Source organism: Flavobacterium sp. W21_SRS_FM3 (assembly GCF_052113625.1).
Taxonomy (GTDB): Bacteria; Bacteroidota; Bacteroidia; order Flavobacteriales; family Flavobacteriaceae; genus Flavobacterium.
In genome coordinates this window covers 1-51,353 of sequence record NZ_JBGQOD010000013.1, presented here as the reverse complement: position 1 = coordinate 51,353, position 51,353 = coordinate 1, and the positions used below count along the sequence as shown (strand labels likewise).

Genomic DNA, 51,353 nt, shown 5'->3' with positions numbered 1-51,353 from the left:
GTTTTCTATAAATGATTGCCCTCCAAAACCTGGGTTTACACTCATGATACAAACCAAATCGATATCATTAATAACATCTTCTAGCAAGTCAGTATTGGTATGAGGATTAATTGCTACACCAGCTTTCATCCCTTCCGCTTTTATTGCTTGTAAGGTGCGATGCAAGTGCGTACAAGCCTCATAATGCACGCTAAGTACATTAGCTCCTAATTGAGCAAAAGTCTTGATATAACGATCAGGATCTACAATCATCAAATGCACATCGATAGTTTTCTTAGCATGTTTGTTAATTGCCTCTAATACTGGCATTCCATATGAAATATTAGGAACAAAAACACCATCCATGATATCAATATGAAACCAGTCGGCTTCACTTGCATTAATCATTTCGATATCTCTTTGTAAGTTCCCAAAATCAGCCGCAAGGACTGAAGGTGCAATAAGTGTATTTTTCATTGTGTAGTTGTTTAATCTGAAGTTCTTTCAGATTCTTGAGTTGTTGTTTGTGCAAAATTAGTTTATTTAAAACAAACTGGAAAGATTTTTTATAGAAGGTACAACTCGGGAGTTATCCGTGTTTTGCGTAAGGGATTGAAGTGGAAATCCTTTTTATTTTTTATTAATAAAAAGATTGAAACATAAAGCCCGACCCGAAGTTTTTACGAAGGGTTACGCCAGAAAAGAGAAAGATAAAAGAAAATAGAGGAAAAGAGAATCTGAAATGAATTCAGATTAAAAAAATAAAACTCCGGTAATCAGCCGGAGTTTCAATCATCAATCAAAAAACGAACAGTCAATCAAACTGTTGTTCACTGTGAATTAAAATAGTTAAAAGTTTAAAGATTTTAATTGGGGAATATTATTATTAACCTAGGTAGGTTTTAAGTATTTTACTTCTTGAAGTGTGTTTCAATCTTCGGATAGCTTTTTCCTTGATTTGTCTTACACGCTCACGAGTTAGGTCGAAAGTTTCACCAATTTCTTCCAAAGTCATTGGATGTTGATCACCAAGACCAAAGTACAAACGAACTACATCAGCCTCACGAGGAGTCAATGTTTCTAGTGAACGTTCAATTTCAGTACGCAATGATTCATGGATTAATTCTCTATCAGGATTTGGAGATTCACCAGAACGTAAAACGTCATAAAGGTTAGAATCTTCTCCTTCAACAAGAGGTGCATCCATTGAAAGGTGACGACCAGAGTTTTTCATAGACTCTTTTACGTCATTCACTGTCATGTCAAGTTCTTTAGCAATTTCCTCAGCAGATGGCGGACGCTCGTTAGATTGCTCTAATAAAGCGTACATTTTGTTGATTTTATTGATAGAACCAATTTTATTTAATGGTAAACGAACGATACGAGATTGTTCAGCCAATGCTTGCAGTATCGATTGACGAATCCACCATACAGCATACGAAATGAATTTGAAACCACGTGTTTCATCAAAACGTTGTGCTGCTTTTATAAGTCCAAGGTTACCTTCATTAATTAAATCAGGAAGTGTTAACCCTTGGTTTTGATATTGTTTTGCTACCGAAACTACGAAACGTAAGTTGGCTTTTGTTAATTTCTCTAGGGCTCTTTGATCCCCGGCTTTAATTTTTTGAGCTAATTCTACTTCTTCGTCAGCGGTGATAAGATCAACTTTTCCAATTTCTTGTAAATATTTGTCTAATGATGCAGTTTCACGATTCGTTACCTGCTTGGTAATTTTTAGTTGTCTCATGTTTTTGTCTCCTCAATTTTAAAGTGTACAAATGGTTATACGTACGAAGTACAGATAAAGTTACAAAAGAGAGAAAAAAAATATTTATTTTTATTTTTTATTGGAATTGTGGGAGTTTTTCATTTGGATGGAATATTGGGAATCAAACTAATAACTCATTCTAATACATACTAATGCAGTCCTTTATTTAAAAAAATCCCTTTATTAAGTAGTATAAAGCAAAAACCCCAATTCAAAAGAATTGGGGTTTTTTATAAATAAACCTTTAGTAAACTAAGATCTGATTACTCTTTTTTCTCCTCACGTGGAGGTCTTGGTAAAAGTGCTTTTCTTGACACTTTTTCTTTTCTTGTTTTTGGATCCATACCTAGGTACTTCACTTCAAAAACATCACCCATATTAACTACATCAGAAACATTTTCTGTGCGTTCCCATGCTAATTCAGATACGTGTAATAAAACTTCGTTTCCTGGAGCTGCTGTATATTCTACAACTGCACCAAAATCTAGCATTTTGATTACTTTTACTTCATAAGACTCATTCATTTGAGGCTTGAAAGTGATTGATTTAATTTTAGCCAATACTGCTTCAATTCCAGCAGGGTCTGTACCTAAAATTTCAATAACTCCTTCTTCAGTAGTTGGATCTTCATTGATAACAATTGTTGTTCCAGTAGCTTTTTGTAATTCTTGAATTACTTTTCCACCAGGTCCAATTAATGCTCCAATGAAAGCATTAGGGATTCTTCTTGTAATAATTTTTGGAGCGTATGCTTTAACATCTGCTTTTGGCTCAGCTAAAGTTTCGATTAATTTTCCAAGAATATGTAAACGACCATCACGAGCTTGAGCTAGTGCCGCTTCCATAATTTCGTATTTCAATCCGTCAATTTTGATGTCCATTTGACAAGCAGTAATACCTACAGAAGTTCCTGTAACTTTAAAGTCCATATCTCCTAAATGATCTTCATCACCAAGGATATCAGACAATACAGCATAACGGTCTCCATCTGTAATTAATCCCATTGCAATTCCAGAAACGGGACGAATCATTTGGATACCTGCATCCATTAATGATAAAGTTCCAGCACAAACTGTTGCCATTGAAGAAGAACCATTCGATTCTAATACTTCAGACACTACACGAATTGTATAAGGACAATCAGCAGGAATCATGTTTTTCAAAGCTCTTTGAGCCAAGTTTCCGTGACCTACTTCTCTTCTTGAAGTTCCTCTCAAAGGACGTGCTTCACCAGTTGAGAATGGAGGGAAGTTATAGTGTAAGTAGAACTTCTCTTCACCTTGTTCTGATGGAGAATCGATTTGGTTAGCTTCTCTAGATGTACCTAAAGTTGCTGTAGCCAAAGCTTGAGTCTCTCCACGTGTAAATAATGCAGATCCGTGTACTGATGGTAAGTAATCTACTTCGCACCAGATAGGTCTGATTTCTGTAGTTTTTCTTCCGTCAAGACGCGTTCCTAAATCTAGAGTTACGTTACGTACTGCTTCTTTATTGGTTTTTTTGAAGTATTTAGAAACTAAATCTCCGTTTTCTGCCAATTCTTCTTCAGTAAATAATGCTTTTACTTCTTCTTTAACTTCGTCAAATGCAGCTGTACGTTCTTGTTTAGAAGAACCTTTGCTAGCAATAGCGTAAATTTTATCGTAAGACGCTTCTTTTACTTTAGCGCAAATAGCTTCGTCTTCTCTTTCTCCCTCGTACGTTCTAGTCTCTTTTTTACCAAAAGCAGCTTGTAAACGTAATTGAGCAGAAATTTGATTTTTGATATGTTCGTGAGCAAATTTAATTGCTTCAAGCATTTCTGCTTCTGAAATTTCTTTCATTTCACCTTCTACCATTGCGATAGAATCCATTGAAGCTCCAATCATCATATCAATATCTGATAATTCTAATTGTGCACGGCTTGGATTGATGATGAATTTTCCGTCGATACGACCAACTCTTGCTTCAGAGATTAATGTTTCAAAAGGAATGTCAGACAAAGCTAAAGCTGCTGATGCTGCTAAACCTGCAAGTGCATCTGGCATTACATCTTCGTCATAAGACATTAATTGAATCATTACCTGAACTTCAGCATGGTAATCATCTGGGAAAAGTGGACGTAAAACACGGTCTACTAAACGCATTGTTAATACTTCACTATCACTTGGTCTTGCTTCTCTTTTAAAGAATCCACCAGGAAAACGTCCTGCTGCAGCAAATTTCTCACGGTAATCTACCGTAAGTGGTAAAAAGTCGATACCAGGACTTGCTTTTCGTGAAGATACTACTGTTCCTAGAATCACAGTTTTTCCTATTCTTACTACTACAGATCCATCAGCTTGTTTGGCTAAACGACCTGTCTCGATTGTGATGTTTCTGCCATCACCTAAATCGATACTTTCTACAAATAATTGTGGAATCATAAATTTACTTTATTAGTTAAACATGGGTTCTAGTTGTGTTGTAGTTGTTGTTTGCGTAGTTAATGCCTAAAACCCAATGAAAAACCAAACTTTTTTTATTATTCTGTAAAAAACAAAAAGAGGCACTCTCGCGCCTCTTTATATATTGATTATTTTCTGATATTCAATACTTTGATAATCTCACGATATCTGTTAATTTCTTTCTTTTTCAAGTAGTCTAACAAAGATCTTCTTTTACCTACTAGTAATACTAATGAACGCTCAGTGTTATAATCATGACGATTTTTTTTCAAGTGCTCAGTTAAGTGGCTAATTCTGAAAGTAAATAAAGCGATTTGCGCTTCAGCTTTTCCAGTGTTTGTTTTCTCTCCGTGTTGTGCGAAGATTTCTTCTTTAATCTCTTTAGTTAAATACATTCCAATATTTGTTTAATGATTTTTATGTATGTCCCACATCTATTGTAAGACGGGTGCAAAAGTAATTAATAATTATCAAATATGAATTATGAATTGTAAATTATTTTCAATCTTAATACAACTTCGCAACTTCTTCATTTACAAACTCTAAAAAGCGTTCGTCTTCTTCTGTAAACGGATCAATCACATGACTATCAATATCTATTTGACCTATATTTTGCCCATTTACAAATAAAGGCACAACAATTTCTGACTTCACGGTAAAACTACAAGCGATATAATTATCTTGAGCAGCCACATCGGGTACCACAAAATTATCATTAGAAACCGCTACTTGTCCACATATCCCTTTCCCAAAAGGTATTACAGTATGATCTGTTTCAGCACCTACATACGGCCCTAAATGTAAGGTTTGTGTGTCATGATTGGCAAAATAAAAACCAACCCAATTATAATACTCTATATTCTCATTAAGCAACCGACAAATTGCTTGAAGCTTTTCATCTCTTGATAGCGAAACAGCTGTAGTGATTGTCGTTACTTGAGGTTGTAAATCCTGAAATGTCATGTTTTAAAATTTTTATACAAAAGTATTTAAAGTCCCTATTATAAATTACATAAATTTGTTAAAAATTATATTTTGAGAGAATATCTTTTTCTATACAAGCCTTTTTTATTATTTCTGTCAAAGTTTTTTTTGACGTATATTGTGCTAACCTTATTTTACCAACTTTACTTGGATGGATTTTCAGAGAACGCGGTAGATGGTATTACCCAAGCAGTATCAAAAAACACAGCGCTTTTATTGAACACCATTAGTAACGGTGCTAATATTGAGAAAAAGGAATTAGAACCCTATATTATACTAATATATAAACAAAGATATATTGCCCGAGTCATAGAAGGCTGCAATGCCATAAGTGTCATTATTTTATTTATCGCTTTTATCGTTGCCTTTTCAGGAAAATTAAAAACTACACTCCTATTTATTTTTGGCGGAAGCCTAGTTATATATATACTGAATGTTTTTAGGATTGCTTTATTAGTAATCTTACTGTATAAGTACCCGAATCAAAGTCATATTCTACATGACGCCTTGTTTCCTCTATTTATCTATGGAGTTGTCTTTTTATTATGGATTATATGGATTAATAAATTCTCATCTTATGCTAAAAAAGCTGTTCAAACATAGAATTAAAATTGCTTTTGTATTCTTATTTGCTGTATTATTTGCGTTAGTTCGTTTTTATGAAAGCAGTTTGTTTTACGATCCCTTTCTCAATTATTTTAAAAGCGATTTTAAAGACTTACCACTCCCCACTTACAATCCTTTTAAGCTATTTCTAGGATTACTTTTTAGGTATTCATTAAATATGGTGTTGTCTTTAGGTTTAATTTACATTTTATTTAAGGATAAAGCAATGATAAAATTTGCATCTGTACTGTACTTGTTTTTATTTTTAATCTTAATTTTCTACTTCTACACTATTATCCATTTTTATGGTGATACTAATAAATTAGTTCTTTTTTACGTAAGGCGTTTCCTTATTCAACCCCTATTTGCATTGTTATTTATACCGGCTTTTTACTACCAAAAATTAAATAAGTAAGTTTTTTTACCTATCTTTAAATTGATTATCAAAACACTGCAAATCAATTAATTATACGTAATGAAAATAGTTAAACATTCTGGAGATATCGTTGATTTTGAACCTGAAAAACTCAAGAAGTCATTATTAAAATCAGGCGCCAGCTTAGCGATCGTTGAGGATATATTACACAAGATTAGCAAGGAAATTTATGAAGGCATATCTACAAAACAGATTTATAAGAAAGCTTTTAGTTTACTAAAAAAAGAAGCTAATTCACATGCCGCTCGATACAATCTAAGATCAGCGTTACAGCTACTTGGACCTGCTGGTTTTTTTTTCGAAAAGTACATAGCCCGCCTATTTGCAGAAGAAGGACATCAAACCGTAACAAACCTTACCCTACAAGGTAAATGCGTGTCACATGAGATTGATGTTTTAGTTCAAAAAGACGACATTATCTCTATGATCGAATGCAAATTTCATGCGGGAAGAGAAGCCGCATCAGATGTAAAGGTTCCTTTATATATTTATTCTAGATATAATGATATTCAAGGCCGTCATCATAAAATTTTCTCTAAAAAAGATCTCGTGACTCAGTGTTGGATTGCTACTAACAATCGCTTTACCAGTGATGCTATCGACTTTGCACAGTGCACAGGAATGAAATTATTAAGCTGGGATTATCCAGAAAATGACAGCTTAAAAATTAAGAATGATGTAGATTGTTTGTACCCTGTAACGTGTTTAACAACACTTTCTCTTGCCGAAAAAGACAAGTTACTATTCTCAGATGTAATCTTAGCAAAAGAATTAGCAAACTATTCCGAGCCTTTAGAACGAATCGGGCTTAGCGCTAATCGAATTAAAAAAGTCATGAAAGAAGTTGTTGAACTGTGCAAATGTTATTAAAGCAGTTCCTTTTAAATTTTGAACTCTAAAAAAAGGTATTATGAAAATTAAATTTATTGGCGGAGCAGGCACAGTCACAGGTTCTAAAACTTTAATAGAGAGTAAAGGAATTCGAATACTAATCGATTGTGGTTTATTTCAAGGCATAAAACCCTTAAGAGAACTCAACTGGCAACCCCTACCCATTCTTCCTTCAACAATTGATTTTGTATTATTAACGCACGGTCATTTAGATCATTGCGGCTGGCTCCCTAGATTAGTAAATCAAGGTTTTAAAGGTAAAATATACTGCACCAGTCCCACAGCTGCTATAACGAAATTAATATTACTCGATAGTGCCAAAATCCAAGAGGAAGATGCAAAAAAAGCCAACGAAGGCAAATATTCTAAACATACTATTGCCGAACCACTATATACAGTTGAACAAGCTGAGAAAGTTTTTTCCCATTTTAGGATTATCAAAACCTACGAATCTATAGCACTGGATGCCGAAATTTCAGCATCTTTTACAACCGCAGGACATATCATAGGTGCTTGTAGCATCGAAGTAAATGCTGAGGGAAAAACATTAATTTTTTCTGGTGATATTGGTCGAGATAATGATGTATTGATGTTTCCCCCCACAAAACCTAAAAAAGCAGATTATGTGTTTTTAGAAAGCACCTATGGCAATCGCTTGCATCCAGATGCAGATGCTAAACTTGAATTAGAAATGTATATCAACAACACGTTTCACAAAGGCGGCACTACCATAATTCCAAGCTTTGCAGTAGAAAGAGCACAGAGTATCATGTACTTATTATGGCAACTAAAGACCGAAAAAAAGATTCCAGATATTCCTTATATAATTGATTCTCCAATGGGAATAAATGCTTTTGAAATTTTTATCAATAATCAAAAATGGCATAAATTATCGTTAGATGACTGTATAAAAATGAGCAAAATGTTTACTATGATTACAGATTATCAGGATACAATCGATGCTATATACGATAAAAAACCAAAAGTTGTAATTGCTGCTAGCGGAATGATTACAGGTGGTAGAGTACTGAGTTATCTAGAGCATTTTATTACACTTCCAGAAACAACGGTCATTATTGTGGGCTACCAAGCAGAAGGTACCCGCGGTCGAAAAATACTAGAAGGCGCCAAAGAGATCAAAATTCATGGAAAGTATTATCCTGTGAAAGCTACCATTTTAGAGATCCAAGGTTTATCTGCGCATGGAGACCAAAAAGACTTATTAAACTGGCTTTCAGAATTAGAGAATAAACCTCAAAAAGTATTTCTAGTGCATGGCGAAAATCAGCCCGCGGACGAACTTCGAATTAAAATTAATGAGCATTATGGATTTGACTGTACCATCCCTTTAATGGGTCAGGAATTTGAAATTTGATTTTTAGAACCGTATTTGACTCATAAATTATAATAATTGTTTAATTTTGCACAATGAAGTCTAAAAAGCACATTAGTTTATTTTTGTCATTTTTCCTGTTGGTTTCCAACTTAGGACTGGCATTTAATGTACATTATTGTGGTGACCAGATTTCCTCTGTAACTGTTGAAACGATCAAAACAGTTCAGCAAGTTGAGAAAAGTTGTTGCGGAATTGTAATTGAGAAAAAAGATAGCTGTTGTAAAAACAAAATTGTTTTAACACAGAAGAAAGTTGATCTTTCTATCATCAAAACATTTTCATTAGAAACCAATTCTGCCTTTATACTTCCTCAGCACAATTTAATAATTCCTTCAAAAAAATTAGTCTTTAAAAAAGAAAGCAGCGCAACTTACTTTTGTGACGCTAATGCCCCACCTTTTTTCAAGCTATACAAACAATACATTTTTTACGCCTAATTACTTTGTTTTTTTTTTACAAGAGCAGATTGTCTTTTGATAATCCTAATCACTATTTAAAACATTATAATTACTCGATGAAAAAACAAATTACAATTCTTTTATTGTTGTCATTTTGTTCTTTTAACACCTATTCGCAAGATACTTTACAGGAAATAAAAGTCAAAACAGCTCGTAAAAGCATCAAAAAATCATACACTTTAACTTCTAACACTACCACGTTAACCAGTAAAGAGCTTCTCAAAGCAGCTTGCTGTAACTTGGCAGAAAGCTTCGAAACAAATCCTTCTATTGATGTTAGTTTTTCAGATGCATTAACCGGAACTAAACAAATCAAAATGCTAGGACTAACCAGTCCTTATTTAATGATTACAGAAGAAAACATCCCGTCAGTTCGTGGTGCTTCACAGGCTTACGGCTTATCCTTCACACCGGGAACATGGGTAGAGAGTATTCAAATCACTAAAGGAGCTGGTTCTGTGGTAAATGGCTACGAAAGCATTTCAGGCCAAATAAATACCGAATTAATTAAACCTATAAGTGATATTCCGTTTTTCTTGAATGTATACGGCTCAACAGATTCTCGATTTGAGGTAAACACGCACTTTAACAAGAAAATTTCAGAAAAATGGGCAAGCAGTTTGTTTGTCCACGGGAACAGCCGCATTGCTAAAAACGATATGAACGATGATGGTTTCTTAGACAATCCACTAGCTAAACAAATCAACATTCTTAATCGCTGGCAGTATACCGATGCGCAAAAAGGTTGGGTAAGTTTTGTGAATTTGCGCTATATGAATGATAAAAAACAAGCTGGAGAAGTAGACTTTGACCCAGAAAGAGATCGAGGAACGACCAACTTATGGGGATCTGAAATAAACACGGAACGCATTGATGTTTCTACAAAGTTGGGATATGTTTTTCCTGAAATGCCCTACCAAAGCATCGGTTTTCAAAATGCTTTTAACAGTCATAAACAAGATTCTTACTTTGGTTTAAAACAATATGATATTAACCAAAAAAGTTATTATTCTAATTTGATCTTTAATTCTATAATTAGTAATACTAGAAACAAATTTGCCACCGGACTTAACTTCGCCTATGACAACTACTCAGAATTCGTCAACACTACTGATTATAGCAGAATTGATAATTCTGTAGGAGCATTCTTTGAGTACACCTATGACAACACTAACAATTTTAGTCTTGTATTAGGAGGCCGCATAGATAATCATAATCGCTTGGGTACTTTTATTACTCCAAGATTACACGCAAGATACAATCCCTGGGCTAAGGGTGTTTTTCGATTCTCAGCAGGTAGAGGGAAACGAAGCGCCAATATTTTTGCCGAAAACCAACAGCTTTTCGCAAGTAATAGAAGTTTTTCGATTTTAGATACTGATGGAAAAACTTATGGCTTAAGACCTGAGATCGCTTGGAATTACGGCATGAGTTTCATGCAAGGTTTTTACTTATTTAATAGAAGCGGAGACATTGGTTTTGATTTTTACCGAACCGATTTTAAGAATCAAGCAGTTGTTGATTTATTTACTGGCCCTCAAGAAGTAGCCTTCTATAATTTAAACGGAAAATCGATTGCCAATAGTTTACAAATCGAATTTAACTACGAGCTAGCAACTAATTTGAATCTGCGGACTGCTTACAAATACTACGATGTCAAAACTGATTATCAAAGCGGTACCTATCAAATTCCATTACAAGCTAAGCACCGTTTCTTTGGAAATTTAGGTTACGAGACAACTGCAACAGCAAAAAACAAACAGTGGAAATTAGATTACACCTTGAATGTGTTAGGAAAGCAACAGTTACCCAATACAGCATCAAATCCAGAAGCCGATCGTATGCCTGAATTCTCTCCTTCTTTTGCAGTTATGAACACACAAATAACACGTGTTTTTTCTTCTACATTTGAAATCTACATTGGTGGAGAAAACATTGGAAACTACAAACAAGAAAAAGCAATTCTAGGAGCTGATAATCCTTTTGGCTCTAATTTTGATGCTTCTATAGTTTATGCTCCTATTTTTGGGCAAATGTATTACGCGGGACTACGATTTAAAATTAAATAATCTATTAAAAATTAACAATATGAAAAATTCAATAGTATTAATTCTCCTAGTATTTCTAGGTTGGAACACACAAGCACAGGAAAAGAAAAACAAGAATGCTCGTTATACCGTAGCAGTAAACGGCAATTGTGAACAATGTAAAAAAAGAATAGAAAAGGCAGCTTTCAACGTCTCAGGAGTAAAATCAGCGATATGGGATGTAGACAGTCACGAACTACAACTGATAGTAAACGAAGAAAAAACAACACTATTAAATGTTGAAAAAGCAGTTGCCAAAGTGGGACATGATACAAAAACAGTGAAAGCTACAGATAAAGACTACGCGGGTCTACACAGTTGTTGCTTGTATGAAAGAGAATAAATTAAGTAGCCCTAAAGTTCAACTTTAGGGTTTCTTTTTTCACACTTCTGCTATTGAAATTAAGAAACCCATTTTTATTTGGTTACAACTAAATAGTCGCAATAGTTAATTAAAATTTAAAAGGAATCAATAAATTGTTCTTGATATAAATAATACTTACTTTCACGCACAAAATATTTTAGCATAAAACCACCTTAGAATGAACAGTTTTGATTGGAAAAATTTAATTGACCCACTTTTTTATATTCACTTTGATGTGAATGGTATTAAACTAGGGATATATATCGTATTATTCATTGTATTTGCTGAGACTGGGCTATTCGCAGGTTTTTTTCTACCTGGTGACAGTCTGCTTTTCCTTGCAGGAATTTACAACCGTGAGTTGATTGAAAACGTATTATTTATTGAAAGTGATTTTATTAACGTAGTGTTACTATCAACGATGGTCGCGCTGTCTGGAATCTTAGGTAATATTGTAGGATATTGGTTCGGATCTAAAAGCGGATATTATTTATACAATAAAAAAGACACCTTTTGGTTTAAGAAAAAATACTTGGTTCAATCAAAAGATTTCTTCGAAAGACACGGCGGGAGAGCAATTATTTTTGCTAGATTCCTACCAATATTTAGAACTTTTGCCCCGATAGTTGCAGGTATTGTTACCATGGATAAAAAGAAATTCATGTTTTTTAATGTGGTGAGTTCTTTCCTATGGTCGTTTACTTTAATTTTTGCTGGGCACTATTTATATGGTTTTTTACTTGAAAAGTATAACATAAACCTGAAAGAACATATTGAGTTAATTGTTATTGCCTTAGTGGTAATCACTTTACTACCTGTACTTCTTAAATTTGCCAAGAAAACAACTTTGACTGAAGAATAATTATTCAAAATAAAATCAATTCTTAAAATCCTGACTAATAAATTTAGTTGGGATTTTTTTTGCTCGATTCAAACCGTCAGCTATTTTGTTACACCTTGACAGCCGCTTAAGAGTTCATTCCCATTTAAAACTGATCAATCAAATATTTAATCAAATCTGTGGTGGTAACAATCCCTATCAACACCTTGTCTTTACAGACAGGCAAAGCATGGAATTCATTTTTAGACAGTATTTCAGCCGCTTCTTTAATAGTAGTTTCTGGATTGATGACAACCACTTCCTTCACCATGACTTGCGCTAGACTAAACATGTTAAAAACTACAGATTCTACATTTTCCTCATCGCTGTCTGCCGCATCTGCATAAGACACCCTCAACAAATCAGTGTAGCTTAGCAAGCCCACAATCTCCTCTTTATTAATTACTGGGATGTGTCTAATCTTGTGCTCTTTAAACAATTTCTCAGCTTTAGTCAAATCATCTGAAAGGTTTAATTTAATTATATTCTTTGACATTATCGTAGATACAGGCACATTTTGTTTCATAATCACTTTCTTTTTAATTTACCTTCAATTTACAATTAAATATCCAAAAATATAACCAAACAATACCTAATCAATATTTTAAAACCGAACTTTCGTTAGAATGCAAGAATACACTTAAATACATTTACGTATGCATATCTGATTCATTGAAATTAATCATGCTTTTTACAATATTGTACAGCTCTGGAAATTCCTGTTTAAAAGTGGAACTTGTCTCAAAAAAGTGTTCTAAAACAACTGCTACAAACTCAATCTGGTTTGTGAAAGCATAGATTCTAAAATACGAAGATGCAATTAGTTGTTTCACAATTTCAGGACGTTTAAGATATTCCCTTAATTTATCATAAGCATCAGCAAAAACAATACTACTTTGATCTCTACTTTTCAGTCCATGAAAGTGCAAAGCATGTGAAAACTCATGCAGACCGAGGTTCAGGTTATCCCTAGAACTAGAGTAACCTTCCTGAAAATCTTGCCATGAAAAAACTAAGGTTTTTAGTCGAGGATTGAACTCCCCCTTATGATATTCTTGATTTACAGTCGAAAAATAAGATTGAGGATAAACAATAATCTTATTAAATACGTCTATTAAATAGTAGCGCATGCCAAATGTTAGCATTACAAAAGTAGCCGCAATAAGTACCTTGCTTTGATCAGTAACAACATAGCCATCTTTACCATAAAAAGGATATTTTACAATAAATGTAGCTACTCTATGCTCAAAATACTGCTTCCTACTAGCATTTAGCTTACGGTAGAAAACAAACTCATCATGAAGTATCTTCTGTTGAATTGTAGTTAGTTTTCTCGAATAAGGATACCAATGTACATATAAAGGTTTATTGAAAACCAGCACATAAAAAGGTTCTACAACTACTTTCAAAGCCAGAACTAGTAAAAAAATAGCCAAACCGGAAATTATAAATAATTGAAGTATATTCATATTAGATGTTCTGAAATTCTTACTTAAAAAGCTCTTTATAAAAAAAGCGACAAACTTGCTAAAGTGATTTTAACAAATTTATCGCGATTATAATTTTAATGTGGCCGCGACAGGGTTCGAACCTGCAACCCTCAGAGTCGAAATCTGATATTCTATCCAGTTGAACTACGCAGCCATTATAAGGTAAATGGCTCCAAAAAAAGACTATTACCTTATGAGTATCTTATTAAACTAAAAGCTTTTTTACAATTGAAGAAATTGTTTTTCCTTCAGCAGTTCCTCCTAGTTGAGCAGAAGCTAAGCCCATAACTTTACCCATTGATGCAATACCAGAAGCACCTGTCTCAGCAATTATTTTTGCAATTACAGCCTCTATCTCAGCTTCGCTCAATTGAGCAGGTAAAAACTTCTCTATAACAGCAACCTGAGCTAATTCTGGCTCTACTAAATCCATACGATTTTGTTCTGTAAAAATTCTAGCGCTTTCTTTACGAGTTTTCACTAGTCTTTGAAGTAATTTAACCTCGTCTTCTTCTGAAATTTCTTCTTTAGAACCGGAAGCTGTTTGCGCTAACAAAATCTCCGATTTAATAGCTCTTAAAGCTTCTAGTGCAACAGTATCTTTAGCTCTCATAGCGATTTTCATTTCGTCCATGATTTTTGTTGATAAGCTCATATGTTTTTTTGTTTATGTATTTGTATTCTTTTAATAATAGTCGGTGTCTTGTACAACGCTGTTGTCTTGCCCCAGATGGGAATGTAAAGCCTTTTTTATTTTAAAAACACTTTTTTTCTTGTTCTTAAAAAGCGACCGCAGGAAGCTCTTTTAAGAATTTAGAAAAATTGTTTTTTATAAAAAAGCTTGAAAGGACAGCTGGACTAAGGCTCAAATAAGCAATACTGACTATTGTGCGAAGTTAAAATAAAAAACCCGAAAATTAAATTTAATTTTCGGGCTAATTTATTTATTTGATTTCAAATAAACTAATCTACATTGTCATGTAAATAAGAATTGTTTGAACGCAATTGTAAATCGTTATTACTGTCAGTCCCTACAGAGATTCTAGAGTTTGTATTGTTAGGTTGGTTATTTGAAATATCTATACCTAATCTTTTATAAGCTGGCTCTTTCTCGTATTCATCAATTTTAGAAACATTGTTATGAAACTTGTAATTGAATTCTTTTAATTTCTTACGTCTTTCATCCGCTCTTAAACGTAACGTTTCTTCGATAGTCATTTCCATAGGCGAAATTTCCTCAAATTTTGAGTCCGCTTCTGTTGATTTTTCTACTTGCTTCATAGTAATATTTAGCTCAGCAGGTACTACTTCTTCTACCACTTTTGCAGTTGGTTTAGAAGAAATAAAATCATTTTCAGCCTCCATATACTCTTCAAGAGAATATTTGATAATACCTTTATCAGTCAACTCTGTTACTGGAACAAATTGTACTGGTTGGTTTACTTTAATCTCGCGCGTTTCATTTGTTAATTCAAATAAAACTTCATTTTCTTCCACTTTAGCAACGGGTTCAGGCTTCGATAATGGTAAATCAAACGAGAACGTAGTTTGCTCTTGTTTTTCGGCAACCTTTGGTTGTTCCACTTGTTTAGCTACCGTTTCATTAGAATTATAAATTGTGAAATCACTCTCTTTCATAGGAGAAACAATTTCAAAAGTTACATCTAGGTTTTTAATAAACTCAGACATAGCCATCAAATCCTCATTTCCCGCAACTGGAACAGTAGGAACTACTGGTTCTGGAGTAGCAACAGCTTGGGGCGTTACTTCTTCATCCTCTAATAAATCAAAAACAACTCTATCATCAGTACTTGGCTTTGACGCTTCAATATTTGGTTCGAAAGCCGGTACTTCATTTTTACTTAAATTGTAAACACTTCTTTGTTCATCCTCTAAAGTATGAATTATTTTTTGTGGTTCTGTATTAACAATTCCGTTTTGTTGTTCAATATCAAAACCAGTAGCGATAATAGTTACTGCAATTGCGTCACCTAAAGTTTCGTCTTCACCAACCCCCATAATAATGTTGGCATTGTGACCTGCTTCATTTTGGATGTGATCATTGATCTCTCCAATTTCATCTAAGGTAATTTCATTTGAGCCAGAAACGATGAGCAACAATACGTTTTTAGCACCAGTAATTTTATTATCGTTCAATAATGGAGAGTCTAAAGCAGAAACAATTGCTTCTTTCGCTCTATTTTCACCTTCAGCATTTGCTGATCCCATGATCGCAGTTCCACTGTTAGACAATACAGTCTTAGCATCACGTAAATCGATATTTTGAGTATAGTGATGTGTAATTACCTCTGCAATTCCTCTAGAGGCTGTTGCCAATACTTCATCAGCTTTAGAAAACCCAGCTTTAAAACCTAAATTTCCGTATACTTCTCTTAATTTATTGTTGTTGATTACAATAAGTGAATCAACTTGTTTGCGTAATTTTTCAATTCCAATTTTAGCTTGTTCTTGACGCACTTTACCTTCAAATAAGAAAGGAAGTGTCACGATACCTACAGTAAGAATTTCTCTTTCTTTAGCTAATTGTGCAATTACCGGCGCAGCACCAGTTCCAGTACCTCCACCCATTCCTGCAGTGATGAATACCATTTTAGTATTTCGATCTAACATTTTTTCAATGTCAGAAATGCTTTCAATAGCTGATTGCTGACCTACATCAGGATTTGCTCCTGCTCCAAGTCCTTCAGTCAAGTTTACACCTAATTGAATTTTATTAGGAACCGCACTGCTTTGTAATGCCTGAGAATCAGTATTACATACAATGAAGTCTACCCCTTTAATTCCTTGCTTAAACATGTGGTTTATCGCGTTGCTTCCGCCTCCACCTACACCAATTACTTTGATTACATTTGATTGGTTTTTTGGTAAATCAAATGAAATACTTCCAAATTCTGAGTTGCTCATCTTTTATTTGGTTTTTGATATTAATTATTAATTGTTGTTTTATTTGTTTGGGTTTCCCCTATTCTGCGTTGTCTAAAAAATCTTTAATCTTATCTACATAACGATCAAAAAATGATCTTTTAATTTTATCTCCTGTAGATTCTTCTTTCTTCGCATTCGTATGTATTTCTTCGTCTTCTATGTCCTCTTGAACAGGAATTTCTCTCTCAATAACTGGGCTTCTATAAACCGGTTTTGGAGGAGCGACTTCATCCATTCGTACAGCGCTTTGTGTTTTATTTTCAATGCTATTCATTACTAATCCAACAGCTGTGGCATATAATGGGCTTGAAAACTCTTCGTCAGAATCTCCTGCTAAATGCTCATTTGGATATCCAATTCTAGTATCCATTCCCGTAATGTATTCTACCAGTTGTTTGATATGCTTCAATTGCGCACCACCACCTGTTAATACAATTCCCGCGATCAGCTTTTTGCGTGGATCTTCATGACCATATGCTTTAATCTCAGTAAAAACTTGTTCCACTATTTCTACCACGCGAGCATGAATAATTTTTGACAAGTTTTTAAGCGAGATTTCTTTTGGCTCTCTACCTCTTAACCCTGGAATAGAAACTATTTCATTGTCTTTATTTTCACCTGGCCAAGCAGAACCAAATTTCACTTTTAGTAACTCAGCTTGCTTTTCAATTATAGAACAGCCTTCCTTGATATCATCTGAGATTACATTTCCTCCAAAAGGAATCACTGCCGTATGACGAATAATTCCATCTTTAAAAATGGCTAAATCTGTTGTTCCACCACCAATATCGATAAGCGCTACTCCAGCTTCTTTTTCTTCTTGACTCAAAACTGCATCCGAAGATGCTAAAGGCTCTAAGGTCAATCCAGACAATTCGATACCTGAACTTTGAATACAACGACCTACATTGCGTATAGAAGATGCTTGTCCTACGACAACATGAAAACTAGATTCTAGTCTCCCTCCATACATTCCTATAGGCTCCTTAATTTCAGACTGCCCATCAATTTTGAATTCTTGTGGTAACACATGAATTATTTCTTCCCCTGGCAACATGGCCAGTTTGTTTACCTGATCTATTAGCAATTGTATATCAGCACCACCTATAACTTCTTCGGGATTATTTCTACTGATATAATCTGTGTGCTGTATACTGCGAATATGTTGTCCAGCAATACCAACAACAACATCTTTAATTTTATAACCTGAATTATTTTCAGCTTCATGTATTGCTTGTTGAATAGACTGTATAGTTTGAGTGATGTTGTTAACAACACCTCTAGCTACACCTAAACTTTTAGATTTTCCAACCCCTAAAATTTCAAGTTTACCATACTCATTCTTTTTACCTATCATGGCAACAATTTTGGTTGTCCCAATATCTAGACCCACTGCAATGTTCTCTTTTTCCATTATCTATTATTTAGTGCAAACTACTTGTTTTGTAAATCTGAGATCTATTTTCTTATATTTATATAACGAACTATCTAAAACTGCCTTCTGAAAAAAGGCTTTGTAATCTTGAAATTTTCGTTCAACATTTACCATTCTACCAAAATCAATTTGATAATCAAAATTTCTATTGAACATTTTTAAGCTACCATTAGGCATAATTTGTATTGCAATGATGTTTTTTTTCAAAAAATCATCGTCATAAATCACACGAAATAATGTGGCTAATTCTTCGTTATTTTTTTTATTTATCACCCCAGAAACAAGTGGAACTCTTGCTGTAAAATTATCTGATAACGGCATAGTACCCCCTTCATAATCAACATAAAAAGAGCGTTCCCCATCAAAAACCCTAGCAATTGGAGTCTTTTGTTTTACTACTGCTTTTAGGACACCATCAATACTTACAAACACATCTGATTGTTCAATCATAGCGTTTGAATCTAAGGTTTCTTCCAGCTTATTCAAATCTAAATTAAGTTTTTGAATCCCTGAAGCATTCTCATTTTTTTCTATTAACAATTTATTAACCGTTTCGCGCTTTAAAAAAAGAGCGTTATCTCCTACAAAAACAACCTTCGTTTTTGATAATTTTCTGTTTTGATTTCGCTTTGAAGTGAAGGAAAACAAGAAAATAACCAAAACGACCATCAGAAATAATCGAATATTTGACCAATTAAATAGTTTCATATAATGCTTCTTTAATTGTTGATACCATTTCTCCAATATCTCCCGCTCCAATTGTGACGATAACATCAGCATCACTTGCTAAAATAGCCTGAACTACATGATCTTTTGACAGTAACTTTTTATTTTCATTAATCATTTTACCCAACAACCAATCAGAAGTTACTCCTTCCATTGGAAGCTCTCGAGCTGGATAAATATCCATTAAAATAACTTCGTCAAAATTAGAAAGACTTCTGGCAAAATCATCAGCAAAATCCTTAGTTCTACTAAATAAATGCGGTTGAAAAACAGCCAGAACTTTTTTATTAGGATACAGTTCTCTAACTGCCTGATGAACAGCATCGATTTCTGTGGGATGATGCGCGTAATCATCAATATAAACTAATTTCTCAGTTCGTATTTGATATGAAAATCGCCTTTTTATTCCTTTAAATGAAGCTAAGGCTTTTGCAATGGCATCGGTTGGGGTGCCGAAAATATTTGCCATTGCAATAGCCATTAAAGCGTTCATTAAATTGTGTCTTCCTGGCAAAGCAAACTGAAAATCGGGAAGAATTCCATTTGGGGTTTGCACATCGAAAGTATAACTACCGTTTTCTATTCGTACATTAAAAGCCTTATAAACAGCTTTTTCATCGATAGCCACAGTAACACCTTCTATATCTAAATCAGTAGTTATAAACAACTTTGATTTGTCTTTAATTTTATTAGCAAACTCAACAAAAGAAGCTTCTATTGCATCACTAGTACCATAGATATCTAAATGATCCGCATCCATAGAGGTAATGCAGGCTACGTCTGGATAAAGATGCAAGAAGGAACGATCAAATTCATCTGCTTCAACAACAGTAACTGATTTGCCGCTTCCTATTAAATTCGAATTATAATTTTCTACTATTCCGCCAATAAAAGCGGTAACATCAGCACCACTTTCAAATAGTATATGACCTAAAATACTTGAGGTTGTTGTTTTACCATGTGTTCCTGCAACAGCAAAACAAAAAGTATCCTTAGTAATCAAACCTAAAACTTCCGCTCTTTTTTTGACATGATAATTTCCTTCTAGGAAAAATTTCCACTCTGCATGCATTTTAGGAACTGCAGGAGTGATGATGACCAATGTGTTTTCTACTGAAAAGCTTTTCGGAATCAAATCAACATTATCTTCAAAATGAATCGAGATACCATTTGCTTCCAGTTCTTTGGTCAAGGCAGTTTGAGTTTTATCATAACCAGCAACTTGCTTACCCATATTGTTAAAATAGCGCGCAAGATTACTCATTCCGATTCCTCCAATCCCAATGAAATAGACGTTATGTATTTGATTTAAATTCATATATTTTTATATTGATGGTATTAGAACAAGACATTGATAGCACCAAACACCCTGCCAACCCACCTACTTATTTTCTTATTAATTTCACAATTTCATTAACTATTTCCTTAGTTGCTTCAGGCTTAGCCAATTGTTTGATGGTAGCACCCAATTCCTTTTGTTTGTTTTCATCCAAAAGCAGTTCTTTAAAAACCAACCCAAATAATTTATCAAGTTCAGACTCCTTTATCATTATTGCACCGCCTTTATCAACAATTGCTTTAGCGTTTTTTGTTTGGTGATCTTCAGCAACGTTTGGAGACGGAATAAACAGTACGGGTTTACCAATCATACATAATTCTGAAACTGATGAAGCGCCTGCACGAGAAATGATGATATCTGCCACAGCATATACATAGTTCATTTTTTCAATAAAGGCCACAACCTTCACCTGATCACTATTGTATTTTTTATAGTCGTCGAAATACAACTTTCCGCACTGCCAGATAATTTGAACATTTTGCTCTAAAATAGTATCAAGCTCCTTCGCTATTAGCTGATTAATTCTTCTAGCTCCCAAGCTACCTCCTAGAATTAAAAGTGTTTTTTTAGTTGGATTTAAATTGTAATAAGCCATTGCCTCCGACTTTTTATCTTCAACATCTAATAAATCTTGACGAACAGGATTACCGGTTACATGTAATTTTTCTTTAGAAAAAAAACGCTCTAGATTTTCATAAGCCACACAAATGGAGCGCGCCTTTTTACCTAACAATTTATTGGTGATTCCTGGATATGAGTTTTGCTCTTGAATCAATGTGGGAATCCCCATCATATTAGCCATGTGCAATAATGGTCCACTCGCAAAACCTCCTGTTCCAATCACCACATCTGGTTTAAAAACCTTTAAAATACTACGAGATTTTAATAAACTATCCATTAATTTAAATGGAAACATTGCATTTTTAATATTAACTTGACGTTGCAATCCCGCAATCCACAATCCTTTGATTGCATAACCTTCCTGCGGTACCTTTTGCATTTCCATTTTATCCTTGGCACCCACAAAAAGAAATTCGGCATCTGGAAAGCGCAACTTTAACTCATTAGCAATAGCAATAGCAGGGTAAATATGCCCTCCAGTTCCACCACCGCTTAATATGAATTTATACTGTCTCATTAATTTATTTAAATTTTACTCTTTTTTAACTTCACTATCTATTCAAAACTGCATCCATAGGGTTGCTCGCTTTGTCTTGTATCGAATAATTTTCTTCCTTTTCAATTTCTGAAGCTAATTCAGCATCAATTAATTTTTGAAGTGCTTCTTCTCTTTTAGCTGCAACCTTTTGTTCTTCTACAATTTCTTCTTCTTTCTTAGTCACACTAATAATTATTCCTAGAGCAAAACAGGTCATCCAAATAGAACTTCCTCCACTACTAATCAATGGTAATGTTTGCCCGGTAACTGGTAATAATTCTACAGCAACCGCCATATTAATCATTGCTTGAAATATCATAGGAAAACCAAGGCCAATGACGACTAATTTTCCAAATAAACTATTTGCTTTATGAGAAGCGATTACAAACCGAAACAATAGTAAAAGATACAATCCTAATACCCCTAAACCACCTACTAATCCATATTCCTCAACAATGATAGCATAAATAAAATCGGAGGAAGATTGAGGCAAAAAGTTTTTCTGTACACTTTTACCTGGTCCTAGTCCGTATATCTTACCCGATGCTATTGCAATTTTTGCTTTTTCAATTTGGTAATCATCTTCATCTGGTTTGTCTGTAGTAAAGTTTTCAATACGACTACTCCAAGTACTTACCCTACTAAAGAATCGAGAATCTGGAAATGCTTTACCAATAAGTACAAAAAAGGTTAACGCTACAATTCCCGAACCAACAATAAACCCAATATACTTGATAGGATATTTACCTATAAAAACTAACATAATAACCATTGAAAATATCAATGCTGTAGTTGAAAAATTGGCTGGCAATATGAAACCCAACGTAACAAATACAGGCAACCATAATTCTTTCAAAGATTCTTTAAAGTCAATTTCTTGTTCTCTAGTTTTTGATAAATACCTTGCCACATATATAAATAAAACTAATGACGCAAGTGTAGAAGTTTGGAATGTAATTCCTACGAAAGGTATCTGAATCCACCTACTTGCATTTGCACCTGCAATTACAGTTCCTTTAATTAAGGTGTATGCCAACAATATCCATACAACCGGCAATCCTATTTTAGAGATCGCTCTAAAATAATGATAAGGCACTTTATGAACCCAATAAATAATTAAAAACCCAATACATATATGAGCCAAATGCTTTACTAAATACCCTAAGGTATTTCCTGTTCCATGACCCAAATAAGCTAAATTACTACTAGCACTAAAAACAGGCATAAACGAAAACAAGGCCAATAAGGCCACAAATGACCAAATTCCTTTATCTCCTTTTAAACTATTTATTAGTTGTTTCATATTTGCTTATTTTTTATGCTTTTTTTACTTCTAAGAAGCTTATAAATTGTGTACCGACTGCTTGAATTGCGTTCCTCTATCTTCGTAATTTTCGAATAAATCAAAACTGGCACAAGCTGGTGATAATAAAACTGTGTCTCCTTTTTCAGTTAATCTTTGTGCCATTTTTACAGCATCACTCATCGTGGTAACTTCCACCATGATGTCAACTACGTTACCAAAAGCATCAATGATTTTTTTATTATCTATTCCAAGACATACAATAGCTTTAACTTTTTCTCTAACCAAGGACATCAATTCGTTATAATCATTTCCTTTATCAACACCACCTACAATCCATACTGTTGGTGCATTCATACTATCTAATGCAAAGAAAGTTGCATTAACATTAGTTGCTTTAGAATCGTTGATATATTGAACATTCTGAATTTTCAATACATTTTCAAGACGGTGTTCTACACCTTGGAAATTAGATAAACTCTCACGTATTGTTGCTTTTCTAATTTGCATTAATTTTGCCACAGAGGTTGCCGCCATTGCATTTTTCATATTATGTTTACCTTCTAAAGCAATAGTTTCTGTTTCCATTTTAAATTCTTCTTGATTGATTGATACTTCCATTATGTTATTTTTTATAAATGCACCTTCATCAAAAGTTTTCGTCAGTGAAAAAGGTATTAATTTTGCTCTTGTTTTGTTGTTCTTTAACCATGTTGCAATGGCTTCATCATCTGCGTCGTAAATGAGGTAATCTTCCTCTGTTTGATTCATCGTTATTCTAAACTTAGAATCAATATAGTTCTCATATTTGTAATCGTATCGATCTAGATGATCTGGGCTTATATTGGTAATTATGGCTATATGTGGCTTGTAATTCACAATCCCATCCAATTGAAAGCTACTCAGCTCTAAAACATAGGAATCATAAGCATCATCAACTACTTGCCAAGCAAAGCTTTTCCCAATATTACCACCAAGTCCTACATTTAATCCCGCTGACTTTAATAAGTGATAGGTTAACATTGTTGTGGTTGTCTTACCATTGCTTCCTGTGATCCCTATGGTAACTGCTGTTGTAAAAGGTGCTGCGAACTCAATTTCGGAGATTACAGGAATTCCCTTCTCTAGCAATTTTTTTACAATTGGCGCTTTTTCTGGAATTCCAGGGCTTTTCATTACTACGGTTGCATTTAAAACTTTACTTTCCGTATGCTGCTCCTCTTCCCACGCTATGCCATTATCATTAAGAACTTGCTTGTAATTTTCTTTTATTTTTCCAAAATCAGATACAAAAACATCGTATCCTTTTTCTTTTCCTAGAATGGCTGTCCCCACTCCGCTTTCTCCTCCACCTAGTACAACTAATCTCATGCTATCTTAATTTTAAAGTAACAATTGACAATATGGCTAACAATATGGCTACAATCCAAAATCGCGTGACGATCTTACTCTCATGGTAGCCTTTCTTTTGATAATGATGGTGCAAAGGCGACATTAAAAATATTCTTCGGCCTTCGCCAAAGCGCTTTTTGGTGTATTTAAAATAACTTACTTGCAATACTACAGATAGGTTTTCGACTAAAAACACCCCACATAATAAGGGTATCAACATCTCTTTTCGAACAGCAATTGCTAGTACCGCAATGATTCCTCCGATAGTTAAACTTCCAGTATCTCCCATAAATACAGAGGCAGGATAAGAATTGTACCATAAGAAACCAATTAAGGATCCTACAAATGCCGCAATGAAGACGGTCATTTCCCCAGAATTAGGGATGTACATAATATTTAAATAGTTGGAGAAAATAATATTACCAGATACGAAGGTAAAAATCGCGAGCGCAAGCACAGAAATAGCGGAAGTTCCTGCTGCTAAACCATCAATTCCATCCGTCAAATTAGCCCCATTTGACACCGCGGTAATAATAAAAATGACTACAGGAATAAAAACCAACCAAGCCCATTTTTCATATCCTTCACCTGTCCAAGCTAATAATTCAGCATAATCAAATTCGTTATTTTTAAAAAACGGAATGGTCGTAGCCGTCGACTTCTCCTCTACTGGAGCTTGACTCACTACATAACCAGAAGTAACTTTAAAAACATCACTTTTACCAGTATCTGTTCTTACGGTTACACCTTGATGAAAGTACAATACTATTCCAACGATTAGACCTAAACCTACTTGTCCAACAACTTTAAAAATCCCCTTAAGTCCTTGTTTGTCCTTCTTGAATATTTTGATATAATCATCTACAAACCCTATAGTTCCCATCCATAATGTTGTCACAATAAGCAACACTATATAAATGTTATGCAATTTGGCAAACAATAAAACAGGTAGCAAAGTGGCAAATATGATGATGAGCCCTCCCATTGTAGGTGTACCCGCTTTTTCATTTTGTCCTGCTAAACCAAGCTCTCTAACTGTTTCTCCAACTTGCTGGTTTTGTAAAAACTGAATAATTCTTTTACCATAAATTGTAGACAACAACAAAGACAAAATAAAAGCCATTGCAGATCGAAAAGTGATGTATTGAAAAACTCCAGTTCCAGAAACATTCAATGTTTTGTCTAAATATTCAAATAAATAATACAGCATATATCTCTATTTATGGAGTTGTTCTAAAATTTCTTTTACAATTTGCATGTCATCAAAATCTTGACGAACACCTTTAATTTCTTGATAGGTTTCATGACCTTTTCCAGCAATTAGTATAATATCATTTGGCTGAGCCAATTGACAAGCCGTTTTAATAGCTTGCTTTCTGTCTGTTATTGCTAACACCTTTTTATAATTTTGAGCTGCAACTCCTACTTCCATTTCACTTATTATGACATCAGGATCTTCATTTCGTGGATTATCAGATGTTAACACCGCTTTATCACTCAGTTCTGAAGCGATACTTGCCATAATGGGACGTTTTGTTTTATCTCTATTCCCTCCACAACCTACAACTGTAATTAGCTGCTCATTTTTAGTTCGAATATCATTGATGGTTTTAAGAACATTCTCAAGGGCATCTGGCGTGTGGGCGTAATCAACAATCGCTGTAATATTTGATGTCGAAACAATGTATTGAAATCTTCCAGAAACGCTTTCAAGGTTAGACAACAGGCGAAGTGTTTCTAAACTATCCATGCCTAATTCTATGGCTGTTCCATAAATAGCCAACACATTATAAGCATTAAAAGTCCCAATGAGTTTTACCCAAACTTCGCTTCCATTAACTTTTAAAAGCAAACCCGACAATTGATTCTCTAGAATCTGGGCTTTATAATCAGCATATGACTTTAAAGCATAGGTGCATTTTTTAGCTGCGGTATTTTGCAATAGTACTGTTCCGTTTTTATCGTCAATATTAGATAATGCAAAAGCTGTTTTTGGCAGATTATCAAAAAATGACTTCTTCACATCCCTGTATTCTGCAAATGTGGGATGGTAATCTAAGTGGTCATGTGATAAATTAGTAAAAACACCACCTACAAAATGAAGTGCTTCTGTTCTTTTTTGATGAACGCCATGAGAACTCACTTCCATAAAACAGTATTCAACTCCTGTTGCAATCATTTCATTTAAGTAATAATTGATCGTTAACGAATCTGGTGTAGTATGAGTAGCCTTATATTCTTTGGTGTCCACCATAATCTTCACGGTAGATAGTAATCCGACTTTAAAACCTGCTTTTTGAAACAATTGATACAGTAAAGAGGCAATAGTGGTTTTGCCATTTGTCCCTGTAATACCCACTAATTTCAATTTGCGAGAAGGATTATCAAAATAATTGGCAGCCATAAAAGCTAAAGCCTTGTTTGTATCTTCTACTTTTATAAATGTGATGCCGTTTTGTAATATCTCAGGGAACACATCACATACAATTACTTTAGCACCTAGTTCTATTGCTTTTTCAATATAATCATGCCCATCAGAGATTGAACCACGAATCGCAACAAAAACATCATTTGCTTCAATTTTTCTTGAATCAAATTCTATTTTATTCACAGTACAGTCTGTAGAACCATGTACTGCTTCAATTGCTACTTTGTATAATATGTCTTTTAGTATACTCACAGTAATTCTAATGTTATCGTTGTGTTTTTAATTATATCTTTACCTGCCTGCAATGATTGCGTCTTTACTTTACCCATACCCACCGCTTTTACTTTGATGCCTAAATTCTCTAACAAAGCAATTGCGTCCATTCCCGGCATTCCTTTAACATTTGGAATTATTTGCTGTGGCTTTTGCAACTTGGCGTAATAGGTATTGTAATTTGCATCCTGCTTAGGGATACTCTTGTTTAGATTTTTAATTTCATTTGTTGAAGGCACATCCGTAAAAATCTTTTGTGCAATTCTCTTGAAAACTGGCCCCGCAACATCGGCTCCATAATAATTATTTTTTACAGTACTTGGTTTGTGAACTACTACGATGCAGGAATACTTAGGATGATCCGCTGGAAAGTACCCAACAAAAGAAGAAGCGTAATATAGTCCTGAACCGTCTCTTTTTCCATAATTTACCTGAGCAGTTCCTGTCTTACCAGCCATAGAAAACTCTTTGGTATACAATTTAGAGCCTGTTCCCTTTTTAACTACGTTAGCCAAAACTGCTTTCAACTTTAGCAATGTTTCTGGTGAACAGATTCTTGGATTAATTACTTCTCTGTCTATTTTCTTGATCGTTTTATTCCACTCTTTAATCTCAGATACAAACTGAGGCTTTACCATTACACCATTGTTTGCTACTGCATTATAAAATGCTAATGTTTGCATAGGCGTTACTGAAACTCCATAACCAAAAGCCATCCAAGGCAACGAAATATTAGACCAGTTTTTATCTGTAGGTTGTGGGATATAAGGCCTCCCTTCTCCTTCAAAATCCATATGAAGTCGTTTATTAAGTCCATATGAATTTACATGGTTAACAAATCGAGAAGGATTGTCCTTATAATTATCATATACTGCTTGTACCATTACCGTATTCGATGATAATTCAAAGCCTCTAGCCAACGATATTTTACCGTAACCGCCTTTATGCGAATCGCGAACAGCTTTACCCGAATAACGAATTTCTCCACCAAAAGTGTTATAAACTGTACTTGTATCTGCCACTTTATCTTCTAGAATAGCCATCAAATCAACTAATTTAAATGTTGATCCTGGTTCGTGAGATTCTGCAACAGCATAATTAGTCGTCTCGTAATAGGTACCGTCTTTTGCTCTTCCTAGATTAGAAATTGCTTTGACATGACCTGTTTGCGTCTCCATAACTACGACACAACCATGTTCTGCCTCAAATTCTTCCAACTGTTTCAATAAAGCATGGTGTGCAATATCCTGAATGTATACATCAATAGTTGAAATCACATCGTATCCATCTTGAGGATCCACTTCATTCACATCTCTTATAGGCTTCCACTGTCCTTTGGCAATTTTCTGTTTAAGAATTTTACCATCTTTACCGTTTAAGTATTTTCTATAGGCCCATTCAATTCCTTTTCCATCAAAAGTTCCATTAGGAGTTTTTCTTTCATACCCAATAGTACGCTCCGCAATTTTACCAATCGGATGTTCTCTTACGGTTTTCTGTTCGACAATTATACCACCTTTATAAGCTCCTAACTTAAAAAGAGGAAAACCTTTGATCTTAATGTAATCTGTATAACTTAAATCACGAGCAATCAAATAGTATCTATTATTATTAGCCCTCGCTTTTCTTAATTCGTTTTGATAAAAACTACTAGGTTTGTTTAAAACCGTAGCTAATGAATCTGATAATGAAGCTACATTTTTCTCAAATACCTCCGCTTTTGGTGCCAAAGCATCAAAACGGATTTCATAATTAGGTATTGAAGTCGCAAGTAAACTCCCGTCAGAAGAATAGATATTCCCTTTATTAGAGGGAATAACAAAATTCTTAACCGTTCTTTCTTTTGCTAATTTTCTATAATAATCCCCTTCAACCCATTGAATATTAGTCAACTTGACAGCAATCGCAATTGCCATTATGAAAATAGCAAATGCAACCAGATAGATTCTGTACGATATGTATTTATCCTCTACTGCCATATTTTTTTAAGGAAACTTTTTCCCTCTTCTTTTTTTACTTTTATCTTAACCGGGGGAACTGTTGATGGAAAAATTTCTTTTTCAACCATCTTTTCAGATACTGTAGACTCCATTCTCAATTTCATCAACTGAGAACGCCTGTCAACAAATTCAGAGCGCAATTCTTTTACTTCAGTGGTGAGTTCAGCTATTTTAAAAACCTTTTGCTCAAATCGCTGCGTATTTGCAATCATAATAATTGCCAATAGAATCAAAAAAACTATAAAGCGCCAGTTTTTCATCGCATCATCATCGATAAGGAACCTCGCTTTAAGTATGTTATAAACTCTATTTTTCATCTATCTGATTATAGCTTTTCAGCAATTCTCAATTTTGCGCTTCGTGCTCTATTATTAACTTTTATCTCTTCATTATTAGGAACTATTAATTTCCCAACCAGCTTAAATGGAACCGAGAAATTACCAAAAAAATCTCTTTCTGGTTCTCCCTCAAACATGCCGTTTTTCAAAAATCTTTTAACCAATCTATCTTCTAAAGAGTGGTAAGAGATCACACTCAGTCTGCCTCCAGGATTTAAAATTTCAAGTGACTGTTCTAAAAATTCTTTTAACACATCCATCTCTTGATTTACTTCAATACGTATCGCCTGATAGATCTGAGCTAATATTTTATTACGAACTCTTTCCGGTAGGTATTTAGCCAGTACTTCTTTTAGCTCATCTGTTGTTCTAATTGGCTGAAGCTCTCTTGCTTCTACTATGGTTCTTGCTAATACAGGTGCATTTTTTAATTCACCATAATCTAGAAAGACCCTTCTTAAATTAGCATCATCATATTCATTGACCACCTTATAGGCATTCAAATCATTTTTCTGACTCATTCTCATATCAAGCTCGGCGTCAAAACGTGTTGAAAAACCTCTTTCAGGAACATCAAATTGATGCGAGGAAACACCTAAATCTCCTAAAATTCCATCAACTGACTTTACTCCGTAAAAACGCAAAAAACGTTTTAAATACCTGAAGTTTTCATTGATAAGTACAAAACGGTCATCAGGCAAAGCATTAGCAAGCGCATCTTCATCTTGATCAAAGGCGAACAATTTACCGTTTGGCCCCAACCGACTTAAAATCTCCTTAGAATGTCCTCCACCACCAAAAGTCACATCAACATATATTCCATCAGGCTTAATATTTAAACCATCTACAGATTCTTTAAGTAAAACCGGATTATGATATTCCATTGTCGTCGTCATTTAAATTTCCCATTACATCTTCTGCTAAATCAGCAAAATCAACATCTTCTCCATTGATTGATTTCTCGTATAAATCTTTGTCCCAGATTTCAACAATATTTACTGCCGATGAAAAAACCACATCTTTAGCAATGTGAGCAAATGACACTAAATCCTTAGGGACTAATAACCTTCCTAATGAATCAATTTCTACCATTTTAACACCTGCCGTAAACCTGCGGATAAAATCATTATTTTTCTTAACAAACCGATTAAGCTTATTAATTTTTTGCATCATCAAGTTCCATTCTTCCATTGGATACAACTCTAAACAAGGCTGAAATACAGAACGCTTCAAGACAAATCCATCTTGAAGTGAAAGCGCCAACTGCTTTTTAAGAGGCGCTGGCAACAGCACTCTCCCTTTAGCATCGACCTTACATTCGTATGTTCCAACTATCGTATTCAATGAATTAATTTTAAAATTGATTTAAAGCAAAAATATAAAAAATTTTACCACATTTTACCACTATATCCCACTTTGTTGATAAGTTTACCCACTTTCGATCGAAAAGCCTTAATTTTTAGACTGTCAGACTGTTAGCTTCTTTACCATTAAGTTGTAGGATTATTCAACTCTATGAAAAACTGAGATAATAATCTGCAAGAATTTAACTTCAAAATTTTATTATTTACAATCAAAAAAAGACAAGCTCTTATGGATTTCTCTGATTTTTAACCCAACTCTAATTAAAAAGCTTTGGGAACGAAATAAATCCTCAAAAAATGTTTACAAAAATTCTTTTTAATGTATTAAATCCTATATTTGTGAAAATTGAAAATTCGCATATTTAAACATGGAAAAAAACTATAAGAAAGAAGGTAAATACAGCTATTATGAAGCTGGCGAAGGAACACCTATTGTAATTTTACATGGTCTAATGGGAGGACTTAGTAATTTTGATGCTGTTGCCAGTTACTTTTCTGAAAAAGGGTACAAAATAGTTATTCCAGACTTACCAATTTATACCCAAAACATTCTAAAGACTAATGTCAAAAATTTTGCTAAATACGTTAAAGACTTTATCACTTTTAAAGGATTTGATAGAGTAATACTTTTAGGAAATTCATTAGGAGGACATATCGCATTGTACCATACTAAAATGTATCCTGAAAAAGTTGCAGGATTAGTGATTACAGGTAGCTCAGGCCTTTATGAGAGCGCAATGGGAGACAGCTACCCTAAAAGAGGCGATTACGAATACATCAAAAAGAAAGCAGAGGACGTGTTCTACGACCCAAAAGTAGCTACACCAGAACTAATAGACGAAGTTTACGCATCAGTAAATGACCGTATCAAATTAATAAAAACGCTTACTATTGCTAAAAGTGCCATACGTCACAACATGGCAAAAGATTTACCAAAAATGTATGTTCAAACTTGTATCATTTGGGGTAAGAATGACAAAGTTACACCTCCAGATGTTGCAGAAGAATTCAACAAGTTACTTCCTAACTCAAGTTTATACTGGATCGATAAATGCGGTCATGCTGCGATGATGGAACAACCAGAAGAATTCAATCGCTTGCTTGAAGAATGGTTAAACAAAACAAATTTATAAGCAATCTCCTCCTTAAAAGAAGAGAACTTAAACACAGATACCATGAAAATTAATACTGCCGAGTTTGTAATTAGCAATTCAGATGTTTCTAAATGTCCAAAGGATCATTTACCTGAATATGCGTTTATAGGTAGGTCTAATGTAGGAAAGTCATCATTAATCAATATGCTGACCAACCAGAAGAAATTAGCTAAAACATCCGGAAGACCTGGAAAAACACAGTTAATCAATCATTTTTTAATAAACAACAATTGGTTCTTAGTTGATTTACCAGGATATGGTTATGCCAAAGTTTCTAAGAAAACTAAATCTGTTTTTCAACAATTTATTACTGATTATTTTGAAACTAGAGAGCAATTAGTATGTGCATTTGTTTTGATTGATATTCGCCATGAAGCACAAGCTATCGATGTAGAATTCATGTCATATATGGGAGAAAGCGAAATTCCGTTTTGCATTATTTTTACGAAAGCTGATAAAATTAGTAAAGTTAAAATCGACTCACATATTGCCGCATATAAAAAGAATATGTTTGCCAATAACTGGGCAGAGATGCCACAATACTTTGTAACCTCCGCAACAGAATCCTTAGGAAAAGAAGAACTGCTAGGTTATATTGATGAGGTTAACCAAGAAGTTTTTAAAAACAGTAGTCAGTTTTAAAAAACACAAAACATTTAGCAATATTTGGTTTATTTAAAACAACTCCTTAAAGATTTAGAAAAAAAATCTATTACAAAATAGAAAAAAGAGCTACTCGATATAGTAGCTCTTTTTTTATTATAAACTAGTTCCCACTCTTTAACTCTAATTTTTCAGCAAAATAATCACAAAAATCCTTCATGGTATCTGCCATTTTCTCATCACCTGTAGCTCTATGAAAAGTGTCTGACATGGCTACTAATGTTTGATGAAAGAAAATTTTCATCTCATCAACAGGCATTTCCTTTGTCCATAAGTCAATACGCATACTTTCTTTGGCTTTACTATCCCATACCGATAACATAATTGCTTTCGCTTCTTCTAACTCAACTCCACCATCCTTAGCTGACCATAATAATTTTTCTGGCACACGATTTTCATCTAGTTCTACTAAGAATTTAATTTCTGATCTATTTTTTTCTGACATTACTTTTTAGGTTTGTATTTTGATTTTTCAAATATTTCTTTTGGGCTTGTACTTAATAATTCCTGCAAAGATACTTTATTGTTCTCCATAAACGAACGTACAATTTGCCAACCAACCCAAGCGCCCACTTGGCCAGGGCTTTCATTGTCAATTTCTAAGTAAAATTTAGAAAAGGGTGCTGGATTTATAAATCGAGAACTCAATTTTTGATCGTCACTATACAACATTTCTTTCTCGATAAAATAGCGCCACATATAACTTTCATTTTCTTCACACCATTTTATTTGCTCCTCTGTATACCCAATTTTATCAGCATCGCTATATTCAGGAAGCAATAAATCTTTTAGGTATAACTCCTTACCTGAGGTTACCATTCTCGACAGGAAATTTTTACTTGTAGCAGGAGGGATTTTTCTCAACGAAAAACTAGAAACAACATCTGGCATTATATTTTTCTGTTCAAAATTCTGCTTAAGATAATTAGGGAATTGGTAAAATCGATGTTCCTTACCCAAATACATTTCGAGAGAAATTATCAGTAAACTATCTGCATATATTACTTTATTATTATAATCCATCTCAGAGATAACCGTAATTACTTTAGGTGTTTTCGTTTGAGGAAAATAGTACTTTATGTGTTTTAACAAAGTCGTTAAATCCTTTTGTACAGGTTCAAAATCGCTGTATTTTTTTTGAACCTCTGCGTACAATTCTCTCCATTGTGGATCTTGCATTTTTGATAACCAAACGTCGTCATCATTTCCTAGAGGAAAGAAGTAGGGAAAGGCTTCTTTTATCTTAGGTAAATCAGCAGTTGGTGTTTCAAAAAATATTTTATCAAAGCGCTTCACTTCGATTTCAATAGGAATTTCGGCAACAGCCTTCTCAATTTTATTTTTCTTACCACAAGATATAAAAAAGAAGCACAGAACTAGCAGATAAAGAGATATTTTCATTTTTTTTAATTAAATTTGCCTAAGAAAAATCAGTCAAAAAAGTACAGTACTTTTTGATTTTGCAAATATACATTCCTCCTTTTTAAAAGTTAAACTATTATGGCTAAAAAAAGTACTCTTCAAGTTGAAAAAGTTAATATTCATATTGTAAACTGGTTAAAAAGCTATGCTGAAAACGCAAAAGTTAACGGATTTGTAATTGGGATATCAGGCGGTATTGATTCGGCGGTTACATCAACCTTGTGTGCGCAGACTGGTTTTAAGGTTCTGTGTGTCGAAATGCCCATTCATCAGCATGACAGTCATGTTAGCCGAGCACGTGAACATATAAAACAGTTAAAAGAACGTTTTCCTAATGTTTCTAGTATAGAAGCAGACTTAACCTCTCTTTTTGAGTCTTTTAAAAGTATTGTTCCTACGGATTTTGAAGAAAACAAATTACACCTTACTCTAGCTAATACTAGAGCCCGTTTAAGAATGACCACTTTATACTATTTTGCTGGTGTGCACGGGCTATTAGTTGCAGGTACAGGAAATAAAGTTGAAGACTTTGGTGTGGGTTTTTATACTAAATATGGTGATGGCGGAGTAGATTTGAGTCCTATTGCTGATTTAATGAAATCAGATGTTTTTGCCTTAGGAGCCTATTTAAAAGTTCCACAATCCATTTTAGACGCTACACCTTCTGATGGTTTATTTGGAGACGAGAAATCAGATGAAGAACAACTAGGTGCCAGCTATGATGAGCTAGAGTGGGCTATGCTTGCTGAAGAACAAGGGTTATCAGATGAAAATTTTTCAGAAAGAGAAAAAATAGTTTTTGCAATCTATAAAAGATTAAACAAAATCAACCAACATAAAATGAATCCCATCCCCGTTTGTTTAGTTAATCGAGATTAATAGCCGTTTATCCTAAAAAATTGATTTTTCACATTTTTTTAACTAGATTTAGTAAATCATTCCAACAAACAACTCTTAAAAAAATGAAATTATGATAAAAGTTTGTTTAGCAGATAATTATCCAGTAGTACATTACGGGGTAAAATCGTATTTTAAAGATCATGCTGAAATTTCGATTACAGCAAACGTAGGTAGCTTCTTGATGATCAGAGACATACTACTCACGAAAGAAATTGATATTTTACTTTTAGATTTAGAATTAGAAGGTCTTTCCAGCATTTTTGAAGTAAAGTCCATCTTAAAAAACTTCCCTAAAACTAAAATTATTATTTTCAGTGGACTCTCTGAGCAAATATATGCACCAAATGCTATTAAAGCCGGCGCATCTGGATTTGTGCATAAAAGAGAAAAGCTTGAAACCTTAGGCCATTCCATTGTTAAGGTACAACAGGGCAAAATAATAATGAACGAGACCGTTAAGAAAAATTTAGCTTTAATTGCTAAACAAAGTAAAAGCGAGCGTTTGTATCGAAAACTTTCTAACCGTGAGGTAGAAGTGTTGCGTTACTTAAGCGCGGGTAAAAAAAACCATGAAATTGCTGAAATTTTAAATCTTAACGAGAAAACAATTAGTACTTATAAATTGCGATTACTTACCAAATTAAATGTAACAAATTTAGTAGACTTAGTAAACAAAGCTAAAAAGCTAGAAATTGTTTAATTAAAATCGAGACATTACTCTACCCAGTTTCTTGGAAAAAGCATTTGTTAATCCATTATAATCTTGGATCATTGTCATAGGCTCTGTATTATCTGCATCTGGCGCAATAGTGCTTTTTAATTCTTCTATAATTCTCCCAACAAGGTACCAGCGAAGTGTCAAAATAGTTTCAGAAACATTTTGACCGATGGTATCATTTTTAGATTTTGGAAAAATGTTTTGACCTTCCCAATTATGCATCACTAGCCTTTCTTCTTCCATCAAAATATCAGTTACTTCTTGTGCAAATTCGGGCTGCAAATGCATTAAATATTGCTCTAAACTGAAGGATTCATTCTGAAGGTAATAGTTTATCAAATCATTAAAGATCTCTCTAAACAAAGGATTGGCTAGTTCAACCTCATCTTCTTGCAAGCTCAAATAAATTCTATGAAAGACTTTATATTCTTTCATTTCAGTGACGTGCTCTACTTCGCCATCTTCATTAGATCGCAAAAGTACGTCTTCAAATAGCTCTGTTTTATTTCCGTATAACAGTAAAATTTCAATGATTTTGCGCTCTAAACGGTAAAGTACATCGACCTTTTCAACATCATCTGGATTTTCATTCTTAACTACCTGAAATGCTTTTTGGTCTTTTTTATGCTTTTTAGCATCTTCTACCTCATCCTTTTGAGTTAGCTGAGCCAAAGTACTCACTAATACCTGCTCAGAAATATCCATGATACGAGAACACTCTTGTATGTAAATTTCACGCTGTATGCGATCTGGTATTTTAGAAATACTTACAACCATATCCCGAATCAAATCGGCCTTTTTAATTGGATCATGTTTTGCTTCGTCCATTAATAATGACGCCTTAAACTGTATGAAGTCTTTGGCATTATTCTCTAGATATGCTACCAAATCATCATGTGATGTTTTTTTAGCAAAACTATCAGGATCTTCGCCATCAGGGAAAGCACAGACTTTTACATTCATCCCTTCCTCAAGAATTAAATCAATTCCTCTAACAGAAGCACGAAGTCCGGCAGCGTCACCATCAAAAAGTACCGTAATGTTTTTTGTTAACCTATTAATCAAACGAATTTGATCTGGCGTCAACGCAGTCCCTGAAGAGGCAACCACGTTTTCGATACCTGCTTGATTAAATTGGATTACGTCTGTATATCCCTCAACCAAATAGCAATTATTTAATTTAGCTATCGCTTGTTTGGCCTGAAAAATACCGTATAAAACTTTACTTTTATGGTAAATATCACTTTCAGGAGAATTGAGGTATTTGGCTGCTTTTTTATCATTAGTTAGGATTCGACCACCAAACCCAAGTACCCTTCCTGACATACTTTGTATCGGAAACATTACCCTGCCTTTAAAACGGTCAAAAGGCCTATCTTCCCTTGCAATCGTCAAACCTGTACCTTCAAGAAATTCTAACTTATAGCCTTTACCTAGTGCTTCTTTAGTAAATGCATCCCAAGCTTCAGGCGAGTATCCTAAACTAAACTTCTCTATCGTTGCATCAGTAAAACCTCTTTCTTTAAAATAGGAAAGACCAATTGCCTTACCTTCCTCAGATCTTAAAAGCGTATTGTGAAAGTATGTTTTGGCAAACTCAGAGACCAAGTACATGCTTTCTCGCACATCCATATTAGCTTTTTCCTCATTTGTTTGCTCCGTTTCTTCAATTTCAATATTGTATTTCTTTGCTAAATAACGAATCGCCTCTGGATAGGTAAAATGTTCGTGCTCCATTACAAATGCCACAGAATTTCCTCCTTTTCCAGAACTAAAATCTTTCCAAATCCCCTTTGCTGGAGATACCATAAAAGACGGAGAGCGCTCATCAGAAAACGGACTCAATCCTTTGAAATTACTACCAGCACGTTTTAACTGGACAAAATCACCAATAACCTCCTCTACACGAGCAGTTTCGAAAACAGTATCAATAGTCGCTTTTGAAATCAATTTTAAAAAGTATCAAAGTTATAAAGGGTCAAAGTTACAAAGTTTTAAAGAAGCAAACCCTCTTAAAGTTTGAAACTCTAAGAGGGTTTTAAAAAATTATTGTACTAACTCTAATTAAAATCAAAACGAACACCAAGCGATGCATTATTTTGCTTAACTGTATTGTCTGTAAACAAAGGATTTAAATCATATTTCAAATACAAACTTGTGGCTTTGTAGCCCACATAGGTGCTTAAACCATATACAAAATTACTTACATTAAAATCCCCTCTTACTCTTTCTGTGGATTTATAGTTATCATCTTCGTACTTTATAATTTGCTTCGACTTTAAATTTGTACCAAAATAACCACCTAAGCCTATACGAAAACTGTCATGTGTTTTAAAATATGTTTTATCCGCTCTCGATCTAGAAAAATCAAATTCTAAGTGTACCGGGAAAACCAGCGATACCATTCTAAATCTAGAATCTTCTTGAGCAACTGGATTTACTTCTAAATTTGTTTGTGCTCCATTCACAACAAAGCTTCTATTATCTGTGGCACGAAGATTATTATACATCAGTGATACACCATATTTAGCATGTAACAAATTAGCATCTTTCAAAATTCTTGAATTGTACGTCAAACCCCATTCATAAAAATGAGACCCTAGATACCTAAAATCTGAATTTTGAATACTTTTATTAGTAACTAAATTATTTAAGCCGGTTGCAAAAACCATTTGAGATGTAGTCCTTTTATAATGTCGGTTTATTTTATCATCGTGCCCATTATAAACTTTTAAAGAGGTCAAATTTATTTCCGTTTTATTCTTACCAATAGAATCATTACTTGCTCCAATAATCAGCATTGTTCCTCCGCTTTTATTGACACTTTCCTCCTCTAGTTTTCCATCCACCTGATCTTGAATTAATTGATTTAATTTCTCTTCTTCAATAGCTACTTTTGTATCAATATTTGTAGCACGTTCCTCTGCTTTTTTTAATTTAAGGTCTTCAGCATTTTTTTTAGAAAGCAAGCCTTTTTCTACTTCTTTATCAATTACATCAACTTCAGTTTTTAAGGCCTCTTTCTCATTCTTCGTTATTTTTTTAATTGCACTACCTATTGCCTTAGCTCTTTTTTCAAATGATAGTACTTTATACTCTCTACCTTTGGTTGACCCTGTTTCTGGCACGGTATCATCAACGACTTCGAGAACGATATCTTTAAACCAAATCTGACCTGTTCCATCTAATAAAGCCCCATAAGAAATGGATGTTGCTTCTTCTGGAACAAATAAAACCACTTCATATTTGGTCCAATCTGTTGTCCTTTTTATGCCTCTGTTTTGCATATTATCGAATGCTAAAACAGCTGCATCGTAGTAATCAACACGCATCCAAAGTCCAGCCCATGATTTTACATTTTCACTTTTTACATAAGCCGTCATTCTAACCGTCTTCCCTAAAAAATCGTCTGATTTTGTCGTTTTCATAAGAGTCCCAAAACCATAAAACTTATTTTTAATAGATCTAATTGTCAAGGTATTTTGACTATTAATAGCTGTATTTTTTTCAAGACTCATTTCATAATTTGGCGATTCGGGTTGCCAATAGCTCCAGTCTTCCACATATTTGTAAGCGCCTTTTTTTTCCTGTGCATTTATTTTGACAATAAAAGCAGACAAAAATAGAATAGTGATTAAGATAATTTTTTGCATGATTTTAGTTTTTTGATTGATGATTGATTGCTGTTTTTTTATTCTTCAAAATTTCTATTCACAACAGCTGTTTTAATAGCATTCAGCTTCTTGTTGAATTTTTCCAGTGCCGACTCTTTAAAAGATTGATTTAATTCTGTCTCAACACTTGATAGTAAACGATTCGGATCTACAGTTTTTCCTGTCCTATTTTTTTCGAATGTTTTATTAGTAGACGTTACCTCCACTTTATTGTCACTCACTGCCGCCAGTAAGTTTTGTGCACTAATGTATCTATGTTTAGCAGTAGACTGAGAATCGTTTTTCTTACTTGAAACAGCAGCTAACTCTTGCTCTTTATAAATATTACTATTAGGAACTGTAACTTCTTCCTGTTGTTGCAATGGTTCTTTTCTATTTATATATTTTTTAGCGACCGTCAAGCTATTCCCATTGTGGGAAGTTGTTGCCTCTTCATGATTTTTTTCATTTTTATCCGAGTTCGTGTTTTTAGCATTTTGATCTAAAACCACTGGATTGCTTTTTTGAATATTGATCGATTCTTTTTGATTGAAAAAAACAGAGCTAACGATCAATATTCCCACAAAACTCGCGGCGATATACAACCAGGAATAGCTAAGCTTTGGTTTATCAGCAGTTACCATCATCGCTTCTAATTTTTGCCAGGCATCATTTGAAGGCGCAATGGTTCTTGCTTCTATTTTCTCTTTTATTATTTTATCGAATTTATTTGGTTCCATAATCATACTTTTTTGTTGCGTTAATTTGCTGCTGCAAAATTTTTCTAGCATGTGACAATTGCGATTTTGACGTACCTTCGTTTATCCCAAGCATCGCAGCAATTTCTTTGTGCTTAAAACCTTCGATAGCATATAAATTAAATACCATTTTATACCCTTCTGGCAAATTATCAATCATGAACTGAATGTCATCTGTTGCCAATTCACAATCTTCAGCTTCAACAGTCTGTTCGGCAATAAACGCATCTTCAATAAAATTTACTTTTTTATGCACTCGCAAAAAGGAGATACACTCATTAACCATGATGCGCCTTATCCAGCCTTCAAAACTACCATTATGTTGAAAATTTTTAATATTTGTAAAGACTTTCATGAAAGAGGTAATCATAATGTCTTCGGCTTGTTGCACATCTTTTACATACAAGCGACAGATACTTAACATTTGTGGAGAAAACCGATTGTAGATGTGCTGCTGAGCCTGACGATTGTTATCGACAGCTAGCTGTATCGTTTCTTTTTCCTCTTGATGTAAGTTGATTACTTTCAAAGTTTTTATAAAGGTTATCTATTACCATAGACGATTGAAAACACAAAAAGGTTGCATGGAAGTGCTAAAAAAGAGAAAATAAATCTAACTAAATATTTAAATTCTTAAATATCAATAAATTAAATTATTATTTTTTTCGTTCAATAACGTAATTAACCATTAAAATTAAAGCATCTTTAAAATCAGATTTAGGATAATTATCTAATAACAGTAATGCTTCTTGCTGGAATTCGATCATTTTGTTTTCGGCATAACCTAGACCGTTATGATCTTTTACAAAAGCAATAACTTCTTTGACCCTTTTTTTGTCTTTATTGTGGTTCTTTATCGAATTAATTAACCATGATTTTTCTTTTGAAGTACAGTTGTTCAAAACATGGATTAATGGAAGTGTCATTTTTTGTTCCTTGATGTCAATACCTGTTGGTTTACCAATAGCGTCCTCCGTATAGTCAAACAAATCGTCTTTGATTTGAAAAGCCATACCAATAAGTTCACCAAATTTGCGCATATTCTCTACTTGTACATCATCTTCGATTACAGATTTAGCACCTAGAGCACAACAAGCCGCGATAAGAGTTGCGGTTTTTTTTCGTATAATATCGTAGTAAATATCCTCAGTAATATCAAGTCTTCGGGCTTTTTCGATTTGGAGTAATTCCCCTTCACTCATTTCACGTACCGCTACAGAAATAATTTTAAGTAAATCAAAATCGCCATTATCAATAGAGAGTAGCAATCCTTTTGAAAGTAAATAATCACCTACGAGCACCGCTATTTTATTTTTCCACAGTGCATTAATTGAGAAAAATCCGCGACGACGATTACTGTCATCCACGACATCATCATGAACTAAAGTGGCTGTGTGAATTAATTCAATAACACAGGCTCCGCGATACGTACGTTCATTAATTGTTCCACCAGAAACCATTTTTGCAGTTAGAAAAACAAACATAGGACGCATTTGTTTCCCTTTGCGGTTTACAATATAATAGGTAATTCTATTGAGTAAAGCCACTTGTGAAGTCATCGATTCATAGAACTTTTTTTCAAAAAGTTCCATTTCTTTAAAGATGGGCTGTTTTATTTGAGAAGTGACATTCATTTAGATTTCAAATATACTATTTTAAATAAAAACAGCTTCCTTTTTCTTCCTCTAAGTCAGTCATTCTTTTTTACACTTCTTTATTTGCTAATTGCCCACAAGCCGCATCGATATCTTTACCTCTACTTCTACGTACTTTGACCACAATACCATTAGCCTCTAAGGCTTTTATATAGGCGTTTGTAGCTTCTTCAGAGGCTTGTTGAAATTCACCATCATCGATAGGATTATACTCTATCAAATTGACTTTGCAAGGAACATATTTGCAAAATTTTACCAAAGCATCTACTGATTCCTTGTTATCATTGATATCTTTCCATACCACGTACTCATAGGATATTTTGGATTTGGTTTTGCGGTACCAGTATTCTAACGACTCTCGCAAATCAGCCAAAGGAAAATTAGCACTAAAAGGCATAATACGCGCTCGGATTTCATCTATAGCTGAGTGTAAGGACACCGCTAATTTGAATTTCACATCGTCATCTGCTAATTTTTTTATCATTTTTGGAACTCCAGAAGTGGATAGCATAATGCGTTTTGGCGACATTCCTAGACCTTCCTCTGAGGTAATCATTTCAATGGCTTTTAATACATTGTTGTAGTTCATTAAGGGCTCACCCATTCCCATGAATACAATATTAGAAAGTGGATGATTGTGATACAAACGACTCTCTTTATCTATTGCTAAAACCTGATCATAAATTTCAGCAGGTTCTAAGTTTCGCATTCTTTTTAATCGCGCTGTAGCGCAAAAATTACAATCCAGACTACAACCTACTTGACTAGACACGCAAGCCGTTGTTCTAGTATTGGTAGGAATCAAAACCGACTCTACAACTAGTCCGTCATGTAAACGAACAGCATTTTTTACTGTTCCATCTTCTGAACGTTGCATCGTATCTACTTTAATATGATTGATCACAAAGTATTTTTCAAGCATCGCACGGGTTTCTTTGGAGATATTAGTCATATCCTCAAAACTGTGCGCTCCTTTACTCCACAACCACTCATATACCTGATTTCCACGAAAGGCTTTGTCTCCACTGGTTACAAAAAATTCGCGTAATTGTTCTTTTGATACTGCTCGTATGTCTTTTTTCTCCATTTGCATGCTGCAAATTTAATGACTATTTGTTGATTTGTTGTTTTGATATTTTGATAACTTTGACAAAAATTAAAAAAATGCATTTTATTTCACCAGAATTAGAAGATTACATTGAGCAACACTCTGAAAAAGAGCCCGAATTGTTAGCAGCTTTAAATAAAGAAACTTACCAAAAAATATTACTTCCTCGCATGTTGAGCGGTCATTTTCAAGGAAGAGTGTTAAGTATGTTAGCTAAATTAATCCGACCTGTGAACATTTTAGAAATAGGAACTTATACAGGCTACTCTGCTTTATGCTTGTGTGAAGGAATGCAGCAATCTGGAGTTTTACATACAATTGATATTAAAGAAGAACTCATTGACTTTCAAAGGAAACATTTTGATAAATCTCCATGGGGAAAGCAAATCGTACAGCATTTAGGAGAAGCCACTAAAATTATTCCTACGCTGGATGTTAAATTTGATTTGGTTTTCATAGATGCAGACAAAGAGAATTACATCAACTATTTTGAACTTATTGTCCCAAAGATGAATAAAGGCGGTATTATTTTGTCAGATAACGTATTATGGAGCGGTAAAGTTCTCGAACCTTTGAACCCAAAAGATGTTAGTACCAAAATACTTCTTGAATACAATGCCTTGTTAAAAAATGACCCTAGAGTAGAAACAGTTTTATTACCTATTCGCGATGGCTTAACAGTAAGCAGAGTTCTTTAAATAACAGACCGTTCTACATTTGCAGTAGCAGCATTAGCCCTGATAGCAATGAAAATCCTTAGGGTTGAAAATGGATTTTTTTCTAAACAAAAAAGAGCGACCAACGGAAGCTCCTTTTATTGTTATTGAAAAAACTATTTTCTACGATAAGATTGTAATGTATAGCAGGAATAGCTCTTAATTAGCGCTCTTTACTGGGTTAAATGGAAAATGCTTAAGTTGTAAATTTCTAAATATTTTGAAAGCTACATATCCTGCTATTGCTCCAAAAGTATATCCTGCCAATATATCTACTGGATAGTGTAATCCTAAGTAAATACGGCTGTAAGCAAATACTAGTGGCCATAAAAACAGGAGGTATGTGTATTTATAATATCGTTTTATATTATTGTAAATAAAGACTGAAGTCGCCATACTTGTCGCAGCATGACCGGAGAAAAAACTGTATGAACTCCTAAATTGAACCACACGAATAATATCTTTAATTTCAGGGTTATTACAAGGACGCAAGCGCTGAAAACCATTTTTAAACAAGTTTGCCCCTTGGTCGCTGAAGGCTATTAAAAGTGCTATTCCTAACAGCAAAAATAAGGTTTGTCTTGCTCCTAACTTTTTATAAATAGCAAATAGCAAAACAAGAAATAAAGGGGTCCAATTGAGCTGATTGGTAATTAACAACCAAAGTCCGTCGTAGGTGGTTGATCCAAGTCCGTTGAGATAGACAAATAAATCAGTATCTAGAGATAAAATTTTATCAAGCATTACATGCTGCGTTTTACAGGACCAGTGATGGTGTCAATATCTTCTTTGACTTTATTAGCTTGCGCTATGGAATCACCCATTAAATCTTCTTTGACTTTACTGATTTCAGAGTTTATATTTCCGGTCATATCAGATAACGATTTTGAATCCAAACCATTAGCCTCTACTCCCTTTTGTATTTCACTTTTAATGTCGTTAGTAGCATTTTTTAATTGTGCCATTGCCTTACCCATAGTACGAGCCATTTCAGGAACTTTATCAGCACCAAAAAGCATTAATACAATAAACATAATGAAAACCAACTCTCCTCCTCCTATGCCGAACATATATTTATTTTTTTTTTATTACTGCAAAGATATTAAATTTAGAATCCTTGTGTTTTAATTTATTCATAAAAAAAAGACTCAATTGAGTCTTTTTTTTATGAATATTGAATTAATCAAATTTAGATTTCACTTGTTCTTTTGGCCAAGTGTTATTAGTCACATCTATATCTGCTGTTTCTAATCTTGGATCTACTTGAATTTTTTTGATTGCTTTTTCAGTAGCGTATACTTTCTTAGCAGTCTCATTGTTTTTTCTCCAAATTTGAGCTGGATATTTGTAATTGTCTACAGTTCCATCTTCATAAGTAATTTCTACAAGGATAGGCATAATTAATCCTCCAGGTTTATTGAACTCTACTTCGTAGAAGAATTTAGGAGATTTTAAACTTCCTCTTTCTTCTGAGCTAAGTGTTCCTAAATAATCTGAAAGCAATTTTACATCCTCTACTTTCAACGCTTTTTTATCACTAGACTTTAGCTCTTTATTGCTTTCTTCGACTAAATATACAAAGGGTCCTTCATCAAAACCAAAACGACCTTTTCTTACTTTGGCGTTTTTCAACGCAGCTGTAGGTGTCTCAGTTACATAATATTGTTTTACATCATTGATACCAATATCTACAAAATCAGTGGAGTAAAACCAACCTCTAAAAAACCAATCTAAATCTACTGCAGAAGCATCTTCCATAGTTCTGAAGAAATCTTCTGGAGTAGGGTGTTTGAATTTCCAACGGTTCGCATACACTTTAAAAGCATAATCAAACAGTTCTCTTCCCATAACAGTTTCTCTAAGAATATTTAATGCTGTTGCTGGTTTTCCATAAGCATTGTTTCCAAACTGGATAATACTTTCAGAATTAGACATAATAGGTTCTAAATATTTTTGATCTCCACTCATGTAAGGAACAATATTTTTTGCAGGCCCTCTTCTAGAAGGAAAATTAGTTCCTAATTCTTGTTCTGCCATATATTCCATGAAAGAATTTAAACCTTCATCCATCCACGTCCATTGACGCTCGTCAGAATTTACAATCATAGGAAAAAAGTTGTGTCCTACTTCGTGAATCACCACTCCTATCATTCCGTTTTTAATTTGCTCACTAGTCACTCCGTTTTCATCAGGACGACCAAAGTTCCAACAAATCATTGGGTATTCCATCCCTTGATCTGCAGCAGATACAGAAACTGCTTTTGGATAAGGATAATCAAATGTATGCGACGAATAACTTCTTAAAGTATGCGCCACTGTCATTGTAGACGTTTCTCCCCATAACGGGTTTGCTTCTTTAGGATAAACGGAAGCAGCCATTACTACTTTATCATTTAGTTTTACCGCCATTGCATCATAGATGAATTTTCTAGAGGTAGCGATACCAAAATCTCTGACGTTTTTTGCACTGAATTTCCAAGTTTTTTTCTTGTTAGAAAAACCTTTTTCAGCCGCTTCTGCTTCCGCTTGCGTAACAATAACTACAGGTTTATCAAATGATTTTTGAGCTTGCTCGTATCTTTTAACCTGCGCAGCAGTAAATACTTCGCTTCTATTCATTAGTTCCCCAGTTGCTTCCATCACATGGTCAGCAGGAACAGTAATGTTTACATCAAAATTTCCAAAAGGCAAAGCAAATTCTCCGCTTCCCCAGAACTGCATATTTTGCCATCCTTCAACGTCATTATAAACAGCCATTCTTGGGTAAAATTGCGCAATTACATACAATCTATTCCCTTCTTTTTCAAACAATTCATATCCTGAACGTCCACCTTCTAACTGGTAGTTATTGATATTATACCACCATTTAATTGAAAAAGACATACTCGTTCCTGGTTTTAATGGTGAAGCCAAGTTGATGCGCATCATGGTATGATTAATACTGTAAGACAAAGGACTTCCTTTACTATCTTTTACATATTCAATATTAAATCCACGTTCTAAATCTTTTTTCAAAAATTTATCAGTAAAGTTAGATGCAGGAAAAGTTTGTGTGATTCTATCGCTTTCCACTAATGGCGATTCTGAATCTTTAGCAGCTTGATTTTGGTCTAATTGTACCCATAAATATTCAAGACTATCTGGAGAATTATTGTAATACGTAATGGTTTCTGAACCCATTAACTTAGTATTCTTATCATCTAATTCAACATCAATTTTATAATCTGCCTGTTGTTGATAATAAGCTGGACCTGGTGCTCCAGATGCCGTACGAAACATATTAGGCGTTGCTAATAAATCATACATTTGGCTAAACTTGTTGGTGTCGTACTTCCCTGGTTGTTTTGGAGTTACTGTTGTTGCTTTTTCTTGTGCTAATAAAAGGACAGGAAAAAGAAATAAAAGTGTGATTTTCTTCATGGTTAGAATTCAAGTTATTTAAGTGTGTGAAAATAATGTATTTTCATAAAACACCCCTAATCATTTAGAATTTTAACACATGATTTGTTACCGATTCTGTAAAAAGGAAACTTTGTTTATCTCCAAAGCCAGTAAAATGAGTAATATTTTGCTGATCTGAGTCCCAATCCATCAGCACACTATTGTAAGCTTCTAAACTTTTTATCTTACTAATATCTCTGATACTAAGATAACATACTATTACATCACTCTCTATTTCTTTACTTAAAAAATTCATAGCTAACTGAGAACCATTTACTTTAATACGCAATTTATCAGCAAGATATTTTTTCATTAAAACCACATCTTCAGGGGTTTCTTTGACTGTTCCTAAATGGGTTGTTTTTTTATATTTTTTTTCTAACGCTTTATTAAGATCGTCAACAAATATTCTCGTGGTGATTTGAAGCATTTTTTTCTCTGGGGCATAATTGATCTGGTAGATACCCATGTAGAATTTATGAGCACTAAAGGCGGTTAATGTCAGTAAAAAGAAAGCGGTTAAAATGCAAATAGTTATTTTTTTCATTTTTCAAAAGTACTAATTCTTTTAAATTCTTTGCTTTTTGAAATTATAAAATCCATCAACAAAAAGCGTTCCTCTGGTTTGAGATACATCTTTGACTTAGGATCATTCGAACAATACAACAAGAATAAATCAACCTCATCTTTTTGTAGCTGCAAGTCCTTTTCAAAGAAATACGGACTAAAATTAACTTTGACATATTCTGAAAAAGCGATGTTATTGACAAAATCTTCTTTTACATCTGGTTTTCCTCTTAACAGTTTCTTGAAGTCTTTAAATATTCTTACAAAATCCATTCCATCTTCGATAGTACCATCGGCAGGCATTAATCTATTTTTGGGAGATGACTTTTCATCATCAAAGTACTTCCTATCCACCATAGCTTGCGAGCCACTGTTCAAAGCGTTCACCTTTAATCGATTTGAAATTACTACTTCTTTCAATTCATTATTCACAATATCTAACTGAATTAAAAACAATCGTTCTTGGCAATTTTTCTCCGTAAGAACAATCTTTTTGGATTGAAAAGCTAAACTTGAAACCAACAAAGTATCTTTGGGCCTTGCTAAAATATCAAATAGACCATTTGCATTTATAAAAGTTCTTACCTTAGAACTAACGTTTAAAACGTAGCCACTTTCTAAACTTATCGAGTCATTCACTACCTGTCCATGCAACGGCTTTCTAACTGTATTTTGAGCAAAGCTTAATTGAAAAAACAACAGTAATAAGAGTATTTCTATTTTAGTTTTCATTTGCTATGATTTTTTTATATTTATCTGCTAAAATTCCAATCAAGAATTTAATTAATGTTTTATTCTTAGACTTAACTGCCGCTACAAATTCAGCATTCTCAACACAGTAGTATTGAAAACCACCAATGTAATCTACAGGGATTTTTAGAGTCTCTATGTAATAAGCATCTTCAAAAACATATATCAATCGGTTTAACGCCTGCTCCTTACCTTCTACAACTATCTCTTTTTTAAGCATAGCCTTACGCCCTGAAATTGTATTTAAAAGCCCATCGATACCTCCTCCTGAAGTGGCGGTATACAATTTTCTCTCTGCAGCACTGTATTTTTTTTGTCCAGCAGGAACAATCCCTAAACTCTCAGCAGTAATTTGTGGTAGCTCTTTAATAACGACTTCTTCGAGAGGAATACTATTGTAAGTCATTTTAATAGTAAGAAATCCTGATGAAATATCCTGATCACTAATTGTTTTACGTAAAGTTACAAGATTTATTGCAGTAAATACCACTATATCCCCTTCTTTTACAGGAATATAAAAAACCCCAACCTCATTTGAAACTGTACTTGCACCGGTAGATTGATTTGTAATGTTGACAGCACTTATAAAGTCTGTACCCACAGTAACCTTGCCCTGAAGCTGCGTTTGTGCATCCGACTGACAGAAACCAAGTTGAGCTATTAAAAATAGTAGGATCACAAAAGTATTATTCATTTTCACAGGCAATTATTTCTTTGTATTTGTTAGCCAAATCTATGATTAAGAAAGTCATCATAGGTACATTATTATTTTTTAACTGAGAAGCAAATTTATCATTTTCGATAATGTAAATTTTAAACCCGTCAACATACTGCATAGGAATCTTTAAATTTTCTATATAATAGTTTTCATTGAAATATCGCTGTAACTTTACTACACTAGTTATTTTTCCCTCTACTACTAATTCTTTTTTAAGCCGTTTTGTCCTGCCGTTTATCTTATTAATTAATGGATCTAGCGGCATTGAACCACCAATCATTCCTAATAACATTATCGGTTTAAAATCCCCAGCAGTTTGTAATTTTCTTTCAGCTTGGGTATATTTTTTTTGATTTTCAGGAACAACTCCCAAGGTTTTTTCGTTAAGCTGAGCATATTGATTAATTACCACCTCTTTTAACTGATTGGTTTTTTGTTTCATTATAATGGCAATCAAATTGTCATCAAAATGCTTATCAATAATTTTAAGTTCAACCGTTTCTAAATTAAAGGACGAAAAAATTAAAACATCTGCTTTAGCTACTAAAACAGAAAAATAACCCGAACTATCAGAAACTACCTCTTTAGCTGTTGCAAGGTTGACAACCTTAACTTCATCAGCAAAACCATCGTTAACACTAATTTTACCTGATATTTCACTACGCACATTTTGACTATAGCCGGCCTGTACAAATAGAAATAAAAAAAAGAATATCGTATTATTCGTTTTCACAGGCAATTATTTCTTTGTATTTGGTGGCTAATTCAGCTAATAGAAATTCTGTAGTACTCATATTCTTAGAGTTCAAAATTTTTGTAAATTTTTCATTATCAACCGCATAATACTCAAAACCCTTGACATACTCCACAGGAATCTTCAATTTATTAATAAAATGGTTCTTATCAAACATACGCTCCAGTAAATCTAAATAACCCTCTTTTTTTTCTACAGCAATTTCTTTCTTTAACATTGCTGTTCTACCAGAGATAAAATTCAACAAAGGATCAGCCGATATCGATCCACCAGCCATGGAGCCCGCATTTGCAGTAGCATCTATTGAGGTGGCTGTTTTCAATTTGCGTTCAGCCGCTGTGTAACTTCTTTGATTAGCAGGAATAATTCCTAAAGAAACTGCATTAATGCTGTTATACCTTTTAATAACTACCTCATTGAGTTCATTCATTACGGGAGTCATTTTTACCTGTAGCATTCCGTTCTGAAAAGAAGTATCCGTTAATAAAATTCTAACCGATTTATATTGCCCCCCTGAAAACAATAGAGTCTCACCGAGATGTGCTGTAATAGAAAAATTTCCTTGATCATCAGTTATAGCCGCTTCTTCCGTTTTAAGGTTAATAACATAAATACCTTCAACAACTGAGAATGAATCTCGCACAAAACCTTGCACTGTTAAGGGAGTTGTATTCTGTGAAAAAGCACTTGTTGTAAGAAAAACTATTAAAACACATCCCAACTTAATCATCTATTTGCGCGCTATTTAGTATTGACAAGTTGTAAAAGTATCCCAATGTGTTCCAAATTAATTATTAAGGACTTGGTAAATTAATGTTAATAAAAAATTCAAAAACAGCCTTTAAAAATGGTGTTTTTATATCTTTAGCCTTTAAAAAACAAATTTTATTACAATGAAAAACATACTTATCGCAAGTACCTCTACAATTCACGGCGGAGAATACCTCGACTATATCCTACCCGATTTAAGCATCCACTTTAAAGATTGTAAAACGGTACTTTTTATTCCTTATGCAAGACCAAGCGGAATATCTCATGATGATTATACTGCCAAAGCAGCGGCGGCTTTCGCCAAAATCAACATTGAGGTAAAAGGAATTCATGAATATGAAGATGCTACTGCAGCCATAAAAGCTGCTGAAGGAATTTTCACTGGAGGCGGGAATACTTTTTTACTAGTAACACAATTGTACCAAAACAAAGTTATGACTGTGCTATCAGAAGCAGTCAAAGAAGGAACGCCGTACTTAGGAACAAGTGCAGGTAGTGTAATTTGCGGTTTAAGCATGCAAAACACAAATGACATGCCTATAATTTACCCACCAAGTTTTCAAACTTTAGGATTGATTCCTTTTAATATTAATGCCCATTATTTAGATCCTGATACAAATTCAACACATATGGGAGAAACACGGGAAACAAGATTAAAAGAATTTCATGCTTTTAACGCGATTCCTGTATTAGGATTAAGAGAGGGAAGTTGGCTAGAAGTTAAAGGCAATAAAATTATCTTAAAAGGAGGATTACTAGCACGTCTTTTTAAACAAAACGAAGCAGCAATAGAACTTGATAATAATTCAGACATAAGTGAGCTAAAATAAATAAAGCCGAAACATCTAGATGTTTCGGCTTTTAAAGAGCGAAAGACGAGGCTCGAACTCGCGACAACCAGCTTGGAAGGCTGGAGCTCTACCAACTGAGCTACTTTCGCATTAACTGGGTGCAAAGATAAATAAATATTTTCTTTAAACGCAACTTTTTTATTAAAAAATAATTAGTCACTACCCTCTATAAATAAGAAAACCGAAACATTTCTGTTTCGGTTTCTAAGAGCGAAAGACGAGGCTCGAACTCGCGACAACCAGCTTGGAAGGCTGGAGCTCTACCAACTGAGCTACTTTCGCA

51 protein-coding genes and 3 tRNA genes are annotated in these 51,353 nt (G+C 34.0%); 14 read left to right on the top strand and 40 right to left on the bottom strand.

What is annotated here, in order from left to right; all coding sequences use genetic code 11:
- The 5 genes from ACEN2K_RS14845 to ACEN2K_RS14825 all read right to left on the bottom strand — a co-directional run.
- On the bottom strand, positions 1 to 456 hold a 456-nt coding region (locus ACEN2K_RS14845; RefSeq protein ID WP_441760112.1), incomplete at its 3' end, for a ribulose-phosphate 3-epimerase.
- Between the two features lie 409 nt (positions 457 to 865).
- Positions 866 to 1,729 (bottom strand): sigma-70 family RNA polymerase sigma factor, encoded by an 864-nt coding sequence (locus ACEN2K_RS14840; RefSeq protein WP_026707723.1) that lies wholly within the window; start codon positions 1,727 to 1,729, stop codon positions 866 to 868.
- 284 nt (positions 1,730 to 2,013) lie between these two features.
- The gene (locus ACEN2K_RS14835; protein ID WP_441760111.1) at positions 2,014 to 4,155 is read right to left on the bottom strand and encodes a polyribonucleotide nucleotidyltransferase; all 2,142 of its coding nucleotides are present in this window, start codon (positions 4,153 to 4,155) and stop codon (positions 2,014 to 2,016) included.
- 149 nt (positions 4,156 to 4,304) lie between these two features.
- A complete protein-coding gene (rpsO, locus tag ACEN2K_RS14830) occupies positions 4,305 to 4,571 on the bottom strand; it encodes a 30S ribosomal protein S15 (protein WP_144889279.1) in 267 nt (88 codons plus the stop codon).
- 112 nt (positions 4,572 to 4,683) lie between these two features.
- Positions 4,684 to 5,139: a GAF domain-containing protein gene (locus tag ACEN2K_RS14825; protein WP_441760110.1), complete on the bottom strand. Its 456-nt coding sequence runs from the start codon at positions 5,137 to 5,139 to the stop codon at positions 4,684 to 4,686.
- Positions 5,140 to 5,211: 72 nt separating this feature from the next.
- Here ACEN2K_RS14825 and xrtF point away from each other — a divergent pair, with 72 nt between their 5' ends.
- From xrtF to ACEN2K_RS14785, 8 genes are all read left to right on the top strand, one after another.
- Positions 5,212 to 5,763: an exosortase family protein XrtF gene (gene xrtF / locus ACEN2K_RS14820; RefSeq protein WP_441760109.1), complete on the top strand. Its 552-nt coding sequence runs from the start codon at positions 5,212 to 5,214 to the stop codon at positions 5,761 to 5,763.
- Positions 5,738 to 6,181 carry an exosortase F system-associated membrane protein gene (locus ACEN2K_RS14815; protein ID WP_441760108.1) on the top strand — a complete coding sequence of 148 codons (444 nt, stop codon included), beginning with the start codon at positions 5,738 to 5,740 and terminating at the stop codon, positions 6,179 to 6,181. The genes xrtF and ACEN2K_RS14815 overlap by 26 nt, the downstream gene beginning before the upstream one ends.
- A 60-nt stretch (positions 6,182 to 6,241) precedes the next feature.
- Complete coding sequence (locus ACEN2K_RS14810; protein WP_441760107.1) at positions 6,242 to 7,072, top strand: ATP cone domain-containing protein; 831 nt, start codon at positions 6,242 to 6,244, stop codon at positions 7,070 to 7,072.
- 40 nt (positions 7,073 to 7,112) lie between these two features.
- Positions 7,113 to 8,468, top strand: coding sequence for an MBL fold metallo-hydrolase RNA specificity domain-containing protein (locus tag ACEN2K_RS14805; protein ID WP_441760106.1), 1,356 nt, complete (start codon positions 7,113 to 7,115; stop codon positions 8,466 to 8,468).
- A 53-nt stretch (positions 8,469 to 8,521) separates the two neighbouring features.
- Positions 8,522 to 8,926, top strand: coding sequence for an HYC_CC_PP family protein (locus tag ACEN2K_RS14800; protein WP_441760105.1), 405 nt, complete (start codon positions 8,522 to 8,524; stop codon positions 8,924 to 8,926).
- Positions 8,927 to 9,003: 77 nt separating this feature from the next.
- Complete coding sequence (locus tag ACEN2K_RS14795) at positions 9,004 to 11,016, top strand: TonB-dependent receptor plug domain-containing protein (protein WP_441760104.1); 2,013 nt, start codon at positions 9,004 to 9,006, stop codon at positions 11,014 to 11,016.
- Between the two features lie 19 nt (positions 11,017 to 11,035).
- Positions 11,036 to 11,377, top strand: a complete 342-nt coding sequence (locus ACEN2K_RS14790; RefSeq protein WP_441760103.1) for a heavy-metal-associated domain-containing protein — start codon at positions 11,036 to 11,038, stop codon at positions 11,375 to 11,377.
- Positions 11,378 to 11,576: 199 nt separating this feature from the next.
- Complete coding sequence (locus ACEN2K_RS14785; protein WP_441760102.1) at positions 11,577 to 12,260, top strand: DedA family protein; 684 nt, start codon at positions 11,577 to 11,579, stop codon at positions 12,258 to 12,260.
- A gap of 124 nt (positions 12,261 to 12,384) precedes the next feature.
- On the opposite strand, the gene ACEN2K_RS14780 is transcribed toward ACEN2K_RS14785, so the two are convergent.
- From ACEN2K_RS14780 to mraZ, 17 genes are all read right to left on the bottom strand, one after another.
- Positions 12,385 to 12,804, bottom strand: coding sequence for a CBS domain-containing protein (locus ACEN2K_RS14780; RefSeq protein ID WP_441760101.1), 420 nt, complete (start codon positions 12,802 to 12,804; stop codon positions 12,385 to 12,387).
- Positions 12,805 to 12,928: 124 nt separating this feature from the next.
- Positions 12,929 to 13,747, bottom strand: coding sequence for a zinc-dependent peptidase (locus ACEN2K_RS14775; protein ID WP_441760100.1), 819 nt, complete (start codon positions 13,745 to 13,747; stop codon positions 12,929 to 12,931).
- A 101-nt stretch (positions 13,748 to 13,848) separates the two neighbouring features.
- Positions 13,849 to 13,922, bottom strand: a tRNA-Arg gene (locus ACEN2K_RS14770).
- A 51-nt stretch (positions 13,923 to 13,973) separates the two neighbouring features.
- On the bottom strand, positions 13,974 to 14,423 hold the full coding sequence (locus ACEN2K_RS14765; protein ID WP_441760099.1) for a GatB/YqeY domain-containing protein: 450 nt from the start codon (positions 14,421 to 14,423) through the stop codon (positions 13,974 to 13,976).
- A gap of 308 nt (positions 14,424 to 14,731) precedes the next feature.
- Positions 14,732 to 16,693: a cell division protein FtsZ gene (gene ftsZ, locus ACEN2K_RS14760; protein ID WP_441760098.1), complete on the bottom strand. Its 1,962-nt coding sequence runs from the start codon at positions 16,691 to 16,693 to the stop codon at positions 14,732 to 14,734.
- Positions 16,694 to 16,751: 58 nt separating this feature from the next.
- Positions 16,752 to 18,128, bottom strand: a complete 1,377-nt coding sequence (gene ftsA / locus ACEN2K_RS14755; RefSeq protein WP_441760097.1) for a cell division protein FtsA — start codon at positions 18,126 to 18,128, stop codon at positions 16,752 to 16,754.
- 6 nt (positions 18,129 to 18,134) lie between these two features.
- The gene (locus tag ACEN2K_RS14750; RefSeq protein WP_441760096.1) at positions 18,135 to 18,857 is read right to left on the bottom strand and encodes a cell division protein FtsQ/DivIB; all 723 of its coding nucleotides are present in this window, start codon (positions 18,855 to 18,857) and stop codon (positions 18,135 to 18,137) included.
- Positions 18,844 to 20,193 carry a UDP-N-acetylmuramate--L-alanine ligase gene (gene murC, locus ACEN2K_RS14745; protein ID WP_441760095.1) on the bottom strand — a complete coding sequence of 450 codons (1,350 nt, stop codon included), beginning with the start codon at positions 20,191 to 20,193 and terminating at the stop codon, positions 18,844 to 18,846. Before murC ends, ACEN2K_RS14750 begins: the two co-directional genes overlap by 14 nt.
- Positions 20,194 to 20,260: 67 nt before the next feature.
- On the bottom strand, positions 20,261 to 21,352 hold the full coding sequence (gene murG, locus ACEN2K_RS14740; protein WP_441760094.1) for an undecaprenyldiphospho-muramoylpentapeptide beta-N-acetylglucosaminyltransferase: 1,092 nt from the start codon (positions 21,350 to 21,352) through the stop codon (positions 20,261 to 20,263).
- Positions 21,353 to 21,386: 34 nt separating this feature from the next.
- Positions 21,387 to 22,676 carry an FtsW/RodA/SpoVE family cell cycle protein gene (locus ACEN2K_RS14735; RefSeq protein ID WP_441760093.1) on the bottom strand — a complete coding sequence of 430 codons (1,290 nt, stop codon included), beginning with the start codon at positions 22,674 to 22,676 and terminating at the stop codon, positions 21,387 to 21,389.
- 39 nt (positions 22,677 to 22,715) lie between these two features.
- Positions 22,716 to 24,047: a UDP-N-acetylmuramoyl-L-alanine--D-glutamate ligase gene (murD, locus tag ACEN2K_RS14730; protein ID WP_441760092.1), complete on the bottom strand. Its 1,332-nt coding sequence runs from the start codon at positions 24,045 to 24,047 to the stop codon at positions 22,716 to 22,718.
- A gap of 1 nt (position 24,048) precedes the next feature.
- Complete coding sequence (gene mraY, locus ACEN2K_RS14725) at positions 24,049 to 25,278, bottom strand: phospho-N-acetylmuramoyl-pentapeptide-transferase (protein ID WP_441760091.1); 1,230 nt, start codon at positions 25,276 to 25,278, stop codon at positions 24,049 to 24,051.
- Between the two features lie 6 nt (positions 25,279 to 25,284).
- The gene (locus ACEN2K_RS14720) at positions 25,285 to 26,748 is read right to left on the bottom strand and encodes a UDP-N-acetylmuramoyl-L-alanyl-D-glutamate--2,6-diaminopimelate ligase (protein WP_441760090.1); all 1,464 of its coding nucleotides are present in this window, start codon (positions 26,746 to 26,748) and stop codon (positions 25,285 to 25,287) included.
- Positions 26,745 to 28,748, bottom strand: a complete 2,004-nt coding sequence (locus tag ACEN2K_RS14715; RefSeq protein ID WP_441760089.1) for a penicillin-binding protein — start codon at positions 28,746 to 28,748, stop codon at positions 26,745 to 26,747. Before ACEN2K_RS14715 ends, ACEN2K_RS14720 begins: the two co-directional genes overlap by 4 nt.
- Entirely contained in the window at positions 28,739 to 29,086 is a 348-nt protein-coding gene (locus ACEN2K_RS14710; protein ID WP_441760088.1) for an FtsL-like putative cell division protein, read from the bottom strand. The genes ACEN2K_RS14715 and ACEN2K_RS14710 overlap by 10 nt, the downstream gene beginning before the upstream one ends.
- 8 nt (positions 29,087 to 29,094) lie before the next feature.
- The gene (rsmH, locus tag ACEN2K_RS14705) at positions 29,095 to 30,003 is read right to left on the bottom strand and encodes a 16S rRNA (cytosine(1402)-N(4))-methyltransferase RsmH (protein ID WP_441760087.1); all 909 of its coding nucleotides are present in this window, start codon (positions 30,001 to 30,003) and stop codon (positions 29,095 to 29,097) included.
- Positions 29,978 to 30,451 carry a division/cell wall cluster transcriptional repressor MraZ gene (gene mraZ / locus ACEN2K_RS14700; RefSeq protein WP_441760086.1) on the bottom strand — a complete coding sequence of 158 codons (474 nt, stop codon included), beginning with the start codon at positions 30,449 to 30,451 and terminating at the stop codon, positions 29,978 to 29,980. The genes rsmH and mraZ overlap by 26 nt, the downstream gene beginning before the upstream one ends.
- Before the next feature lie 388 nt (positions 30,452 to 30,839).
- Between mraZ and ACEN2K_RS14695 the strand changes: the two genes are divergently transcribed.
- Positions 30,840 to 31,604, top strand: a complete 765-nt coding sequence (locus ACEN2K_RS14695) for an alpha/beta fold hydrolase (RefSeq protein ID WP_441760085.1) — start codon at positions 30,840 to 30,842, stop codon at positions 31,602 to 31,604.
- A 42-nt stretch (positions 31,605 to 31,646) separates the two neighbouring features.
- Positions 31,647 to 32,267 (top strand): ribosome biogenesis GTP-binding protein YihA/YsxC, encoded by a 621-nt coding sequence (gene yihA / locus ACEN2K_RS14690; RefSeq protein WP_441760084.1) that lies wholly within the window; start codon positions 31,647 to 31,649, stop codon positions 32,265 to 32,267.
- 124 nt (positions 32,268 to 32,391) lie between these two features.
- Here the strand turns inward: yihA and gldC are convergent, their stop codons facing one another.
- Both gldC and gldB read right to left on the bottom strand, forming a co-directional pair.
- A complete protein-coding gene (gene gldC / locus ACEN2K_RS14685; RefSeq protein ID WP_441760083.1) occupies positions 32,392 to 32,733 on the bottom strand; it encodes a gliding motility protein GldC in 342 nt (113 codons plus the stop codon).
- Positions 32,733 to 33,689, bottom strand: coding sequence for a gliding motility lipoprotein GldB (gldB, locus tag ACEN2K_RS14680; protein ID WP_441760082.1), 957 nt, complete (start codon positions 33,687 to 33,689; stop codon positions 32,733 to 32,735). The genes gldC and gldB overlap by 1 nt, the downstream gene beginning before the upstream one ends.
- Positions 33,690 to 33,788: 99 nt before the next feature.
- Here gldB and nadE point away from each other — a divergent pair, with 99 nt between their 5' ends.
- Together nadE and ACEN2K_RS14670 are read left to right on the top strand one after the other, a co-directional pair.
- Positions 33,789 to 34,589 (top strand): NAD(+) synthase, encoded by an 801-nt coding sequence (gene nadE, locus ACEN2K_RS14675; RefSeq protein WP_441760081.1) that lies wholly within the window; start codon positions 33,789 to 33,791, stop codon positions 34,587 to 34,589.
- Between the two features lie 91 nt (positions 34,590 to 34,680).
- Entirely contained in the window at positions 34,681 to 35,310 is a 630-nt protein-coding gene (locus tag ACEN2K_RS14670; RefSeq protein ID WP_441760080.1) for a LuxR C-terminal-related transcriptional regulator, read from the top strand.
- On the opposite strand, the gene dnaG is transcribed toward ACEN2K_RS14670, so the two are convergent.
- The 6 genes from dnaG to rlmN all read right to left on the bottom strand — a co-directional run bounded on the left by dnaG (position 35,311) and on the right by rlmN (position 42,487).
- Positions 35,311 to 37,278: a DNA primase gene (gene dnaG / locus ACEN2K_RS14665; RefSeq protein WP_441760079.1), complete on the bottom strand. Its 1,968-nt coding sequence runs from the start codon at positions 37,276 to 37,278 to the stop codon at positions 35,311 to 35,313.
- Between the two features lie 110 nt (positions 37,279 to 37,388).
- Positions 37,389 to 38,981: a hypothetical protein gene (locus tag ACEN2K_RS14660; RefSeq protein WP_441760078.1), complete on the bottom strand. Its 1,593-nt coding sequence runs from the start codon at positions 38,979 to 38,981 to the stop codon at positions 37,389 to 37,391.
- 38 nt (positions 38,982 to 39,019) lie between these two features.
- Positions 39,020 to 39,721 (bottom strand): hypothetical protein, encoded by a 702-nt coding sequence (locus ACEN2K_RS14655; RefSeq protein ID WP_441760077.1) that lies wholly within the window; start codon positions 39,719 to 39,721, stop codon positions 39,020 to 39,022.
- Complete coding sequence (locus ACEN2K_RS14650) at positions 39,708 to 40,268, bottom strand: RNA polymerase sigma factor (RefSeq protein ID WP_441760076.1); 561 nt, start codon at positions 40,266 to 40,268, stop codon at positions 39,708 to 39,710. The genes ACEN2K_RS14655 and ACEN2K_RS14650 overlap by 14 nt, the downstream gene beginning before the upstream one ends.
- A gap of 127 nt (positions 40,269 to 40,395) precedes the next feature.
- Positions 40,396 to 41,373 carry a polyprenyl synthetase family protein gene (locus ACEN2K_RS14645; protein ID WP_441760075.1) on the bottom strand — a complete coding sequence of 326 codons (978 nt, stop codon included), beginning with the start codon at positions 41,371 to 41,373 and terminating at the stop codon, positions 40,396 to 40,398.
- A 70-nt stretch (positions 41,374 to 41,443) separates the two neighbouring features.
- Positions 41,444 to 42,487 carry a 23S rRNA (adenine(2503)-C(2))-methyltransferase RlmN gene (rlmN, locus tag ACEN2K_RS14640; RefSeq protein ID WP_441760074.1) on the bottom strand — a complete coding sequence of 348 codons (1,044 nt, stop codon included), beginning with the start codon at positions 42,485 to 42,487 and terminating at the stop codon, positions 41,444 to 41,446.
- A gap of 71 nt (positions 42,488 to 42,558) precedes the next feature.
- On the opposite strand from rlmN, the gene ACEN2K_RS14635 reads away from it, so the two are divergent.
- The gene (locus tag ACEN2K_RS14635) at positions 42,559 to 43,200 is read left to right on the top strand and encodes an O-methyltransferase (RefSeq protein WP_441760073.1); all 642 of its coding nucleotides are present in this window, start codon (positions 42,559 to 42,561) and stop codon (positions 43,198 to 43,200) included.
- Positions 43,201 to 43,377: 177 nt separating this feature from the next.
- Here the strand turns inward: ACEN2K_RS14635 and ACEN2K_RS14630 are convergent, their stop codons facing one another.
- The 8 genes from ACEN2K_RS14630 to ACEN2K_RS14595 all read right to left on the bottom strand — a co-directional run bounded on the left by ACEN2K_RS14630 (position 43,378) and on the right by ACEN2K_RS14595 (position 50,178).
- Positions 43,378 to 43,962 (bottom strand): phosphatase PAP2 family protein, encoded by a 585-nt coding sequence (locus ACEN2K_RS14630; RefSeq protein ID WP_441760072.1) that lies wholly within the window; start codon positions 43,960 to 43,962, stop codon positions 43,378 to 43,380.
- On the bottom strand, positions 43,962 to 44,288 hold the full coding sequence (locus tag ACEN2K_RS14625) for a Sec-independent protein translocase subunit TatA/TatB (RefSeq protein WP_441760071.1): 327 nt from the start codon (positions 44,286 to 44,288) through the stop codon (positions 43,962 to 43,964). Before ACEN2K_RS14625 ends, ACEN2K_RS14630 begins: the two co-directional genes overlap by 1 nt.
- 109 nt (positions 44,289 to 44,397) lie before the next feature.
- Entirely contained in the window at positions 44,398 to 46,638 is a 2,241-nt protein-coding gene (locus ACEN2K_RS14620; protein ID WP_441760070.1) for a M1 family metallopeptidase, read from the bottom strand.
- Between the two features lie 64 nt (positions 46,639 to 46,702).
- On the bottom strand, positions 46,703 to 47,206 hold the full coding sequence (locus ACEN2K_RS14615; RefSeq protein ID WP_441760069.1) for a DUF6702 family protein: 504 nt from the start codon (positions 47,204 to 47,206) through the stop codon (positions 46,703 to 46,705).
- Complete coding sequence (locus tag ACEN2K_RS14610) at positions 47,203 to 47,958, bottom strand: hypothetical protein (RefSeq protein ID WP_441760068.1); 756 nt, start codon at positions 47,956 to 47,958, stop codon at positions 47,203 to 47,205. Before ACEN2K_RS14610 ends, ACEN2K_RS14615 begins: the two co-directional genes overlap by 4 nt.
- The gene (locus ACEN2K_RS14605) at positions 47,948 to 48,670 is read right to left on the bottom strand and encodes a hypothetical protein (RefSeq protein WP_441760067.1); all 723 of its coding nucleotides are present in this window, start codon (positions 48,668 to 48,670) and stop codon (positions 47,948 to 47,950) included. Before ACEN2K_RS14605 ends, ACEN2K_RS14610 begins: the two co-directional genes overlap by 11 nt.
- Positions 48,663 to 49,427, bottom strand: coding sequence for a hypothetical protein (locus ACEN2K_RS14600; protein WP_441760066.1), 765 nt, complete (start codon positions 49,425 to 49,427; stop codon positions 48,663 to 48,665). Before ACEN2K_RS14600 ends, ACEN2K_RS14605 begins: the two co-directional genes overlap by 8 nt.
- Positions 49,414 to 50,178, bottom strand: a complete 765-nt coding sequence (locus ACEN2K_RS14595; RefSeq protein ID WP_441760065.1) for a hypothetical protein — start codon at positions 50,176 to 50,178, stop codon at positions 49,414 to 49,416. Before ACEN2K_RS14595 ends, ACEN2K_RS14600 begins: the two co-directional genes overlap by 14 nt.
- A gap of 163 nt (positions 50,179 to 50,341) precedes the next feature.
- Here ACEN2K_RS14595 and pepE point away from each other — a divergent pair, with 163 nt between their 5' ends.
- Complete coding sequence (gene pepE, locus ACEN2K_RS14590) at positions 50,342 to 51,049, top strand: dipeptidase PepE (RefSeq protein ID WP_441760064.1); 708 nt, start codon at positions 50,342 to 50,344, stop codon at positions 51,047 to 51,049.
- A 37-nt stretch (positions 51,050 to 51,086) separates the two neighbouring features.
- On the opposite strand, the gene ACEN2K_RS14585 is transcribed toward pepE, so the two are convergent.
- Positions 51,087 to 51,159 (bottom strand) — tRNA-Gly (locus tag ACEN2K_RS14585).
- Between the two features lie 120 nt (positions 51,160 to 51,279).
- Positions 51,280 to 51,352: transfer RNA gene (locus ACEN2K_RS14580), tRNA-Gly, on the bottom strand.
- Position 51,353 lies beyond the last annotated feature (1 nt).

Coding starts and splice junctions, on each gene's coding strand:
- ACEN2K_RS14825 (WP_441760110.1), bottom strand. CDS start 5,139: ATGACATTTCAGGATTTACAACCTCAAGTAACGACAATCACTACAGCT.
- murG (WP_441760094.1), bottom strand. CDS start 21,352: ATGAGACAGTATAAATTCATATTAAGCGGTGGTGGAACTGGAGGGCAT.
- rlmN (WP_441760074.1), bottom strand. CDS start 42,487: ATGCAAATGGAGAAAAAAGACATACGAGCAGTATCAAAAGAACAATTA.
- ACEN2K_RS14810 (WP_441760107.1), top strand. CDS start 6,242: ATGAAAATAGTTAAACATTCTGGAGATATCGTTGATTTTGAACCTGAA.
- ACEN2K_RS14695 (WP_441760085.1), top strand. CDS start 30,840: ATGGAAAAAAACTATAAGAAAGAAGGTAAATACAGCTATTATGAAGCT.
- ACEN2K_RS14805 (WP_441760106.1), top strand. CDS start 7,113: ATGAAAATTAAATTTATTGGCGGAGCAGGCACAGTCACAGGTTCTAAA.
- gldC (WP_441760083.1), bottom strand. CDS start 32,733: ATGTCAGAAAAAAATAGATCAGAAATTAAATTCTTAGTAGAACTAGAT.
- pepE (WP_441760064.1), top strand. CDS start 50,342: ATGAAAAACATACTTATCGCAAGTACCTCTACAATTCACGGCGGAGAA.
- ACEN2K_RS14785 (WP_441760102.1), top strand. CDS start 11,577: ATGAACAGTTTTGATTGGAAAAATTTAATTGACCCACTTTTTTATATT.
- ACEN2K_RS14670 (WP_441760080.1), top strand. CDS start 34,681: ATGATAAAAGTTTGTTTAGCAGATAATTATCCAGTAGTACATTACGGG.
- ACEN2K_RS14620 (WP_441760070.1), bottom strand. CDS start 46,638: ATGAAGAAAATCACACTTTTATTTCTTTTTCCTGTCCTTTTATTAGCA.
- ACEN2K_RS14710 (WP_441760088.1), bottom strand. CDS start 29,086: ATGAAAAATAGAGTTTATAACATACTTAAAGCGAGGTTCCTTATCGAT.
- rsmH (WP_441760087.1), bottom strand. CDS start 30,003: ATGACGACGACAATGGAATATCATAATCCGGTTTTACTTAAAGAATCT.
- mraY (WP_441760091.1), bottom strand. CDS start 25,278: ATGCTGTATTATTTATTTGAATATTTAGACAAAACATTGAATGTTTCT.
- ACEN2K_RS14615 (WP_441760069.1), bottom strand. CDS start 47,206: ATGAAAAAAATAACTATTTGCATTTTAACCGCTTTCTTTTTACTGACA.
- ACEN2K_RS14605 (WP_441760067.1), bottom strand. CDS start 48,670: ATGAATAATACTTTTGTGATCCTACTATTTTTAATAGCTCAACTTGGT.
- ACEN2K_RS14610 (WP_441760068.1), bottom strand. CDS start 47,958: ATGAAAACTAAAATAGAAATACTCTTATTACTGTTGTTTTTTCAATTA.
- ACEN2K_RS14655 (WP_441760077.1), bottom strand. CDS start 39,721: ATGGAACCAAATAAATTCGATAAAATAATAAAAGAGAAAATAGAAGCA.
- ACEN2K_RS14660 (WP_441760078.1), bottom strand. CDS start 38,981: ATGCAAAAAATTATCTTAATCACTATTCTATTTTTGTCTGCTTTTATT.
- ACEN2K_RS14595 (WP_441760065.1), bottom strand. CDS start 50,178: ATGATTAAGTTGGGATGTGTTTTAATAGTTTTTCTTACAACAAGTGCT.
- ACEN2K_RS14840 (WP_026707723.1), bottom strand. CDS start 1,729: ATGAGACAACTAAAAATTACCAAGCAGGTAACGAATCGTGAAACTGCA.
- ACEN2K_RS14715 (WP_441760089.1), bottom strand. CDS start 28,748: ATGGCAGTAGAGGATAAATACATATCGTACAGAATCTATCTGGTTGCA.
- ACEN2K_RS14765 (WP_441760099.1), bottom strand. CDS start 14,423: ATGAGCTTATCAACAAAAATCATGGACGAAATGAAAATCGCTATGAGA.
- ACEN2K_RS14750 (WP_441760096.1), bottom strand. CDS start 18,857: ATGAAACTATTTAATTGGTCAAATATTCGATTATTTCTGATGGTCGTT.
- ACEN2K_RS14800 (WP_441760105.1), top strand. CDS start 8,522: ATGAAGTCTAAAAAGCACATTAGTTTATTTTTGTCATTTTTCCTGTTG.
- yihA (WP_441760084.1), top strand. CDS start 31,647: ATGAAAATTAATACTGCCGAGTTTGTAATTAGCAATTCAGATGTTTCT.
- ftsZ (WP_441760098.1), bottom strand. CDS start 16,693: ATGAGCAACTCAGAATTTGGAAGTATTTCATTTGATTTACCAAAAAAC.
- rpsO (WP_144889279.1), bottom strand. CDS start 4,571: ATGTATTTAACTAAAGAGATTAAAGAAGAAATCTTCGCACAACACGGA.
- ACEN2K_RS14635 (WP_441760073.1), top strand. CDS start 42,559: ATGCATTTTATTTCACCAGAATTAGAAGATTACATTGAGCAACACTCT.
- murD (WP_441760092.1), bottom strand. CDS start 24,047: ATGAGATTAGTTGTACTAGGTGGAGGAGAAAGCGGAGTGGGGACAGCC.
- ACEN2K_RS14795 (WP_441760104.1), top strand. CDS start 9,004: ATGAAAAAACAAATTACAATTCTTTTATTGTTGTCATTTTGTTCTTTT.
- ACEN2K_RS14625 (WP_441760071.1), bottom strand. CDS start 44,288: ATGTTCGGCATAGGAGGAGGAGAGTTGGTTTTCATTATGTTTATTGTA.
- nadE (WP_441760081.1), top strand. CDS start 33,789: ATGGCTAAAAAAAGTACTCTTCAAGTTGAAAAAGTTAATATTCATATT.
- ACEN2K_RS14815 (WP_441760108.1), top strand. CDS start 5,738: ATGCTAAAAAAGCTGTTCAAACATAGAATTAAAATTGCTTTTGTATTC.
- ACEN2K_RS14735 (WP_441760093.1), bottom strand. CDS start 22,676: ATGAAACAACTAATAAATAGTTTAAAAGGAGATAAAGGAATTTGGTCA.
- ACEN2K_RS14790 (WP_441760103.1), top strand. CDS start 11,036: ATGAAAAATTCAATAGTATTAATTCTCCTAGTATTTCTAGGTTGGAAC.
- ACEN2K_RS14835 (WP_441760111.1), bottom strand. CDS start 4,155: ATGATTCCACAATTATTTGTAGAAAGTATCGATTTAGGTGATGGCAGA.
- gldB (WP_441760082.1), bottom strand. CDS start 33,689: ATGAAAATATCTCTTTATCTGCTAGTTCTGTGCTTCTTTTTTATATCT.
- ACEN2K_RS14645 (WP_441760075.1), bottom strand. CDS start 41,373: ATGAATGTCACTTCTCAAATAAAACAGCCCATCTTTAAAGAAATGGAA.
- ftsA (WP_441760097.1), bottom strand. CDS start 18,128: ATGGAAAAAGAGAACATTGCAGTGGGTCTAGATATTGGGACAACCAAA.
- ACEN2K_RS14775 (WP_441760100.1), bottom strand. CDS start 13,747: ATGAATATACTTCAATTATTTATAATTTCCGGTTTGGCTATTTTTTTA.
- ACEN2K_RS14630 (WP_441760072.1), bottom strand. CDS start 43,962: ATGCTTGATAAAATTTTATCTCTAGATACTGATTTATTTGTCTATCTC.
- murC (WP_441760095.1), bottom strand. CDS start 20,193: ATGAATTTAAATCAAATACATAACGTCTATTTCATTGGGATTGGAGGA.
- ACEN2K_RS14780 (WP_441760101.1), bottom strand. CDS start 12,804: ATGAAACAAAATGTGCCTGTATCTACGATAATGTCAAAGAATATAATT.